32 protein-coding genes and 3 pseudogenes are annotated in these 48,244 nt (G+C 74.6%); 18 read left to right on the top strand and 17 right to left on the bottom strand.

Annotated elements, in window-relative coordinates; genetic code table 11:
• The 3 genes from GA0115242_RS09625 to GA0115242_RS09615 all read right to left on the bottom strand — a co-directional run.
• The coding region (locus GA0115242_RS09625; protein WP_141721560.1) for a PRC-barrel domain-containing protein at positions 1–285 on the bottom strand (285 nt) is incomplete at its 3' end.
• Positions 286–608: 323 nt separating this feature from the next.
• Entirely contained in the window at positions 609–842 is a 234-nt protein-coding gene (locus tag GA0115242_RS09620; RefSeq protein ID WP_093826613.1) for a hypothetical protein, read from the bottom strand.
• A 455-nt stretch (positions 843–1,297) separates the two neighbouring features.
• Entirely contained in the window at positions 1,298–1,474 is a 177-nt protein-coding gene (locus GA0115242_RS09615) for a hypothetical protein (protein ID WP_218088637.1), read from the bottom strand.
• A 637-nt stretch (positions 1,475–2,111) separates the two neighbouring features.
• On the opposite strand from GA0115242_RS09615, the gene GA0115242_RS09610 reads away from it, so the two are divergent.
• Entirely contained in the window at positions 2,112–3,632 is a 1,521-nt protein-coding gene (locus tag GA0115242_RS09610; RefSeq protein WP_093826610.1) for an MFS transporter, read from the top strand.
• 109 nt (positions 3,633–3,741) lie between these two features.
• On the opposite strand, the gene proP is transcribed toward GA0115242_RS09610, so the two are convergent.
• The 7 genes and pseudogenes from proP to GA0115242_RS09580 all read right to left on the bottom strand — a co-directional run bounded on the left by proP (position 3,742) and on the right by GA0115242_RS09580 (position 10,363).
• On the bottom strand, positions 3,742–5,238 hold the full coding sequence (gene proP, locus GA0115242_RS09605; protein WP_093826609.1) for a glycine betaine/L-proline transporter ProP: 1,497 nt from the start codon (positions 5,236–5,238) through the stop codon (positions 3,742–3,744).
• 168 nt (positions 5,239–5,406) lie between these two features.
• Positions 5,407–5,814 carry a hypothetical protein gene (locus GA0115242_RS42445; RefSeq protein WP_346012836.1) on the bottom strand — a complete coding sequence of 136 codons (408 nt, stop codon included), beginning with the start codon at positions 5,812–5,814 and terminating at the stop codon, positions 5,407–5,409.
• Between the two features lie 128 nt (positions 5,815–5,942).
• A pseudogene (locus GA0115242_RS42440) lies at positions 5,943–6,509 on the bottom strand (LLM class flavin-dependent oxidoreductase); the annotation flags it as partial.
• Between the two features lie 94 nt (positions 6,510–6,603).
• A complete protein-coding gene (locus GA0115242_RS09595) occupies positions 6,604–7,515 on the bottom strand; it encodes a TauD/TfdA dioxygenase family protein (RefSeq protein WP_093826607.1) in 912 nt (303 codons plus the stop codon).
• A gap of 56 nt (positions 7,516–7,571) precedes the next feature.
• Positions 7,572–8,387 carry an ABC transporter ATP-binding protein gene (locus tag GA0115242_RS09590; protein WP_093826605.1) on the bottom strand — a complete coding sequence of 272 codons (816 nt, stop codon included), beginning with the start codon at positions 8,385–8,387 and terminating at the stop codon, positions 7,572–7,574.
• Complete coding sequence (locus GA0115242_RS09585; protein WP_237548952.1) at positions 8,374–9,384, bottom strand: taurine ABC transporter substrate-binding protein; 1,011 nt, start codon at positions 9,382–9,384, stop codon at positions 8,374–8,376. Before GA0115242_RS09585 ends, GA0115242_RS09590 begins: the two co-directional genes overlap by 14 nt.
• Before the next feature lie 103 nt (positions 9,385–9,487).
• Positions 9,488–10,363, bottom strand: a complete 876-nt coding sequence (locus tag GA0115242_RS09580) for an ABC transporter permease (RefSeq protein WP_176729782.1) — start codon at positions 10,361–10,363, stop codon at positions 9,488–9,490.
• A 370-nt stretch (positions 10,364–10,733) separates the two neighbouring features.
• Here GA0115242_RS09580 and GA0115242_RS09575 point away from each other — a divergent pair, with 370 nt between their 5' ends.
• From GA0115242_RS09575 to GA0115242_RS09545, 7 genes are all read left to right on the top strand, one after another.
• A complete protein-coding gene (locus tag GA0115242_RS09575) occupies positions 10,734–11,657 on the top strand; it encodes a TIGR03564 family F420-dependent LLM class oxidoreductase (RefSeq protein WP_176729781.1) in 924 nt (307 codons plus the stop codon).
• 70 nt (positions 11,658–11,727) lie between these two features.
• Positions 11,728–12,552 carry a DUF1684 domain-containing protein gene (locus GA0115242_RS09570; protein WP_093826600.1) on the top strand — a complete coding sequence of 275 codons (825 nt, stop codon included), beginning with the start codon at positions 11,728–11,730 and terminating at the stop codon, positions 12,550–12,552.
• A 218-nt stretch (positions 12,553–12,770) separates the two neighbouring features.
• Positions 12,771–14,381, top strand: a complete 1,611-nt coding sequence (locus GA0115242_RS09565) for a molybdopterin-dependent oxidoreductase (protein WP_370672263.1) — start codon at positions 12,771–12,773, stop codon at positions 14,379–14,381.
• Between the two features lie 61 nt (positions 14,382–14,442).
• Positions 14,443–15,102, top strand: a complete 660-nt coding sequence (locus GA0115242_RS09560) for a fasciclin domain-containing protein (RefSeq protein WP_093826596.1) — start codon at positions 14,443–14,445, stop codon at positions 15,100–15,102.
• A gap of 321 nt (positions 15,103–15,423) precedes the next feature.
• Entirely contained in the window at positions 15,424–15,873 is a 450-nt protein-coding gene (locus tag GA0115242_RS09555) for a DUF485 domain-containing protein (RefSeq protein WP_093826593.1), read from the top strand.
• Entirely contained in the window at positions 15,870–17,495 is a 1,626-nt protein-coding gene (locus tag GA0115242_RS09550) for a sodium/solute symporter (RefSeq protein WP_093826588.1), read from the top strand. The genes GA0115242_RS09555 and GA0115242_RS09550 overlap by 4 nt, the downstream gene beginning before the upstream one ends.
• Positions 17,496–17,595: 100 nt before the next feature.
• On the top strand, positions 17,596–18,813 hold the full coding sequence (locus GA0115242_RS09545) for a low temperature requirement protein A (protein ID WP_161353068.1): 1,218 nt from the start codon (positions 17,596–17,598) through the stop codon (positions 18,811–18,813).
• A gap of 21 nt (positions 18,814–18,834) precedes the next feature.
• Here the strand turns inward: GA0115242_RS09545 and asnB are convergent, their stop codons facing one another.
• From asnB to GA0115242_RS09530, 3 genes are all read right to left on the bottom strand, one after another.
• Positions 18,835–20,676, bottom strand: a complete 1,842-nt coding sequence (gene asnB, locus GA0115242_RS09540; RefSeq protein WP_093826585.1) for an asparagine synthase (glutamine-hydrolyzing) — start codon at positions 20,674–20,676, stop codon at positions 18,835–18,837.
• 372 nt (positions 20,677–21,048) lie between these two features.
• Positions 21,049–22,116, bottom strand: coding sequence for a dipeptidase (locus tag GA0115242_RS09535; RefSeq protein WP_093826584.1), 1,068 nt, complete (start codon positions 22,114–22,116; stop codon positions 21,049–21,051).
• On the bottom strand, positions 22,113–23,426 hold the full coding sequence (locus tag GA0115242_RS09530) for an amidohydrolase family protein (protein WP_093826582.1): 1,314 nt from the start codon (positions 23,424–23,426) through the stop codon (positions 22,113–22,115). The genes GA0115242_RS09535 and GA0115242_RS09530 overlap by 4 nt, the downstream gene beginning before the upstream one ends.
• 221 nt (positions 23,427–23,647) lie before the next feature.
• Here GA0115242_RS09530 and GA0115242_RS42290 point away from each other — a divergent pair, with 221 nt between their 5' ends.
• Together GA0115242_RS42290 and GA0115242_RS09520 are read left to right on the top strand one after the other, a co-directional pair.
• Entirely contained in the window at positions 23,648–24,790 is a 1,143-nt protein-coding gene (locus tag GA0115242_RS42290) for an IclR family transcriptional regulator (RefSeq protein WP_272925259.1), read from the top strand.
• Positions 24,787–25,722 carry an ornithine cyclodeaminase family protein gene (locus tag GA0115242_RS09520; protein WP_093826580.1) on the top strand — a complete coding sequence of 312 codons (936 nt, stop codon included), beginning with the start codon at positions 24,787–24,789 and terminating at the stop codon, positions 25,720–25,722. The genes GA0115242_RS42290 and GA0115242_RS09520 overlap by 4 nt, the downstream gene beginning before the upstream one ends.
• A 4-nt stretch (positions 25,723–25,726) precedes the next feature.
• On the opposite strand, the gene GA0115242_RS09515 is transcribed toward GA0115242_RS09520, so the two are convergent.
• Both GA0115242_RS09515 and GA0115242_RS41525 read right to left on the bottom strand, forming a co-directional pair.
• The gene (locus GA0115242_RS09515) at positions 25,727–26,497 is read right to left on the bottom strand and encodes a GNAT family N-acetyltransferase (RefSeq protein WP_093826615.1); all 771 of its coding nucleotides are present in this window, start codon (positions 26,495–26,497) and stop codon (positions 25,727–25,729) included.
• 429 nt (positions 26,498–26,926) lie between these two features.
• Positions 26,927–27,817: pseudogene (locus GA0115242_RS41525) on the bottom strand (NAD(P)-dependent oxidoreductase); the annotation flags it as partial.
• Between the two features lie 127 nt (positions 27,818–27,944).
• On the opposite strand from GA0115242_RS41525, the gene GA0115242_RS09505 reads away from it, so the two are divergent.
• The 3 genes from GA0115242_RS09505 to GA0115242_RS09495 all read left to right on the top strand — a co-directional run bounded on the left by GA0115242_RS09505 (position 27,945) and on the right by GA0115242_RS09495 (position 32,845).
• On the top strand, positions 27,945–28,544 hold the full coding sequence (locus GA0115242_RS09505) for a TetR/AcrR family transcriptional regulator (RefSeq protein ID WP_093826577.1): 600 nt from the start codon (positions 27,945–27,947) through the stop codon (positions 28,542–28,544).
• Between the two features lie 194 nt (positions 28,545–28,738).
• Positions 28,739–29,302: a GNAT family N-acetyltransferase gene (locus GA0115242_RS09500; RefSeq protein ID WP_093826575.1), complete on the top strand. Its 564-nt coding sequence runs from the start codon at positions 28,739–28,741 to the stop codon at positions 29,300–29,302.
• A gap of 426 nt (positions 29,303–29,728) precedes the next feature.
• The gene (locus tag GA0115242_RS09495; protein ID WP_256089396.1) at positions 29,729–32,845 is read left to right on the top strand and encodes a glycoside hydrolase family 2 TIM barrel-domain containing protein; all 3,117 of its coding nucleotides are present in this window, start codon (positions 29,729–29,731) and stop codon (positions 32,843–32,845) included.
• A gap of 79 nt (positions 32,846–32,924) precedes the next feature.
• Here GA0115242_RS09495 and GA0115242_RS09490 read toward each other — a convergent pair whose 3' ends face one another.
• Both GA0115242_RS09490 and GA0115242_RS09485 read right to left on the bottom strand, forming a co-directional pair.
• Entirely contained in the window at positions 32,925–33,929 is a 1,005-nt protein-coding gene (locus tag GA0115242_RS09490) for an ABC transporter substrate-binding protein (protein ID WP_141721558.1), read from the bottom strand.
• Between the two features lie 134 nt (positions 33,930–34,063).
• Entirely contained in the window at positions 34,064–36,340 is a 2,277-nt protein-coding gene (locus GA0115242_RS09485; protein ID WP_370672262.1) for a CASTOR/POLLUX-related putative ion channel, read from the bottom strand.
• A 500-nt stretch (positions 36,341–36,840) separates the two neighbouring features.
• Here GA0115242_RS09485 and GA0115242_RS09480 point away from each other — a divergent pair, with 500 nt between their 5' ends.
• From GA0115242_RS09480 to GA0115242_RS09460, 5 genes and pseudogenes are all read left to right on the top strand, one after another.
• Positions 36,841–37,707: a DUF4132 domain-containing protein gene (locus GA0115242_RS09480; RefSeq protein WP_093826570.1), complete on the top strand. Its 867-nt coding sequence runs from the start codon at positions 36,841–36,843 to the stop codon at positions 37,705–37,707.
• The gene (locus GA0115242_RS09475) at positions 37,704–42,614 is read left to right on the top strand and encodes a DNA-binding protein (protein WP_176729780.1); all 4,911 of its coding nucleotides are present in this window, start codon (positions 37,704–37,706) and stop codon (positions 42,612–42,614) included. Before GA0115242_RS09480 ends, GA0115242_RS09475 begins: the two co-directional genes overlap by 4 nt.
• A 430-nt stretch (positions 42,615–43,044) precedes the next feature.
• Complete coding sequence (locus GA0115242_RS09470) at positions 43,045–44,205, top strand: ATP-binding protein (protein WP_093826563.1); 1,161 nt, start codon at positions 43,045–43,047, stop codon at positions 44,203–44,205.
• Positions 44,202–47,873, top strand: coding sequence for a vWA domain-containing protein (locus tag GA0115242_RS09465; RefSeq protein ID WP_093826561.1), 3,672 nt, complete (start codon positions 44,202–44,204; stop codon positions 47,871–47,873). Before GA0115242_RS09470 ends, GA0115242_RS09465 begins: the two co-directional genes overlap by 4 nt.
• Positions 47,870–48,244, top strand: a pseudogene (locus GA0115242_RS09460) (SWIM zinc finger family protein); the annotation flags it as partial. The gene GA0115242_RS09465 and the pseudogene GA0115242_RS09460, both read left to right, overlap by 4 nt.

Raw genomic sequence — 48,244 nt, 5'->3', positions numbered from 1 at the left:
CTCCTCGGTCTGGTCGAGGTGCCCGTCCGCCTCCACCCTGGGGGCGTCCTTGACGAGGTCCTTGCGGTAGGCGACCTGGAGCCCTTCCTGGTTGCGGTGGGCGCCGAGCAGCGGCACGAAGGACTCCTTGGTGCCGAAGAGGCCCGTCGAGATCGACACCCACTCCGGACGCCCGCTCCTGTCGTCGAGCCACACCTGCGAGACCTTGCCGACCTTCTCGCCGTCCGGGTCGTAGACCGTCAGGTCGCGCAGGTCCCGGGTGCTGAGGTACGCATCCTCTGTCATGAGCCGTCTCCTCCGAAGCGCGCGGCAAAAGGACGGTCCCTTCCGCGGACATACGCGCCCTTCCAGCTACACACGACGGCACCGACGGCGCAAACGGGAAGCAAAGGTCATAGTCAGGCGCATCCGGCGAAAGGCGCCCATGACGCGCGCCGGGGCCGTGCGCGCCGTCCGCGCGCCGGGGCCGTACGGGTGAGCGGCCGGGCGGCCGGGACGGCGTGCGCGCCGGGCCGGAAAGCCACGCTCACGGTCGCCCCGCCACCGCGCCCGGGTCACCCCGGCCGCCGGGTCGCCGATCTCCCGGTGACCGTGCCCCGCCGGTCGGCTCAGGCCGTCGACTCCTGCGGGTCGGGGTGCTCGGGGTGGACGGTGTCCGAGCGGTCCTCGCCCTTGCGGCGCGCGCCCGCCTCGTCCGGGGTCGGCAGCTCCTCGTCGGCCGGGGCGCCGTGGGGGCGTGTGCCGTCCCAGCTGTTCCTGGCGGCACCCGCCTGCTGGTCGGGCATGTCCCTGGGGATGGGCTCCCCGCGCTCGCCGGGCCCTTCGAGTCGACGATCGGTCATGCGGCTCTCCTTCGCTCCCTGTTCGGCATGGTCTCGGTCTCGGTCTCGCCTACCTCGACATCGCGAGGCGAAACGGTTCTTCTGCCATCGTCCCGGTCACCGCGGGCGGATCGGACGGGCCCGCCGGACGGACCGGCCTCCGCCGACCCGGCGTCATTTCCCGCACCGACGTCATTTCCCGCGCTGACGTCACTTTCCGACCCGGCGTCACTTCCCGCACCGGCACAGCGGATCGGCACCGGCAGCGGTCGACGGCACCCAGGCCGCCCGTCCGGAAACGGAACCCGCCCTCGGCGCACTCCCCGCCCGCGCCGGGCGCACGAAGGCCGGAGGACGCTCGCCGCCCTCCGGCCCTCTCTGTGCGGGTCCGGCAGCCCGGAGCCGTCCGCACCGGTCCGGTCTCCCGGAGCCGTGCCGCCGGTCCCGTCCCGTGCCGGAGTCCGTGCGGCGGATGCTCAGTCCGCGCCCCTGACGATGTTCTGCTCGGTACCCGCGGGCGGGGCCGCGGGCGCGTCGCGGTCGACGAACGCCGCCACACAGGTGCGCACTCTTCCGGCGCGGGGACGGCGGGCGAGCGCCCAGCCGGTGCGGGCGACGCGTACGGACGGTTGCTCTGCGGTGCTCCTGGTCACGGCTGTCATCTTCCGTCTCCGTCTTCCCTCTTCGTCTCCGTCGGCTCCCCGCGCGCGGACCGGCCCGGTCGGGACGACACGAGTGGCTGGTGCGGGGAGCGTGGCGCGATGCCTGGTGTTCGGGTAGCCCGATACTCCGTGCGAAAACCCCTCGCGGCGGGACGAACCGGGATCGGGGAGGTGACGGCCCGGCCGGGTGCGAGTCCGCCGTCCCCACGAGGGCTCGCGTCCACCGGCCGGGCCACCTCGCCCGCCGCCTCGCGGTGACGGGCGGCTCCGAGGGCGCGCTCGACGCCCCGGACCGGCCCGGGGCGCCCGGGACGCCCTGGACGGAGCGCGTGACGCCAGGGAGGACGCCGGAACGGACCGGGAAGTTGATCGCAGGACCGAAGGGTCCGGGCGGGGTCCGAGCGGGCCCCGGATCGCCCGGCCGACGGCTCCGCCCGTGGCCCTGGGCGGCTCGCCCCGGCCCGGCGCGGCCCCCGCGTCGGACGGCCGCCACCCGCCCCCGTCGACAGGCGCCCCCACCCCTCATGACCGTAGGCTCGTCGGAGGCCGGGTGGGGGACGGACCGGGGGCCGGGGCAGGGGTACGGACGGTGGGCCGCCCGGCGCGGTCCCCGGCGAGAGGAGCCCATGTGACAGCGTCGGCGCCACCGCCGGGCGACCGCGGCCAGGGGGCTCAGGAGGACGCCGGGTACCAGCCGGACCCGCGCCGCTGGCGAGCCCTGTGGGTCACCCTGGTGGCCGGGTTCATGACCCTGCTGGACGTGACGATCGTCGCGGTCGCCCTGCCCACCATCCAGCGCGACCTGCACGCCTCCCCCGCGCAGGTGCAGTGGGTGGTCTCCGGGTACGCCCTGACCTTCGCGCTCGCCCTGGTCACCGCGGGCCGCCTGGGCGACGCGCTCGACCGGCGGCTGATCTTCCTGCTGGCGCTCAGCGGCTTCGTGCTCTTCAGTGCGGCGTGCGGGGCGGCCCCGGACATCACCCTGCTGGTGGTGGCCAGGCTCGCCCAGGGCCTGGCGGCCGGATTCATGGCACCGCAGAACTCCGCGCTCATCCAGCAGATGTTCCGCGGCGCCGAACGCGGCCGCGCCTTCGGCTTCTTCGGTTCGACCGTCGGCATCTCGTCGGCCGCGGGACCGCTCACCGGCGGCGCGATCCTCGCCCTGGCCTCCGGGCCGGACGGATGGCGGTGGATCTTCTACGTGAACGTCCCCATCGGCGTCCTCGCCGTCCTGCTCGGCCGTCGGCTGCTGCCGCGCACCCCGGCGACCGGACGCGGCGAGGTGGACGTGCCGGGCGTGCTGCTGCTCGGCGTCGGCGTGCTCGCGCTGATGTGGCCGCTGGTCCAGGCGGACACCGGGGGCATCACCGGCCTGTGGTGGCTGTTCCTGGCCGGCGCGGCGGTCCTCGGCCTCTTCGTGGTGCGCCAGCGGCGCCTGGTGGCCCGGGGCGGGCAGCCGCTGCTGGACCCGCGCCTGTTCACCACGGTGCGCGGGTACGCCGTCGGCGCGGGCGTCGGCACCCTGTACTTCATCGGCTTCAGCGGCGTCTGGCTGGTCTTCGCCCTCTTCTACCAGCACGGGCTGGGCTTCAGCCCGCTGCGCTCCGGTCTCGCGGTGACCCCGTTCGCGCTGGGCACGGCGTGCGCCGCCGTCGTCGCCGGACGGATGGTGGAGCGCTTCGGGCGGCTGCTCACCGTGGCCGGGCTCGCGGGGGTGATCGCCGGTCTGGGCGGCACGGCGCTGCTGCTGCTGTTCCTGCCGCTCGGCACCGCGCCGTGGGTCGCGGCGCCGCTGCTCTTCCTGGGCGGCGTCGGCGGTGGCTTCGTGGTGTCGCCGAACATCACCATGACCCTGCGGGACGTGCCCGTGCGGATGGCAGGGGCGGCGGGCGGCGCCCTCCAGACGGGCCAGCGGCTCGGCGCGGCCGTGGGCACCGCCGCGCTTCCCGGCCTGTTCTACCTGGTGCTGGGCCGGGGCGACGACTACCGCACGGCCGTGGTGACGGCGCTGGTGGCGGCCCTGATCGGGATGGCGGCCTCGCTGGCCCTGGCCGCCTTCGACTGGCGGCGCGACCGGCGCACCCGCCCGGCGCACCGGAGATGCCCGGACGAGGTGGCCAACGACCCGGTCCACTCCCGCCAGACGTGAACCGCCCCCGGGGTGGGACCTGGAACGCCCCGCGCCGGAGAAGGACACGGGGCGTTCCAGGAGCGCGGCCGGGCCCGGGGCGGGCGCCGGGAGGGGTGTGCGCGGCGGGTCAGAACCGCGGGTCGGGTGTCTGCGCCTGCACGATCTCCGCCGCCTCCTGCTGCGTCTCGACCGACGGCGGGGAGCCCGCCAGCGGCTCGTTGGCCGTCTCCTTCATGCACAGGACGGCGACGACGCCGACGACGGCGGCCGCCATGGCGTAGAACGCGGGCATCAGGTTGGTGTCGAAGGTGCTGATCAGCGCGGTGATCACCAGGGGCGTGGTGCCGCCGAAGAGGGACGTCGCGAGGTTGTAGGAGACCGAGAGGGAGCCGTACCGCACCTGGGTGGGGAATATCGCCGGGAGCGCGGCCGACATGGTGCCCAGCATCGCGACCAGGGAGAGGCCCATCAGGAGCAGCCCCGCGGTGATGAGGACGACGTTGCCCTGCCGGATGAGCAGGAAGGACGGCACGGAGAGGAAGAGGAAGCCGAGCATCCCCGTCATCAGCAGCGGCTTGCGTCCGAAGCGGTCCGAGAGGCGTCCGACCCGGCTGATCACGCACATCTGGAGGACCATCACGAGGAGCAGGATGAGCAGCCCGTGGTTGGTGCCGTAGCCGAGTTCCTCGGAGAGGTACGTCGGCATGTACGACAGCAGCATGTAGTCGGTGATGTTGTAGGCCGCGACGAGCGCGAGGCACAGCAGCAGCGGCCTCCAGTACCGGGTGAAGATCTTGCCGAGGTCGGCGGTGGCGGAGGTCTCCACCGTGTCGGCGGCCTCGGCGGTCTTGGCGTGGCCGCCCTCCAGCTTCTGGAACGCGGGGGTCTCGTCGAGCTTGAGCCGCAGGTAGAGGCCGATGAAGCCGAGCGGCGCGGCGACCAGGAAGGGGATGCGCCAGCCCCAGTCGATCATCTGGCTCTCGCTGAAGACGCTGGTGAGGAGCACCACGAGCCCGGAGGCGGCGACGTATCCGGCGAGGGTGCCGAACTCCAGGAAGCTGCCGAAGAACCCGCGCCGCTTGTCGGGCGCGTACTCGGCGATGAAGGTCGAGGCGCCCCCGTACTCGCCGCCGGTGGAGAAGCCCTGCACCAGCCGGAAGAAGATCAGCAGGGCCGGGGCCCAGAAGCCGATGCTGGCGTGCGAGGGGATGAGGCCGATGGCGAAGGTGCCGACGGCCATCATGATCATGGTGATGGAGAGGATCCGCTTGCGGCCGACCTTGTCACCGAGCGGCCCGAAGACCATGCCGCCGACCGGGCGAACGAGGAAGGCCACCGCGAAGGTGGCGAAGGAGCTGAGGAGCTGCGCGGTGTCGTTCCCGGACGGGAAGAAGACCTTGCCGATGGTGGCGGCGAGGTAGCTGTAGATGCCGAAGTCGTACCACTCCATCGCGTTGCCGAGGGCGGCGGCCTTGGTGGCGCGCTTGACGGACGCCTCGTCGGTCACCGTGATGTCGCTGCGCCGCAGCCGCGGATGGCGCCGTTTGTCGATCGCGCGGAAGAGCACCCTGTGGCGCCTGACCGCGGCGGGATCCGCCGACCTGTCGTTGTCGGTCGCCGCCATGACGCTGTTCCTTTCGCCGGACGTGTTACCAAGCAGAACACCTGCGCAGATAACCCGCCCTCAAACGGACTCCTTCACACGGCGCCCGGCCGGTCACCGGGAGTGACATTCCCCTTTCGCGCCCTGGTCCGGTGGTGGTGGACCCGCCCGGTGCTCCGGGCGGGGGTCTCAGCCGCGGGCGGCGGCGTGGCGGTTGGCGGGCCGGGGCAGGCCGAGGGAGGCGCGCAGGGTGGCGCCTGGCACGGGCGGGCGGTGCAGCCCCGCGGCGGCGAGGGCGGGCAGCACCTCGGCGGCCAGCACCGGCAGGTCGACGGCGAGGACGGCGGGGTGCAGCCTGACCCCGTCCACGGACCCGGCCAGCTCCACGAGGAGCCGGACCAGCTCCCGGGACGATCCGACGTGGCGGAGCCTGCCGGTGTCGGGGCGCTCGGCGTCGGCGTCCAGCGCGGCGAGCCGCTCGGCGGCCGGGGTCGCCGCGTCGAGGACCACCTCGACCTCCGCGAAGGCGAGGGGCGCGCCGTTGCGCCGGGCGGTGGCGGCGCGGGCGGCGACGGCGGGGACGGTGTCGCGCGCCACCAGGACGACGTCGGCGCGCGCGTCGGCGTCCAGCGCGTCCGGGGCGAGGACGACGACCTGGCCCTGCGGCGGGCGGGGGTGATGAGGGGGCCCTTGACGCTGAAGGCGGCGCCCTCGAAGTCGATGTGGTGCACCCGGTCGGCGTCCAGGAAGCGGCCGGTGGCGACGTCCCGGACGATCGCGTCGTCCTCCCAGGAGTCCCAGAGGGCGCGGGCGGTGTCGACGACGTCGGCGATCTCGCGGGCCAGCTCCTCCGGGGTGACGGACTCCCGTCCCACGGTGGCCAGTCCGGCCGCGTCCGCCGCCGCGCCGACGACCCAGGCGGCCCGTCCGCGGGAGGCGTGGTCGAGGCTGGCGAGCTGGGTGGCGAGGTGGAAGGGCTCCGTGGTGGTGACGTGCAGGGTGGGCGCGAGTCCGATCCGGTCGGTGAGGCCCGAGAGGTACGCGGCCCGGGTCCCGGCCTCGATCCGGCCGAGGGTGCGTCCCCCGGCGCGCGGCGGCAGGGGCGTGTCCGCGTAGGTGACGAGGGTGAGTCCGGCCGCCTCGGCGGCGAGGGCGGTGTCCCGCAGGGCGGCGGGGGTGAGGGCGGCGCCGGCCGGACGCCCCGAGTGGAGCCGGGCGGCCGGGTGGGCGCCGTCGCCGTCGGCCTCCAGGGCGAGGTGGAGACCGGGCAGTCCTGCGGCACGTGCGGTCATGGGGTGTCCTCCGGTGGTCGGGCGGAGCGGGACGGACGTGCGCGCGGCGGCCGGGCGGCGGAGCACGGTCTCCCTCCGCCGCCCCGGGGCCCGCCTAGGCGGCCGTCGCCGGGCCGACCGGCAGGTCGCCGCGCAGGGTGATGCGGTGCATGACGCGGTGCTGGTCGCCGTAGTCGCGGTTGGCGTAGTGGGAGGTGGCGCGGTTGTCCCAGAGGGCGACGTCCCCGCGCTGCCAGCGATGCCTGACGGTGTGCTCGGGCTTGGTGAGGTGGGCGTAGAGGATGTCGAGGATGCCCCGGCTCTCGTGCTCGGAGACGCCGGTGATGTGCGAGGTGAAGCCCGGGTTCACGAAGAGGCCCCTGCGGCCGCTCTCCGGGTGGACGCGCACCACGGGGTGCTCGACGGGGACGAGATCGGTGACGACCTCGCCGTCCCAGAGGTTCCCGCGTCCCTTGCGGCGCTGGGCGAGGTAGTAGCCGAACTCGCGGCTGCCGTCGTGGACGGCGGTGAGCGGGTCGATGAGGTCGCGCAGCGCGGGCGTCAGCGACTCGTAGGCGAGCTGGCTGTCCGCCCAGGAGGTGTCACCGCCGTACGGGGGCAGGACCACGGCGCGCAGCACGGAGATCGCGGGCGGGCGGCGGACGAACGTCACGTCGGTGTGCCAGACGTCGGCGAACCCGTTGTCCTGGCTGTCGAGGGCGTAGACCTCGTCGGGGACGTCCCCCGAGTCGTGGACCGGGTGGCCTGCGGTGACCTCGCCGAGCCGGCGGCCCAGGTCGATCTGGGCGCGGTCGTCGATGTCCTGGCCGGGCAGGAAGACCACCTTGTACGTGACGAGGGCGGTGCGCAGGGCCAGCACCTGGTCGTCGTCGAGGCGGCCGAGGTCGATGCCGCGCACCTCGGCGCCGAAGCTCGGTCCGAGCGGGTCGATCCGCAGGCCCGCGGTGTCGGCGCCGGACGGGCGGGCCGTCCCGGCGTGGTGGGACGGTGCGGTGGTGACGGTCATGCTGGTTCCCCTTCCGTGGTGACCGGTCGTGGTGACGCGGTCGGTCCGTGTGGGCCTCAGGCCGCGGCCGCCTTGACCTCGTGGGCGACGCGGGCGCGCAGCGCGGCGAACTCGGCGCCGCCGCGTACATCTTCGGCGTCGACGTCCCCGCGCGGGAGGCCGACGGGCAGATCGAGGACGACGGTCCCGGGGCGTCTGCTGAGCACCACCACCCGGGAGCCGAGGAAGACGGCCTCGTCGGCGGAGTGGGTGACGAAGACGGTGGTGCCGCCGGTCCTGGCGGTGACCCGGCGGACGTCCTCCTGGAGCCGCTCGCGGGTCAGCGCGTCCAGCGCGGCGAACGGTTCGTCGAGGAGCAGGACGGGGTTGTCGGCGGCGAGCGTGCGGGCGATGGCGACCCGCTGCTGCTGCCCGCCGGAGATCTCCCAGACCCGGCGCCGCTCGGTGCCGTCGAGGCCGACGCGGTGCAGGAGTTCGGCCCGCCGGGTCTCCCACAGGTCCCTGGGGACGCCCGCGTAGCGCAGCGCCAGGTCGATGTTGCCGCCGACGGTGCGCCAGGGCAGCAGGCGGGGCTGCTGGAACACGACGCCCGCCTGCTGCCCGGGGCGTGGCGCGGCGCCCGAGACGGTGACGGTGCCGCGGGTGGGCCGCTCGAATCCGGCGATCAGCCGCAGCAGGGTGCTCTTGCCGCAGCCGGAGGCGCCGACCAGCACGACGAACTCGCCGGGCTCGATGTCCAGTCCGACCGGTCCGACGGCGGTGACGGCGTCGTCGCCCTCGCCGTAGCGGTGGGTGACGTCGGCCAGGCGGACGGCCCCCGGGCGCCCGGTGTCCTCGGCGGGCCGGGCGCCGTCCGTCTCACGCGACACCATCGGGCAGCCCCTTCAGGTACAGCGCCTTGCGGACGGTCTCCCGGGAGGGCGCGGCCGGGATCTGCTTCTGGTCGGCGAGGAACGCCCCGGTGTCGGCGAGGTAGTCCGCGAGTCGGCCGGGGCTGCCCTCGGTCCCGAGCCAGTCGGCGGAGGCGATCGTCTTCGGGGTGAGGAAGACGCCCTGGGAGAGCTGGGCCTTGGCGTCGGCGAGGCTGATGCCGAGTTCGTCGGCGATGGAGCGTGCCGAGCCGTCGGGGTCGGAGGCGAGCAGGCGCAGGCCCTCGGCCTCGACCGAGCGCCAGGTGGCGATGGTCCGCGGGTCGTCGGCGATCAGCGCGTCGGAGACGACGGCCAGGTCGAGGGTGGGTCTGCCGCGCGAGCCGATCTCCTTGCTGCTGGTCAACTGCGTCCCGTCATGCCGGAGTTCGTCGAGAGTGGGGAGCCAGACGTAGGCGGCGTCGATGTCGCCGCGCTGCCAGGCGGCGAGGATCGGCTGCGGCTGGAGGTCGATCAGCTTCACGTCGGACGCGGTGAGACCGGCGTGTTCCAGAGCGGCGAGCAGGCTGTAGTGGGAGGTGGAGGCGAAGGGGGTGGCGACCGTGCGTCCCTTGAGCCCGGCCACGTCGGTGACGCCGGTCGCCCTGCGCGCCACGAGCGCCTCGTTCTCCCCGGCCACGTCGAGGACGAAGGCGACCTTGTAGGGGATGGGCGAGGAGCCCGATATGCCCCGCGCGAAGGGGCTCGACCCGAGGGCGGCGATGTCGAGGGAGCCGCCGATGAACGCCTGGTTGACGCTGGCGCCCGAGTCGAACTTGACCCAGGAGACGGTGCGGTCGGGCAGCGCCTTCTCCAGCAGCTTGCGGTTCTTGACCAGCAGGTCGCCGCTGGGGAAGGCGAAGTAGCCGACGCGCAGCCGCCGGGAGCCCCCGGAGCCGCCGCCGGAGGAGGAGCAGCCGGTGGCGGCGACGCCGGCGGCGCCGAGCGCGGCGGCGAGCAGGGCGCGGCGGGTCGGGCGGCCCTGGGGCGTCCCGGTGCGGGCGCCGGTCTGCGGAGGGGTCATGGGATGCCTGTTCTGTAGGGGCGTGGGTGGGTGGGACCGGTCAGGCGTGGCCGCGCCAGGGCACGACGGCGCGTTCGAGCCGCAGCAGCGCGCCGTCGATGAGGAGTCCCGAGACGCCGATGGCGGCGATGCCGACGAGCACCACCGGCGTGTTGTTGTAGTTGGCGGCGTCCTTGACCATGCCGCCGATGCCGGGCAGGCCGTTGACGAGTTCGGCGGCGACGAGCGAGGAGTAGGCGACGCCGACGGCCAGCCGGACACCGGTGAAGATCTCCGGGAGCGCGGAGGGCAGGACGACGTCCCTGACGACGTCGCGCCGGGAACCGCCGAGGGCGCGGGCGGCCTCCTGGAGGTGGCGGGGCGCGGCGGCGACGGCCGCGGTGGTGGCGACGGCGACGGGCGGGAAGGCGGCCACGGCCAGCAGGGTGATCTTCGGTTCCTCGTCGATGCCGAGCCAGACGATCAGCAGCGAGAAGTAGGCCAGCGGCGGCAGCGTCCGCAGGAAGGTGATCCACGGTTCGAACAGCGAACGCACCCAGCCGACGGTGCCCATGACCAGGCCGGCGGCGACCCCGAGGGCGATGCCGAGCCCGGCGCCGAGCGCGATGCGCCGCAGGCTGATGCCGAGGTGCTCCACGAGGTAGGTGCCGTTGTAGCCGCGAACGCCGTCATGGGTCGTGGAGACGTCGACGAAGGCGTCCCAGACCCTGGCCGGGGGCGGTACGAGGGTCTCGCTCCAGGTGCCGGCGGCGGCCACCGACTGCCAGACGGCGAGGAAGAGCAGCAGCGAGCCGAGCGGCAGGGCGAGTCGGCGCAGCGCGCCGCCGGTCCGGGAGCGGGCCCGGCGGCGGGGAGCGGGCTCCGCCTCGTCCACGGGGTCGCGCAGCGCCGCGGGCGCGGCGGATGCAGGGGGCACGGAGGACCTCCACGGGCCTCGGAGGGAACGGCGCAGGGACGCCTGCGCGCACGGGGGCGGCGGACGGGAGAGGGAGAAAGGGCGACGCGGCGGGCGGCCCGGAGGGAAGCGGGCGGGGCGCGTCAGAGAGGCAGGATCAACAACACGCGGCCGTACGGCGGCACAGGTCGACGACCAGGCGGCGTACCAGGGCTTCGCGGATCATGGGGGAAGTTGTACCGCAGCGGACGGCGGCGCACCAGGCGCAGTCCACGCTGTGGAACACCGGGGCCCACTCGGTGGGCGGGGCGCGGGCGCCGTTCACACGACTGCAAGGAAGCTGTCACACCCGGGCGGAATGCGGGCTCGCGCGGCGGCCGTTGCGACAGACATGACAGTGGGAGTGGTGCTCAACACACCGGACGCCGGGAACCAGGTCGACGCCTCCGTGGCGCTGGCCCGCGAGGCGGCGGCGGCCGGGCTGCGCTCGGCCTGGTTCGGACAGACCTTCGGCGCCGACTCGCCCCAGCTCGCGGCGCTCGTCGGGCGCGAGGTGCCGGGGCTGCAGGTGGGGACGTCCGCGGTCCCGGTCTTCGGACGGCATCCGCTGGTCGTCTCCAGCCAGGCGCAGACCGCGCAGGCCGCCACCCACGGCCGCTACCACCTCGGTCTCGCCCTCGGCACCAAGCTGCTCACCGAGACCGGGTTCGGGCTGCCCTTCGAGCGGCCCATCGCCCGGCTGCGTGAATTCCTCACCGCGCTGCGGCAGTTGACGCGGGACGGCAGCGCGGACTTCCACGGGGAGCTGCTCACCGCCACCACCCCGCTCCCGGCGCGGGTGCCGGGCGCGGAGGGCGGTGTCCCGCTACTGGTGGCGGCGATGGGGCCGCAGGCCCTGCGGGTCAGCGGGGAGCTGGCCGACGGGATCCTGCCGTACCTGGCGGGGCCTCGGGCGCTGGCGGAGCACATCGTCCCGGCGGTCACCGCGGCGGCGCGGGCCGCGGGGCGACCGGCGCCGCGGATCGTGGCCCTGGTGCCGGGCGTGGTCACCGACGACGTCGACGCCGTCCGCGCGCGGGCCACCGAACAGCTCGCGTTCTACGAGCGGTTCCCGTCCTACGCGCGCGCCATCGCGCTCTCCGGGGGCACCCGGGCGTCCGACCTGGCCGTGATCGGCGACGAACGGGCGGTGGCGGCCGAGGTCCGCCGCTACCGGGACGCCGGGGCGACCGAGGTGGTCCTCTCCGGCACCGAGATCGCCGGGACGGCCGACCGCAGGCGCACCTGGACGCTCCTGGGCGAACTCGCCGCGTGACAGCACCGCCACCCGCACGCACCGCACCCGACCGCGAGGACGGACCTCGCACGACGACGAAGGAGCACCCATGACCACCGAGGCCACCACGACCGACCTGCGCGGCTTCACCCGGGACTGGCTCGACTGGTACCGCGCGCAGGAGGAGCGTCTCGCCGCGCCGCACGGCTTCCTCGCGATCACCGGACTGCACTGGCTGCACGGAACCCCGCAGCGCTTCCCGGACGCCCCGGGCGCCTGGTGGACCGACGACGACGGCGTCCACGTACGGCTCGACGACGGGGAGGAACTGGCGGTGGACGGCTCGCCGGTGACGGGCACGCACCACTTCGGCGTGCTGCCCGAGCGCGGCGGGGTCGACGCGGTCTGGGGCGACGCCGTGATCGAGGTGGCCCGGCGCGGCGGCAACGACATCGTCCGCCCGCGCCACCCGGACGCCCCGCTGCGCGCCGCCTTCACCGGGACGCCCGCCTACGCGCCGGACCCGCGCTGGGTGGTGACGGGCCGTTACGTCCCCTTCGACACGCCGCGTCCGACGACGGTCGGCGCCGCCGTGGAGGGCCTTGAGCACGTGTACGAGGCGCCCGGCCGCGTGGAGTTCTCGCTGGAGGGCCACGAGCTGTCCCTGACCGTGTTCCCCGGACACCTCCCGGGGCGGCTGACGGTGCTGTTCACCGACGCGACCTCCGGGGTGACCACCTACGCGGCCAACCGCTCGCTCGCCCTGGCGGAGCCCGCCGCGGACGGCACGGTCGTCCTCGACTTCAACCGGGCGGCGAACCTGCCGTGCGCCTACACCGATCTGGCGACCTGCCCGCTGCCGCCCGCCGGGAACCGGCTGCCGGTCGCGATCGAGGCGGGCCAGCGCATCCCGCGCGAGCGCGGCGGGGTGTGAGCGCGCGGCGGGGTCGCGGAGTGCGGGCCGCCGTCCGCGTCGTCACCGGCGAACGGCCCCCGCGCGGACGAGGAATGAAGACCGATCATATGAATTTGCTTTACACGGCGACGGAATAGGCATACGTAGCCCCGGACCGCGCGGATTGGTCCGGGAAAAAGATTCATCAGATCGTGGAATCCACCAATCCGGTCGCCATTCGGGACCGGATTCCCCACGTGACCGACGACAGGAAGAAACCACCGGCCCCGGGCAGGTGGGCTCAGCGGGCCCTCGCCGCGGGCTGCGGCCTGCTCGCCGGATTCGCCGCGCTCGGCGTGGCGGAGCTGGTGGCAGCGGCCGTACGGCCGCAGGCCGATCCGGTGGTGGCGGTCGGCGGGGCGGCGATCGACCGCACCCCGGCCACCGTCAAGGACTGGGCGATCCGGAATTTCGGCACGGACGACAAACTCGTCCTCCAGTCCGGAATTCTCGTCGTGCTGGCGCTTTTCGCCCTCGCGCTCGGCATTCTGGCCCTGCGTCACCGCCGGGTCGGCGCCGCCGGTGTGCTGCTGTTCGGCGCGGTGGGGGCGGTGGCCGCGCTGAGCCGCCCCGACTCCGAGGGCCCGGCGGACGCGCTGCCGTCGATCGTGGGCGCCGTCGTCGGCGCGCTGCTGCTGTACCACCTCGTCGGACGCCTGCCGTCCCGGTCGGCCGCCCCGGCCGGGGAGCCGCCGTCCGAGGAGAACGGTGAACCCGGCTGGGACCGGCGCGCGTTCGTGGTCACGGCGACCGCCGCTGCCGCCGCCTCGGCCGGTGCCCTGGTGGTCGGACGCACCCTCGGCGCCGCGAGCGGGCAGAGCGCCGTCGCCTCCCGGGACAAGGTGGTGCTGCCCAGGCCGCAGTCCCCGGCCGCCCCCGTGCCGCGCGGCGCCCAGGTGCGGATCCCGGGCGTCAGCCCCTTCATCACGCCGAACGGCTCCTTCTACCGCGTCGACACCGCCCTCGTCGTCCCGAAGGTGGACGCCACCACCTGGCGGCTGCGGGTGCACGGCAAGGGGGTGACCCGGCCCCTCGACCTCTCCTTCGCGGACCTGCTCGCGCGGGAGCTGATCGAACGGGACATCACCCTCACCTGCGTCTCGAACGAGGTCGGCGGCCCCTACGTGGGCAACGCCCGCTGGATCGGCGCCCGGCTGGCCGACCTGCTCGCCGAGAGCGGGGTGAAACCGCCGTCGAAGGGCGGGCCCGCCACCCAGCTGGTCGCCCGCTCGGTCGACGGCATGACCATCGGCAGCCCCGTCGAGGAGGTCATGGACGGCCGCGACTCCCTCCTCGCCCTCGGCATGAACGGCCAGCCGCTCCCCTTCGACCACGGCTTCCCGGTGCGCATGGTGGTGCCCGGTCTCTACGGGTACGTCTCCGCCTGCAAGTGGCTCACCGACCTCGAACTGACCACCTTCGAGGCGTACGACCCCTACTGGGTGCAGCGCGGATGGGCGCGCCTCGGGCCGATCAAGACCGAGTCGCGCATCGACACCCCGAAGCCCTTCGCGCGCCCCAAGGCGGGCACCGTCATGATCGGCGGCGTCGCCTGGGCGCAGCACCGGGGCATCGAGAGGGTCGAGGTGCGCATCGACGACGGGCCCTGGGAGCGGGCCAGGCTGGCCGCCCAGGACACCCGGGACACCTGGCGCCAGTGGTCCCACCCGTGGCAGGCCGTCAAGGGCGGCCACACCCTCACCGTGCGCGCCACCGACGGCACCGGCCGCACCCAGACCGAGAAGCGGACGCAGACCATCCCCGACGGCGCCAGCGGCTGGCACTCGGTGGTCGTGACCGTGGACTGACCCCCCAGACCATTCCCCTCCCCCAAATGCGGCTCGGCCGCGACTATCACCAGGAGAAACAATGAACACCCGTATCCGTCGCTCCGCCGTCACCCTGGCTGCCGCGGCCGTGCTTCCGCTCGCCCTCAGCGCCTGCTCGGGCAGCAGCAGCGACTCGGCGTCGTCGAAGTCCTCGGCCTCGGCGTCCGCGTCGGCCGCCGCTTCGGAGGAGGGCATGACCGGCGCGGGCAGCACCGCCTCCGCCGACGAGCCGTTCGGCACGGCCTGTGGAGCGGTGCCCAAGAGCGGCGCCGGTTCCTTCAGCGGCATGGCCAAGGACCCGGTCGCGACGGCCGCCTCCAACAACCCCGCGCTGTCCACGCTGGTCTCGGCGGTGAAGAAGGCCGGTCTGGTCGACACCCTCAACAATGCCCAGAACATCACCGTGTTCGCGCCGACCAACGACGCCTTCGCGAAGATCCCGAAGGCCACCCTCGACAAGATCCTCAACGACAAGGCCGAGCTGACCAAGGTCCTCACCTACCACGTCGTCGGCCAGAAGGTGACGCCGCAGGAGCTGGGCAAGGGCTCGTTCACCACGCTGGAGAAGTCCAAGCTGACCACCGCCGGCTCGGGTGAGTCCTACACCGTCAACGGCACGGCGAAGGTCGTCTGCGGCAACGTGAAGACCGCCAACGCCAACGTCTACATCATCGACAACGTCCTGATGCCCACCAGCTGACGGAGCGTGACCGGGAGCGGTGCGGGAGGCGGGGCCGGTGCCCTGTCCCCCGCACCGCTCTCCGCTGTCCTGATCCGATCTCCCCCGCTCTGGAGGGAACCGGGGCGTCCGGTCACACCGGTCCCTCCCGCGCATCTCGTTACCGTCGGTCACAGGAAAAACGTGCGAGGTCAGGGCCGCAAAAGGTTTCGACAGGAGAGTTGGTGGAAGGTTGTCGCGCGCGGCGCTCGGGCCGCATAGCGTGCGATCAGCCGAACCGCTCCCCCGTCGTCTCGCGGTCCGTCGTCACTCCGGGCCCATGTCCCGCCAGGAGATTCCGGGATGTCCCACGACAGCTCCGAGTTACGCCCCGCCCTGCCCGAGCCGGGGCATCCCTCCTCCTCCCCCGCGCCGCCGCGCCGCGGCCCCGCCTGGTCGTCGGACGAGGACCAGGAAGCCGTCCCGCAGCCCACCACCCCCTATGACGGGCCGCACCGCACCCTGCGGCTGCTGCGCCGGGCCGGACGGCGCCAGCGCCGGGTCGCCGCCTTCCTCGCGGTGGCCCCCTTCGCCCTCTTCCTCGCGCTCACCGTCGAGGTCCCCTCGCTGATGACCAGGCCCGCGCCCGGCGGACTGCCCACCGGGCTGCTGCTCGCCCTCGTCCAACTCCCGTTCACCTGGCTGGCCGTGCTGCTCTACGAGTGGACGGCGCGCAGATTCGTCGACCCGCTGGCCCGCCGGGTGCGCGACTACGACCGGCGGGACGCCCCGGCGCCGGAGCGCGCGCCGTGACCGGGTTCAGCGGAGCCGCCCAGTCCTGGTCCCTCGTCGCGTTCTGCTCCGTCGTCGCCGTCACCCTGCTGCTGTGCGTGCTGACCGGGCCCGCGGGGGACGACCTCGACGACTTCTACACCGGCTACCGGACCCTGTCGCCGCTGCGCAACGGGCTGGCCGTCGCCGGTGACTACATCTCCGCGGCGACCGTCCTGACCGTCGGCGGGATCATCGCGCTGTGCGGGTACGACGGCATCGTGCTCGCCCTGAGCACCCTGCTCTCGCTGATGCTGCTGATGTTCGTGCTCGCCGAACCCCTGCACAACACCGGCCGGTTCACCATGGGCGACGTCCTCGCGCGGCGCCGTCCGGGACGCGCGGTGCGGATCACCGCCTGCCTGGTCACCCTCGCCTCGCTGGTGCCGATGATGGTCGTGCAGCTCGCCGGGGTCGGCCAACTCCTGGCATTCGTATTGGGGTTCTCCGACAGCACCATGAAGAACGGCTGTGTCGTCGGCGCCGGGGCGCTCATGATCAGCTACGCGGCCCTGGGCGGGATGCGCGGCACCGCGCTCATCCAGATCATCAAGACCGTGGTACTGCTGGTCTCCGGGCTCGTCGTCACCGTCCTGGTCCTGCGCTCCTTCGGCTGGAGCCCGCAGGCCCTCTTCCACACCGCCGCCCGGCAGAGCGGCGCCGGACCCGGGTACCTCACCTGGGGCCTGCAGTACAGGAGCGGCCCGTACCCGGCGCTCGACATGGCCAGCACCCAGCTCGCCATCGTGCTGGGCGGCGCCTGCCTCCCGCACGTCACGATGCGCATGTACACGGCCGGCACCCCCCGGCAGGTGCGCCGGGCGATGTCCTGGGCCGTGGCCTCGGTCGCCCTCTTCGTGCTGCTGCTGACCCTCGTGTGCACCGGCGCCATGGCGCTCCTGGGCCGGGCCCAGATAGCGGGCGCCGACCCGCACGGCAGCACCGCCTATCTGCTGGGCGCGCGGGCGGCCTTCGGCGCCGACATGTCCCGCGCCGAGAGTCTGCTCTTCGCCACCGTCACCACCGCCGTCTTCCTGACCCTGCTCGCCTCCGTCGCCAGCATGACGCTGGCCTGCGCCAACACCCTCGCCCACGACCTCACCGCGAGCCGCCGCACCCCGCCGGCCCCGGCCCGCGAACTCAACCTGGCCCGGGTCTGCGCGCTGGGCATCGGGGTCCCCGTCATCCTGCTGGCGGTGCTCGCCCAGCACCGCAGCCTCCAGCCGCTGGCCACCGTCTCGTTCTGCCTGGGCGCCTCCGCGATAGCGCCCGCGCTCCTCTACAGCCTCTTCTGGCGCCGCTACACCCGCGCCGGGCTGCTGGCCACGCTCCTCGTCGGCAGCCTCAGTGTCCTGGTGCTGATGACCGGGACCAGCCTGGTCTCCGGGAGCCCGCTGTCCGCCTTCCCCGACGCCCACTTCGACTGGTTCCCCTTCAACACCACCGCCCTCGCCTCCGTCCCCGCGGGGTTCCTCGCGGGCTGGATCACCACCCTGCTCACCTCGCGGCGCTCGGGCGACCGGGCCGACGGGCGCTTCGAGGCCCTGGAGCACCTTCTGCTCGCGGGACCCGCCAAACCGGCGTCCAAGGGTCATCTCCCCTGATCCGGGCGGGTTCCGGGACACCGCGGCGCCCGTGTGCGCGGCCCTGCCGGAGAGTGACTACTGTGTGGGGCTGCGACAGCCGACCGGGCACAGGAGTGACGTGAACGACGTGAAGACGGAGCCCACCGCGGGACGGGCTCCCCGGGAGGAACGGCACGCGAGCTGGCTGGAACTGTTCTTCGACCTGGTGGCCGTCGCGGGGGTCCAGCAGATCGCGCATCTGCTGCTCGGCTCCCCCGGACTGCACGAACTCGGCCTGTACGCGCTGCTGTTCCTCGCGCTGTGGACCGCGTGGATCTCCTTCACCCTGTACGCGAACGTGGCGGGCGAGGACACCCACACCAGGACCGTGCTGGCCGCGATGTTCGGCATGGCCGTGATGGCCGCGTCCGTGTCGGGCGTGCACGAGGGCGACGACCAGCACGCCCGGGTGTTCGCCCTCGCCTACGTGCTGACCCGGCTGCTGGCCAACCGGGCCTGGCAGCGGCGGCGCGAGGTGCTCGTCGACTGGCCGGCCGCGCAGATGTCGCTCGGTGTCGTGCCGTGGATCGTCTCCATCTGGGCCCACGACCCGACCCGTTACTGGCTCTGGGCCCTCGGCGTCGCCCTCGACCTGTACGTCACGTTCGCCGTCTCCGCGCGCGACTTCGTCAAGCGCCAGCAGGCGCAGAACCGGCGCGAGGCGCGGCGGCCGGGGCGCGGGGAGGGCGGACCGGTGTCGGTGGCGCGGTCGCAGTCGGAGCATCTCACCGAGCGGCTCGGCCTGTTCGTCATCATCGTGCTGGGCGAGGGCGTCCTGCAGATGGTCGAGGCGACCTCCGACGTCGAGTGGGACAGGAAGGTCTACGGGCTGGCCATCGCCGCGTTCTTCCTGCTGGTGTCGCTCTGGGGGCTGTCGTTCCGGCAGGGCTCGGGCGGAGTGCCGCTGCTGACGGCCGGTGCGCTGCCGGTCCGCATCGCGCTGCCGCTGCACTGCTTCGTCGCCGGGTGCCTGGCGGCGCTGGCCGCCGCGCTCGGTGCCGCCGTCGAGCACCTGGAGACGCTGCCCGACACCACCCGGTGGCTGCTGTGCTCGGCGCTGGCCGGGTACTTCCTGCTGAGCGGGATCGCGTGGCTGCCGCACGCCCGCGGGCGCGGCCACCGGCTGCTGTCCGTCACCCTGCCGTGCACCCTGGCGCCCCTGCTGCTGGCCGCGTTCGGCTCCGAGGTGCACACGGTGACCGTGGTCTGGCTGCTGGTGCTGGTCACCCTCTGGCCGACCTTCCGCGGGCGGCACGGCGGCGACGGGGCCCAGGACACGGCGGCTTCGCCGGCCTGAGCCCCCTGACGTGCCGCTCCGTCAGCCGATGCGCAGCTCGGGGCGGTAGAGGTCGAGCCAGACCGCGAGGTCGAGCGCGCGCTCCAGGCCGCGCCGGTCGGCCTGGGTGTGCACGGGCAGGTCGCGGTGGGCGAAGCGGTGCAGCCGGTCCCGGTCGACGAGGTCGAAGACCTGGTGGTCGGGGCGGGCCAGCAGGTCCTTGGCCTGGTCCTGGAGCGCCGCCGCGTACTTGGGGTCCTGGGTGGAGGGGTAGGGGCTCTTGACCCGGTCGTAGACGGAGCGCGGCAGGACGTCGGCGGTGGCCTCCCGCAGCAGGCTCTTCTCCCGGCCGTCGAACGACTTCAGCGCCCACGGGGTGTTGTAGACGTACTCGACGAGCCGGTGGTCGCAGAACGGCACCCGGACCTCCAGGCCGACGGCCATGCTCGCGCGGTCCTTGCGGTCGAGCAGCACCCGGACGAAGCGGGTGAGGTGGAGGTGGCTGATCCGCCGCATCCGGTACTCGAAGTCGCTCTCCCCGTCGAGGCGGCGGATCGTCGCGATGGCGCCGCGGTAGCTGTCGGCGACGTACCCGTCCAGGTCGAGGGAGGCCAGCAGGTCGGGGCGCAGCACCTCCGCGTCGTCGCCGAAGTGGCGGCCGAAGGTCGCCAGCCAGGGGAAGTTCTCGCCGCGGCGGGCCTCCTCGTCGAAGAACTGGAGGTAGCCGCCGAAGACCTCGTCGGCGGACTCGCCGGACAGGGCGACGGTCGACTGCTCGCGGATCGCCCGGAACAGCAGGTAGAGCGAGGCGTCCATGTCGCCGAACCCGGTGGGCAGGTCGCGGGCCCTGATCACCTTCGCGCGGATGTCAGGGTCGGCGAGGGCCTGGGCGTCCAGGACGATGTCCTGGTGGTCGGTGCCCGAGGCGCGCGCGACGTCGTGGACGTACGGGGTGTCGGGGGTGCCGCGCAGTTCGTCGGCGACGAACCGGTCGGCCTGGCCGACGAAGTCGACGGCGAAGCTGCGCACCTTCTCGCCGTGCTCGCCGAGCTGGCGGGCGGCGATGGCGGTCATGGCGGACGAGTCGAGGCCGCCGGAGAGCAGGGTGCAGCGCGGGACGTCGGCGACGAGCTGGCGGCGCACGATGTCGTCGAGGAGGGAGCGGACGGTGGCGATGGTGGTGTCGCGGTCGTCGGTGTGCGGGCGGGTCTCCAGCTCCCAGTAGACGCGCCGGTGGACGCCCGCGCGGTCGACGGTGACGACCGTGCCGGGTTCGACCTCGGCGATGCCGTCCCAGATGGCGTGCCCGGGGGTCTTGACCATGGTGAACAGCTCGCGCAGCCCGTCGGCGGTGACCCGGGCGGGGGCCAGCGGGTTGGCGAGGATCGCCTTGGGTTCGGAGCCGAACAGGACGCCGTCGGCGGTCGGGCGGTAGTAGAAGGGCTTGATGCCCATGCGGTCGCGGATCATGACGAGCTGGTCGCGGCGGCCGTCCCAGACGGCGAACGCGTACATGCCGTTGAGGCGTTCGGCGACCCGGTCGCCCCATTCGAGGTAGCCGCGCAGGACCACCTCGGTGTCGGAGTCGGTGGTGAACCGGTGGCCGCGGCCGTCGAGTTCGCGGCGCAGCTCACCGAAGTTGTAGGTCTCGCCCGAGTAGACGAGGGCCACGGTCCCGTGCGGGGTGTCGGCGCTCATCGGCTGCCGGCCGCCGGGCAGGTCGATGATCGCGAGCCTGCGGTGCCCGAGGGCGGCGTGGCCCTGGACCCAGGTGCCGCGGTCGTCGGGGCCACGGCAGGACATCGTCTCGGTCATTGCATCCAATGTGGCGCCTTCGGTGCCCAGGTCGCGATCGAAGGATATCCAGCCGGTGATGCCGCACATGCGTTGCCTCCCGCGCCAGGTAAGTCCGCGGTCACCCCTCCCACCTGCTGTTCCTCACCTGCGGGACGGGCTCGTCGGACAAACAAGGTGTAACTGCCATCTACATGTGAGGATGCGCCCGCCGATCAGGCCGGTCAACACGGTCGTAACACGCGCGGGGCGCCGCTACCGCCCTTTCCGGCCTCATTTGGTCTGCGCAAAACCCGGCGCGCCCCGTCCACCGTGCGCGCGTCGACGGGAACCGGCCACGGGCAAAATCTTCCTAACCTCGGGTCCGTCCGAGGGACCTCCCGCCCCCGGACGGACCGAGCCGCCTCCCGCAGGTCCCGGAGCGTCCCCGGGACAGCTCCCGGGAACGCCGGACGCGGGTGTCTAGGAGCGCCAGACGCGGGTCGCGTGGTCGACGAAGTTGCGGCCCATGATCTTCTCGATCCGCTCCGACGAGAAGCCGCGCCGCTCCAGCAGCCGGATCAGCTCGCGGAACTGGTCCACGCCGCGCAGATCGACGACGAAGGGGAGGGTGTCCGGCCGCTCCCCGGCCGCCGACACCCCGGCCTCCCGCCGCCTGGCCACGTGCTCGGCGAGCCGTTCCCGGTAGGCGTCGAGATCGTCGACGGCGGTGACCGGGCCGTCGGTGCCGATGCCGACGTGGTCCTCGCCGCAGACGTTCACGGCGTGCGCGAGGTGCTCGACGACGTCGGCGGCGCGCGCGTGGCCGGTGGGGTTGAGGAACGGCATGAAGTAGATGCCGACGAACCCGCCCCGCGAGGCGACCAGGCGCAGCTCCTCGTCGGTCTTGTTGCGGGGCAGGTCGGTGAGGGCGCGGCAGCCGGTGTGGTTGACGGACACCGGCGCGCGGGAGTGGACGGCGGCGTCGAGGCAGGTCCGTTCACCGCTGTGCGAGAGGTCGACCATGAGGTGCTGCTCGTTGAGCGCCTCGACCACCTCGCGCCCGAACGCGGTGAGGGGCGTGTCCCCGGGCGCCATCGAGCCGCCGCCGAGGTGGTTGGCCTGGTTGTACGTCAACTGCACGACCCGCACGCCGCGTTCGGCGAAGGTGGCGACGCGGCCGACGTCGTCGCCGACGGCCTCCGCGTTCTGGAAGCCGTAGACGACACCGACCCGGCCGTCACGGGCGGCGGTGCGGATGTCCTCGACGCCGGTCACCTTCAGGAGGTCGCCGGGGTGCCGGGCGATGACGTCGTCCCAGACGTCGATCTCGTGCAGGGTGTGCTCGTAGGGCGGGAGGTCGCCCATCACGTACCCCAGGGTGATGTTGACGGCGGTGAGCCCGGAGGCGCGGGCCTCGGCAAGGGTGCGCGCGTCGACGGTGATCTGCTCGCCGCTCGGGTTCAGATCGCCCGCCGCCGCCACGGACCGCGCGGAGTTGGGGTTGTCGAGCTGACCGAGGGCGTTGACGATCAGCGGGGTACGGCTCAACGGGGCTCCCGGGAAAGGTCGGTGGCGAAGTCGGCGCGCGGGAGGCGGCGGCCCCGCTTCACCGTCAGGGTGATGGTGCGCAGGTGGTCGATGTCGGCGAGCGGGTCGCGGGCGAAGACCGCGAGGTCGGCCAGCTTGCCCGGCTCGACACTGCCGGTGAGGTGACCGACACCGGCGCCGCGGGCGCCGACCAGGGTCGCGGACCGCAGCACGTCCCGCTCCGGGATGCCGCATCGCCGTACCAGGAAGGCGAGTTCGTCGTAGAGGGCGGGGAACGGGTCGCCCGGCGGCGTCTCGTGGTCGGTGCCGGTGGCCAGCTCGACCCCGGCGCGGTGCGCCTGCACGGTCAGGGCGACGGCCAACTCGGAGTTGCTCTCGGCCCGTTCGTCCCCGGCGAGTTCGGCGGAGGACCAGAGCGCGGCGGTCGCGTCCAGGATGACACCGCGCTCCCGCATCCGGGCGAAGAGGGCGTCGAGCCGTGCGTCGGCGCCGGTGACCAGGCTCGCGTGGTCGACGGGCGGCTTGTCGCGGTAGCTGGTCAGCGGGCGGTCCGCCGTCTCGTGGGCGAGCAGGGTGACGTGCGAGACGGTGTCCACTCCGGCCGCGACGACCTGCCCCGGGGTCGCGGGGAACACCGCGGCGTGCGCCCAGACGGGGATGCCCTGCCGGTGCGCCTCGGCGGTGACGGCGGTGACCAGGGCCGCGTCCAGGTCGGCGTAGACCTTGATGGCCGACGCGTGGGTGCCGCGGGCCAGCGCCACCGCGAGCGGCAGGTCGGTCGCGTCGGTGACGGCCTGCATCCACGGCACCTCGCCGGGCACCGCGCCCCGGGTGACCTGGTGGGTGCGCGGGTCGTCGAAGAAGCCGGGGCCCGCCATGAGGGCCGCGTAGTGGATGTCGGGCCCGGCGATCTCCCCGACCAGGGCGGCCCGCGCGAGGTCGCCGATCTGCCGGAGGTCGTCGGCCATGTCCCGTACGCCGGTCACACCGCTGTGGGCGAGACGGCGCAGGACGGCCTCGGCGGCGGGACGGTCCGGCGGCGTGGCGAGGTGCTGGTGCGCGTCGATCAGACCCGGCGTGACGAACCGGCCGGTGAGGTCGACGACGTCGGCGCCCTCGACGGAGGCCGCGGGATCGCCGTCGGGCACGACAGCCCGGATCAGGGGGCCGTCCACCACGATCGACGTCCCCGGGCGGGCCGGGCCGCCGGTCCCGTCGAAGAGGGTGGCGCCCCGGTAGACCACCACGGTCCCGGGCTCGGGCGGCGCGTAGGGGGTCGGCGCCCCGGCGCTTTCGGTCGTCAAGGTCACCACTCCGGAGGTGTCACGCGGCGGACGGGAGGCCCGGCGCGACGGGTCGCGCCGGGGCTCGCCGAACGGACGGGTTGCTGGGCGGGTCGCGTCGGGCTGTGTTGTGTTGCGGTGTGGGTAACACCGCTCTCGCTGTGCGAAACAAGCGGTACCCTACCTGCGGATCCCGGCGGGCGGAACGCCGCACGGGACGGTCCGCCCGCAGCTCTGGAAGGGTTCCGATGCCGCACGCGCCCCGCACGGCCGGGCACCAGGGGTCCCCGGCCCCCGCCGAGACCGGGGGGAGGCCGTCGGACGGGGACGAGTCGCCCGGGGCACCGCTCACGGCCGGGGGCGAGCCACAGCAGGGGCTCGTCATCGCCGAGTTCGAGCCGCTGGAGGAACCTCGCTCAACGGGTGACGGGCCGTCGCCAGGGCCGCGCCCGACCGGTGACCAGCCGCCGGCAGAAACGCGCCCGACCGGTCACCGGCCGTCGCCGGGGCCGCGCTCAAGCGAGGACGGGCCGCAGACAGGGCCGCGCTCAACCGGAGACAGGCCATCGACAGGATCGCGCCCAGCCGATGACGGGACGCCGGAAGAGGCGCGCCCAGCGGATGGCGGGCCGTCGAAGGGGGCGCGGACCGCCGTCGACAAGGCGCTCGATCTGGTCGAGGCGGTCGGGCGGGCGCCGCGTCCGCCCCGGCTCACCGAACTCGCCGACGAGGTCGGGCTGCACCGGGCCACCGCCTACCGCATCCTCCTCGACCTGGTCCGCAGGGGCTGGGTGCTGCGGGCCGGGGACCGGTATCTGCCGGGCACCGCCGTCCTACTGCTGTCGTCCCGGGCCGCCCACAACTCGCTGACCTCGCTGGCCCGTCCGGTCCTGACGGACCTCTCGGCGGGCACCGGGCTGATGGTCAACCTCCAGGTGCTGGAGCGCACGGGCTCCCGGGTGGTGGACGTGGTCCGCCCCGACCGGCTCGCCATGATCAGCACCCTGCTCGGCGAGGCGCTGCCGGTGCACCGGTTCGCGGGCCCGCTCGCCCTGGTCGCCGCGCTGCCGCCGGAGGCCCGCGGCCCCTACCTCGACGTGGCGCGCGAGGCCGGGCACCCCATGGCGGGACCCGGGGGCCTATCGGCCGACCTGGCGCGGACCGAGGCGGACGGTTTCGCCGTGGAACACGGCCGCAACGACCGGTTCGTGGCCTCCGTCAGCCGGGCCGTGACGCCGGTCGCGGGGGCGCCGGTCTGCGCGCTGACCGTCGTCGGACCGGACGCCGAGATCGACGCGGACCGGCTGGAGCGGCTGCGGGACGCGCTCGCGTCGGCGGTCGACACGCTCACCGGGCTGCTGGCCGGGACGGCGCGGGAGGCCGCGGGATGAGCGGCCTCCTCGTCCTGGACCGGGCCGCCACCCTCGCCGCGCTGGACCCCGGCCGCCTGATGGACGCCGTCGCGCGGGCCCTCGTCGCGGTCGCGGACGGAACGGCGTCGGCGCCGCCGCGGATCGCCGCCCTCGCGCCGAACGGACTGCTCGGCGCCATGCCGGGCCATGTGCCGGGGCTCGGCCTCGCGGCGAAGCTGGTGTCGGTCTTCGCCGATCCCGGCCGCCCCGGACGCAGCAGCCACCGGGGCGTCATCGCCCTCTTCGACGCCGACGACGGCCGCCCCCTCGCCGTCCTGGACGCCGAGCCGGTGACGGCCTGGCGCACCGCCGCCGTCGCCACGCACAGCGCGCTGGCGCTGGCCGGACCCGGTCCCGTCGTGGTCGTCGGCACGGGCGCGCAGGCCCGCGCCCAGGTCGGCCTGCTGGCCGCGCTGCGACCGGCGGACCCGGTCACGGTCGCGGGCCGGGACCCGGCCGGGGTCCGCGCGACAGCCGCCCTGCATCCGGCGGGGATCGCCGCCGACGGCATCGAGGCGGCCGTGCGCGGGGCGGCGACCGTGTACTGCTGCACCGGTGCGACCACCCCGGTCCTGCACCGCGACTGGCTCGCCCCGGGCACGCACGTCAGTTCGGTCGGCGGCTCGCACGGACCGGAACTCGACGCGGCGACGGTCCGGGACGCGGCGCTGTTCGCCGAGTGGCCGGGCGCCTCCGCGACGCCACCGCCGTCCGGCGCGCACGAGTTGCAGGGCCTGCCCGCGGACCGGACGGTCACCCTGCTGGGCTCGGTCCTCGCCGGTGCGGCACCCGGTGGGCACTCCCCCGGCGCGCTCACCGTCTTCAAGTCGACCGGCCACGCCGCCCTGGACGTGGCCGCCGCGCACGTGGTCCACGCGACGGCGACCGGCCGCTTCCGCCGGGGCGGGTGACACGTCAGCCGGTCCGGCCCACCGGGTGCTCGGTGACCTGGCCGCAGGCGCGGAAGCCGAGCCTGCGGTAGACGGGTTCGCCGTCCGGCGACGCCTGGAGGACGGCGTGTCCGAGGCCCTCGGCGCGGGCCGCGTGGAGGGCGGCGAGGGTGACGGCGCCGCCGTAGCCGCGTCGGCGGTGGGCGGCGAGCGTGCTGATGTTGTAGACGCCCGCGACCCCGGCGTGGTGGAACACCTCGGCCGTGCAGACCGGGACGCCCCGGTACGACCCGACGAGATAGCGGGCCGGGCTGTCCGGCGCCAGCGCCCGGGACGCCGTCGCCGCGTAGAACCGGCGGACGGTCGCGGCGGGCGGGTCCCAGTTCGCGGCAAGGATCGCAGCGTAGTGGGCGAGTCCGGCCGGCGCGGTGACGCGCCGGATGTCGAGCCCGCCGATCCGGGGGCACGGGGGCAGGTCGTCGAGCGGGGCCGCCATCGCCGTCTCGCGCTCGGCGGCCGGTGCGCCCGCCGCCACCAGGCGGGCCGGGAGATCGGGCGGGGTGCTCGCCGGACCGACCCACCAGGAGAACGGACGGGACCGGCTCCCCGTCTCCCGCAGCACGGCGGCGATCCTCGCGTCGGCGTCCCCGGGGGTGAACCGGGCGGCGGCGACGATGTTGAAGGTGTCGTCGTCGAGCCCGCTGTCGGCGATCAGGAGATCGTCCGTGGCGAGCACCCGCGCGCCGGTGAGCCCCCGGTGGAGATGGCAGGCGTGCTCGGCGAGGTTGCGCTCCATCCGGTCGAGCAGATCGGCCCCGACAGCGGAGGAAGGGGGCACGGGCGGGTCGGCCGGGGCGGGGGTCCGGGACATGACCTACCGCTCCCCGCGGGCTTCGTGGGCGACGGGGGCGTCCCGATCCGTACGCGCCAAGTGGCTGACAGGGGCTGCCCGATCCGTACGGGCGTCGTCGCCGCCGGAGGCTTCCGGCTCTGCACGGGCCTCGTGACCGACGCCAACTCCGATCTCCGTAAGCGTCTTGTGGCCGACGCCAACTCCCAGCTCCGTACCCGTCTCGTGACCGACGCCGACTCCCGACTCCGTACGCGTCTCGTGACCGACGCCAACTCGAAGCTCGGTAAGCGTCTTGTGGTCGACGGCGTCTCCCGGCTCTGGACGGGCCTCGCTGCCGACGGCGGCTTCCCGCTCCGCGTCGGCCTCGTGACCGTCGATGGCTCCCCGCTCCGTGCGGGCCTCCAGCGCGTGCACGACGGCGGCCATGTCGGCGCCGCCCAGGCCGAGTTCGGCCGTCTCCCGGTACAGGGCGAGGCAGGCGTCGAGCAGCGGTGAGGCGACCCCGGACGCCCTGGCCTCGGCCGCGATCAGGCGGTTGTTCTTCAGCACGTCGAGGATCGCGGCCTGCACGGTGAAGTCGCGGGAGACCAGACCGGCGGCCTTGCCGCGGGAGACGGTGCTCGCCATCGGCCCCGCCGCGAGGATGTCGGCGAGCCGCCGCTGGTCGATGCCGTGCCGGTCGGCGAAGTGGAACGCCTCCGCGAGACCGGTGACCTGTGTGATCAGGAACAGGTTCACCGAGAGCTTCATGAGCAGCGCGTCCGGGACCGCGCCGCACCCGAACGTCTGGTGGCAGACCGGGGCGAGCAGCGGTTCCACGTCCGCGACGGCGTCCTCGTCCCCGGCGAGCATGCCCACCAGCCGTCCGGCGCGGGCGGGTTCGCGCGATCCGGAGACGGGCGCCTCGACGTACCGGCCGCCCGCCGCCTTGACGTCGGCCTCCAGGGCACGCGAGTAGCCGGGCGAGGTGGTCCCCATGTGGACGACCGTCCGGCCCGCCACCCGGGCGGCGAACTCCCCGGTGGAGCGGGCCAGTACGGCGTCGATCGCGGTGTCGTCGGCGAGCATGAGCAGGACGGTCCCGGCCCGCCGGAAGACCTCGTCGGGCGTGGCGGCGACGGCGGCGCCCGCCTCCCGCAGCGGTTCGGCACCGGCGGCGGTGCGGTTCCAGACGACGAGCGGTGTCCCCGCCCGGACGAGGTTGAGGGCCATGGGGCCGCCCATCACGCCCAGACCGATGAATCCGACGGGATCCTTCTCCACCGCACACCCTCCTCGCGGGCCCACGCCACCGTTATGACGACGGTCATGATAGCCGACCGCTATGACCGCTGTCATAATCGGGGACGGTGCCGGTGCGCGTCCGGCCCGGGACGGACGGAGGACGGCGATGGCCGACAGCGATCGGGGCCCCCGCGAACGGATGGTCTTCAGCGCGGCCCAACTCCTGCGCCGCGACGGTGTCGCCGGGACCGGGATGCGTCAGGTGGCGGCCCACGCGGGAGCGCCGCGCGGTTCGCTCCAGCACTACTTCCCGGGCGGGAAGGAACAGATGGTGAACGAGGCCGTGGCCTGGGCCGGGCGGTACGCGGCCCGGCGCGTCGACCGGTTCCTCGCGGGGCTCGAAGTGCCGTCCCCCAGCGGCCTGTTCGCGGCGATGGTGGCCCAGTGGTCCGACGAGCTGACGGCGACGGGTTCGCTCCCGGGCTGTCCCGTCGCCGCCGCGACGGTGGACAGCGCCGACACCGCGGACTCCACCAGACAGGCGGCCGCGAACGCCTTCGCGTGCTGGCGGGAGCCTGTGGCACGGGCGCTCACCGGGATGGACGTCCCCGAGTCCCGGTCCGCCGCGCTGGCCACCCTGATGGTCAGTGCCCTGGAGGGCGCCGTCCTCATCGCCCGCGCGGAACGGGACCCGGCCGCCCTGACGACGGTGGCTCGGGAACTCGGCCCGCTGCTGGACGGCGCGGTGACCCGGCCGGAGAACTGACCGGCGCCCGGCACGGCACGGCCCGGCCCTGATCACGAGCGTCCAGCACCTGTCCGTCACCCGGAGAACCATCGGATAGCCGTCCGCCCCCGGAAAGCCACCGGTGAGCCACCGGCCGCTCCCGTCTCCCCGCCTCCGTCCCCCGCTCCCGAACGGGGTTCCCTCCCCCGGTCGTCGACTGAGATCATCCGTTCGTGCTGCTCGAAACCCCCCGTCTCGTCGTGCGTCGCTTCCGGCCGGACGACGCGCCCGCCCTCTCCGCCTACCGCTCGGACCCCGCGGTCGCCCGCTACCAGGGCTGGACGGCGCCGGTCACGCTCGACGCCGCGGCCTCCCTGGTCGCGGAGTTCGCCGCGGGCGACCCGGACCGGCCCGGCTGGTTCCAGTACGCCGTCGAGGAGAAGGCAGACGGCCGCCTGATCGGCGATGTCGGGGTCCGTCTGCACGAGAACCTGATGCAGGCCGACCTGGGCTTCACCCTCGACCCGCGCAGACAGGGCAGCGGGTACGCCTCCGAGGCGGTGCGGGCGGTCCTCGGCGACCTCTTCGACCGCCGGGGACTGCGGCGCGTCTCCGCCGAGTGCGACGCGCGCAACACGGCCTCCGCGCGGCTTCTGGAGCGGGTGGGGTTCGCGGCCGAGGGCCGCCGTCCGGCGTTCACCTGGCTCAAGGGCGAGTGGACCGACGACCTGCTCTACGGCCTCCTGGCCGACCGCTGGCGACAACTCACCGACACGGACGCGACACCGGCACGGTGACAGCGCCACCGCGGCGCTGCGGCACTGCGCCGCGGTGGCACCTCACCACCTCACCACCTCGCCACCTCGCCACCTCGCCACCGACAGGGGGGACTACTCCGCCGAGTCAGCGGCACACGCCAGCCCCATGGACCGCGCCCGCCCTGCCCCCGCACGGATCAGGCCACCCGGCCGCCTCCCGGCCCGCCTTGACACCCCCGGCGCCGCACCGCAGACTCCGGATCATCCCGTCAGCCCCTTGATCACCCTTGCCCGTGAACGCTCTCGTTACCGTTCCCGTGAACGTTCACGGGAGGGCGGGAGCGGTCGGGCGCCGGACCAGACAGAGAGAGTTGAGACCTCGTGCCCTCCGAGCCCCAGTCCCCCGAGCCCCTGCCCTCCGAGCCCCAGTCGCCCGAGCCCCGGTCCTCCGCGCTCACCGCGCACATCTCGGACACGGCGCCGGGACGCGGCGCGCTGCGCCCGGCCCGCTCGTGGCTGCGCTCGGACGCTCCCGCGCTCTCCCTGAACGGACCGTGGCGGTTCCGGCTGTCGCCCACGGCGGCGGTGCCGGAGGCGTTCGCGGACGGCGACTTCGACGACGCCGGGTGGGACACCCTCCCCGTACCGGCCCACTGGGTGCTCCAGGGCGACGGCGCGTACGGCAGGCCGATCTACACGAACATCCGGTTCCCGTTCCCGATCGATCCGCCGCACGTCCCGGACGAGAACCCCACCGGTGACTACCGCCGCCATGTCGAGATCCCCGCCGACTGGTCGGACGCGGAGCGGGTGGTGCTGCGGTTCGACGGCGTCGAGTCGGTCTTCAAGGTGTGGGTGAACGGCGTCGCGATCGGCAGCGCCGCCGGGAGCCGCCTCGCGCACGAGTTCGACGTGACGTCGGCGGTGCGGCCCGGTGACAACGTCGTCGCCGTCCGGGTGCACCAGTGGTCGGCGGCCAGCTACGTCGAGGACCAGGACCAGTGGTGGCTGCCGGGCATCTTCCGTGACGTGACCCTGATCGCCCGGCCCGTCGGCGGACTTGACGACGTCTGGCTGCGGACCGGCTTCGACGGCGGGCGCGGCACCGTCGACCCGGAGATCACCGCCGCCGCGTCCGCGTTCCCCGTCACCCTGCGCATTCCCGAACTCGGCGTCGAGCGGGTCTGGTCGACGCCCTCCGAGGTGACCGCGTTCGCCCTCCCCGAGGTGCTGCCGTGGTCGGCGGAGCGGCCGCGCCTGTACGACGTCACCGTGTCGACGGCCGCCGAGAGCGTCGCGCTGCGGGTCGGGTTCCGCACGGTCGAGATCCGCGGTGACCGCTTCCTGGTCAACGGCCGGCGGGTCGTCTTCCACGGGGTGAACCGGCACGAGGCCCACCCCGAGCGCGGGCGCGTCTTCGACGAGGAGCACGCCCGCGAGGACCTGGCGCGGATGAAGCGGTTCAACGTGAACGCCATCCGCACCAGCCACTACCCGCCGCACCCCCGGCTCCTCGACCTAGCCGACGAACTCGGCCTCTGGGTCGTGCTCGAATGCGATCTGGAGACGCACGGGTTCGGGAAGGTCGACTGGGTCGGCAACCCGAGCGACGACCCGGCGTGGCGCGACGCGCTCCTCGACCGGATCGAGCGCACCGTCGAGCGGGACAAGAACCACCCCAGCGTCGTGATGTGGTCCCTGGGCAACGAGGCGGGCACCGGGAGCAACCTCGCGGCCATGTCCGCGTGGACGCGCGCCCGCGACCCGGAGCGCCCGGTGCACTACGAGGGCGATCACACGGGCGAGTACACGGACGTCTACTCCCGCATGTACGCGAGCGTGTCGGAGACCGGGCGGATCGGGTCCGACGACTCCCGTTCGACGCTGCTGAACTGCACGCCCGCGCAGAGCGCCAGGCAGCGCACCCGGCCGTTCCTGCTCTGCGAGTACGCGCACGCGATGGGCAACGGCCCCGGCGGGCTCGACCAGTACGAGGAACTCGTCCACCGGTACCCGCGGCTGCACGGCGGGTTCGTCTGGGAGTGGCGCGACCACGGAATCCTGGCCGAGGCCCCGGACGGGACGCCGTACCACGCCTACGGCGGCGACTTCGGGGAGGTCGTCCACGACGGCAACTTCGTGATGGACGGCCTGGTGCTGAGCGACGACGTCCCGACCCCGGGCCTGCACGAGTTCCGGGCGGTCGTGCAGCCGTTCCGTCTCTCCTTCGACGGCGACCGGGTCGAGGTCACCAACCTGCGCCACTCGGCGGACAGTTCGGACGTCCGGTTCCGCTGGCGCGTCGAGCACGACGGCACGCCCGTGGCCGACGGTTCCCTGGAGGTGCCGGTGCTCCCGGCGGGCGGCTCGGCGCGGGTGGAGCTGCCGCCGATCCCCGTGGCGTCCGACGCCGAGACCTGGCTGACCGTCGACGCGGTGCTGGCGGAGGAGACCGCGTGGGCGCCCCGGGACCATGTGGTCGCGACGGCGCAGTCGGACCGTTCGGCGCGCCGTCTGGTCCCCGGCGTGCGCCCGCGCATCGGATGGCGGCCCGGCGGCGGGGCGCTGACCCTGGGCATCGCCGACTTCGCCGACGGCTCCCTGGTCCGTCTGGCGGGCCGTACGGTGACCGGTCCCCGCCTGGAACTGTTCCGCGCGCCGACCGACAACGACGAGAGCCCCTCCGACGATGTCGAGGAGAGCGACGCCGGCGTCGCCGGGGTCTCGCACGCCGAACTGTGGCGCCGGGAGGGCCTGGACCGGGTCGTCACCCGGCGGGTGTCGGTGGAGCACGGCCCGTCGGCACTGCGCACGGTCGACCGGGTGTCCGCGGCGGACTCCGGACGGTTCGTGACGGTGGAGACGGTGTGGTCGCTGGAGGGCGACGGGCGGAACGGCACCGGCAGGGACGGTGGTGGAGCGGACGGCTCCGGTCGGGGCGGCGGTGCGGCGGACGGTGGTGGAGCGGACGGCTCCGGTCGGGGCGGCGGTGCGGCGGACGGCGGTGGAGCGGACAGCTCCGGTCGGCACGGCAGTAGGGCGGACGGCGATGTGCTGGAACTGCGGGTCGAGATCACGCCGTCGAGCGGCTGGCGGACGGTGTGGCCGCGGATCGGCGTCCGCTTTGCCCTGCCCGACGGGGACACGCCGGTCGACCGCGCCGAGTGGTTCGGGCTCGGCCCGCTGGAGTCGTACCCCGACAGTCTGCGGGCGGCGCGCACCGGACGCTTCTCCTCCACGGTCGAGGACCTCTCGGTCGCCTACGCGCGCCCGCAGGAGACCGGGCACCGCTCCCGGCTGCGGCGGCTGACCCTGTCCGGCGGAGGGCGCGAGGTGCTGCGGATCACCGCGATCCCCGACACCATGGGGCGCCGTCCGGGCTTCACCCTCGGTCGCCACACCCCGCAGCAGATCGACCGGGCCGCCCATCCGTTCGAGCTGCCCGACTCGACGACGACCCATCTGATCGTCGACGCGGCGCAGCACGGCCTCGGTTCACGCTCCTGCGGACCCGATGTGCGGCCGGAGTTCGCGCTGCGCCCCGAGGCCCGCACGATCAGGCTGCGGTTCGCAGCGAGTTGACGGCCGGGCAGGCGCGGGAACCGGGGACGCCCCCGGCGTGACGGTCACGTCGGGGGCGTCCGGGAGCCGGGAAGAGCCGTCAGGAACCGGCGGACTCCAGCGCCTTCGCCACGCTGTCGACGACACCCGTGGCGTCCGAGTAGGAGCCGGGCAGGAAGTCGGAGGTGCCGACCAGGTGCTTGTCCTTCGCCACGGGCAGCCGCTTGAACGCCTCCAGGTCGAACAGCTTCTGGATGTTGTTGGCGGGGGAACCGTCGTTGTTCGTGTAGTAGATGACGTAGTCGGCGTCCTTGAGCAGGTCGGTGCGCTCGTAGGAGACGGACCTGTTGTTGCCCTTGGGGACGGCGGCGGAGGCCGACGCGAACCGCACGCCGATCTGGTGGAGGATGTCACCGACGGGTGAACCGGGGCCGTAGATCCAGTAGTTGCCGCTGTCGAAGCCTCCCTGGATCACGCCCCAGCGGGCGTCGGCGAGCTTCGTCCGGTACTCCTTGCGCACAGCGGCGATCCGCTCCTCGTACGTGCGCTTCAGATCGGCCAGTTGGGTCTCGCGCCGCACGAAGCGGGCGGTGGCGTCCGGGTACTCGGCCCAGGTCGCGGTGTCGTCGAAGGCCGCGAACGTGGTGGGCGCGATGGCCGACAGGCTCTTGTACGCCTTGGAGAGGTAGGGCACGTCCACGCCGACGATCAGGTCCGGCTTGAGCGACGCGATCTTCTCGTAGTCGATGTCCGCGCCCGAGGTGACCTTGGCGGTGGCCTTCCAGCGCTCGAGATAGCGGGGCGGCACGTAGGTGGCGCCGCTGTTCTCGATGCCGACGGGCTTCAGGCCGAGGTCGAACAGCGACTCCGTGGACCAGGCGTGGACCGACACGATCCGCTTCGGGTGCGCGGGGACGGTCACCTTGCCGTGCGCGGTGGCGACCACCCGGGTCGTGTCCGCTGCGGCGTCGGCGGTGGTGGCGGTCCCGCAGGCGGCGAGTGTCAGGGCCGCGGCGGCACCGACGAGGGCGGTCAGCAGGCGGCGGGGCGCGGAGGCGGCCGGGGACGGGGACACGTCATGGGCGGACGGGGTTACGAGGGTCACGGCGTTCCAATACTTAGATTAGCCTTACCTAATAACGGTAGGAATCCCGCCATGGCCGACACAAGTGGCTGACCCGCCACCTGGTGTCGCCGATCCGCCATCGAGCTGTCCGCTGCCGCGGACGGCTCCCCGGTTCACGGGGTGTGAGGGTCGCCCTCGGGGGTGGCCCCGGGCGCGCCGCTGCCGTCTTGGCCACGCCGCATGCGGGGAAGGGGGTTCGGGGCCTGGGTGTCCTCGGTCCGAACGTCCGGGGCTTGGGTGTCCGGGGCCTGGAGGTTCGGGGTCCGGGGGTTCGGGGTCCTGGGGTTCGGGGTCCGAGTGGCCGAGGTCTGGATGTCCGAGGGCTGGATGTCCCGGGTCCTCGTGGCCGGGGCCTGTTCGGTCGCGGGGTGCGGGTGCGACGCGCGGGCGTCGCCGGGGGCCGGGTCCGGCGACGGTTCGTCCGCCGACGGGGAGCGGGGTGACGTCAGGACGAGGATCTCGTCCTCCGCGTTCCAGAGGCGTCGTCGACTCGCCCTGGGGCAGAGCCGGACGCCGTCGCCGTGCCGGGCGGGGTCCGGGTCGGCCGGGCGAGGACGGGCCGGGTCCGGGTGTGCGGGGGCCGGATGTGCGGGGGCCGGGCCGTGCGCGCGGTAGCCGATCGCGCACTCGCCGCGGGCCAGCGCCGCCGAGACGACGGTCGCGAAGGACGCCTCCCTGCCGGGGAGCAGGTACTCGGTCACCGGGCGGAGGGCGAGGGCACCGCCCCGGGTGGCGAAGACCTCCTCGAAGACCGGGGCCAGCGCCGGGTTGTGCGCGATCTGGGTCATGAGCAGTGCGGTGAGTTCGCCCCGGACCACGGCGTCGGACGCGGGGCCGAGCGGGGCGAGCGGGCGGCTGCGGGGGTCGGACAGCTCGGCCACCACCGGCAGCGCGCGACCCCGCTCCTCCTCCAGCGAGCGCAGCGTGAGCAGGGTCAGCAGGGTCCGGTCGTCGGGCCGTTCGGGACCGGTGTGGGCGTCGGGTCCGAGGACGAGGACGCTGTCGTAGCGGAACGGGTCGAGGGAGCGCAGGTCGTCGGGCCGGACCGGGTCGCCCGGGTGCAGGACGACGTCGAGGTGGCCGGAGGGCGGGAAGACGACGGGCGGGACCGGCTCGGGGACGGGGTCCGGGCCGGGGACGATGTCGAGGACGGATCCGGGTCGGGCGGCGGCCCGCAGAAGGTGAACGACCAGCGGCGCGCGCCGGTTCCAGCCGAGGAGGAGTGTCCGCGCCGGTCCCCCGGTCCGCGGGGTGGGCGGCAGGACGGCGGTGGGGTCGACGTGCGCGCGCAGATCGACCGGCGCGGCCGCGGTGTCGTCGTGGGCGACGACGACCAGCCGGTCCGTGGCGGCGACCACGGTCTCCGCCGGCGGGGTGAGCACGGGCCGTCCGTCGGGGGCCAGGAGGCCGACGACGGCGCAGTCGTCGAAGCGCAGGGCCGCGTCCCCGAAGGTCAGGCCCGCGAGCCCGGAGGCGTCGCGGACGTGGAACTCGGCGCCCGCGAAGTCGAGGAGGTCGCGCAGCGCGGCCGTGAGTCCGGGGCTCCCGGCCGACTGGACGAGCAGGCGCGCGGTCGTCAGTTCGGTCTCCAGGACCGTTCCCCGGGGTCCGGCGGCGAGGCGGGCCGCGGGCAGGTAGCGGGCGTCCCGCACGGCGGCCACCACCGGCGGGCCCGACGCCCCGCCCGACTGGGCCCTGAGCGCGAGCAGGACCCGCACGACCCGGGTGTCCGCGTCGGCGTCCTCGACCGGCAGGACCAGGACCGAGGCGGCGTCGTGCGGGGCGACGACGTCGAGGGCGCGCGGGTCGGACGGTGATCCGGTCCGGCAGACCAGGCGGGCGGAGCCCGGGAGGGCGAGGGCCGCGCGCAGCTCCTCGTCCATCTCGGCCGGATCGCGGGGCGCGAGGACGGCGACCACCTCGCGGGAGCGGCCCGCGCGGGCGGCGAGGAGTTCACCGACGACCGTGAACACCTGGTCCGACCAGCCGAGCACCACGGCGTGCCGTCGTTCCAGGACGGTGGAGCGGCCCCGGCGCAGCTCCGTGAGGCGGTCGCCGAGGCCGGTGGTGATCACGCCGATCAGGGTGGAGACGCAGAGCAGGGCGATCACGCCGAGCAGGGCGGACAGCAGCATGCGCAGCGGGGCGCCGTTGACACCGTTCAGACGCAGCGTCTCCGCGCTGGTGCGCCAGACGATCAGCAGACGGCCGGTGAAGGAGTGCGGGGAGCCGGGGTCGGTCCACACCAGGAGGGCGCTGACCGGGACGACGACGCCGAGGCAGCAGACGGACAGCCAGCCCATGAGGACGCCGGTGCTGCGGGCGAGCGTGCTGTCGAACCGGTAGCGCGCCCGGTCCCGTAACGGCGTCGGTCGTCGTCGCCCTGTCACATGCGCCCCCTGCGTCGCCCCGGGTCGTCCCTGGAGTCGAAGAGTGCTGGCCCGGCATCCGCGACACGCCGTGCGACCGGCTCTTTCACCCTTTTGGGCAACGGGGTGCGCGGAGGAGGTGCCGGTGGGTGCCGAGGGGGCGGCGTGTTCCGGGGCTTTCCGGGGCGTGCGGCGGAATGCGGGCTTCCAGGTCTCCGTCCCGCACCAGTCCGTCGGATCATCGGACCGGAGTTGTGGACAACCGATCACGCCGTCCCGGCCGAGCGCGGATACTGGCCGATATCGCGCGGTCCCCCGACCGGCCTCCACATACCGGTGGGCGCTCCGCGCGACCGGCGCCGGTCGGCGCCCGCGCACTGTCGCAAGGCCGTCGCCCACAAGGCACGGGGCCCGTTGTCAGTGATCGCCGCTAGCGTTTGCCCCGTCGTCGCACTGCTGTCGGGGTGACCCGGCTGAACTGTGCTTTCTTCATGTTGTCTTGACTCGAAAGGCGGGGGCTCGTGGGTTGGGTTTCGGCGGGTGACGGGTACGAAGTCACCCTGGTGGAGGGGCGGGTGGCGGCACGCGCCACCTCGGGCAGGTCCGCCGGACGGCAGTTGAAGACATTGCCCCGCGCGCTCAAGGACCACCCGGAGGTGGACCGGCTGCGGCGGTTCGCGGAGTGGCTGGATCGGCACGCGGCCCAGTGCGTGGCGCAGGTCGACGCATGGATGGTGTCGTCGCTCCCGGTGCCCACCTCGCTGCTGGCCCGGGTCTGGCCCGACACGGCGTGGCAGGCGGCGCTGCTGGATCTCGCGGTCGTCGGCGACGACCCGGACGAGGTCGGCTTCCTGCGCGGCGCCACCGAGTCGGGCGAGCTGCGGGTGGTCGACCTGGACGGCGAGACGGTGCGGCTGTCCCCGGAGACGGTGACGCTCCCGCACCCGGTGCTGCTGCCCGACCTGGAGGACGTGCGGGAGTTCGCCGCGGAGCTGGGCATAGCCCAGGGCGTCGAGCAGATACACCGGGCGATCTGGCGCAAGCCGGCCGACCTCGACGCCAAGGCGACCGAGGTGAAGGAGTTCGCCGGGGGGTCGTTCAGATCGCGGTTCGCCCTGGCCGCGCGGGCCAGTTCGCTGGGCTACCGGGTCTCCGGCGGCTACGCCACCACCCGGGTGCGGGACGGCGCGGCCACCGTCGAGGCGTGCGTGTGGATCGGCGAGCCGTACTGGGACGAGGACGTGGAGACCGGGGGGCTCACCTGGCAGGACACGGAGGGGCGCGCGCTGCCGCTGCGCGAGGTGGGGCCGGTGGCGTGGTCGGAGGGGATGCGGATGGCCGCGGCGCTGTACGCGGGACGCGTGATCGAGGAAGGCAAGAACGCATGAGCGGGGGGACGCGGGTGGCGTACGAGGAGATGCTGGCGGCGGGCGGGGTGCTGCCGCCGGGTACCGAGGGGGCGGGCGAGCGGGCGGTGCCGCTGACGGCGCGCGCCTACCGTCATGCGGGGCTCGACGACCGGGTCGTGGTGCGGCTGGTCGCCGGGGAGCTGGGCGCGGCGGAGGATCTGGCCGCGGGCTTCCTCGGCCTGGAGCCGGACGCCGAACCGGCCGTGGTGGGGCTCGGGTTGCGCCAGTCGCTCGGCTTCCCGGAGTGGGTGCTGGTGCACCATCCGGAGGACGGTCATCACGCGCTGGGCGTCGTGCCGGACCTGGAGCGGGCGGCCCGGCAGGTCAGGTCCCGCCCGAAGGCCGCCATGGACGCCTATCTCGTCCTCGGCGAGCGGCTCGCGGCCTCGGTGCCGCACTTCCTGCCGACGTTCTACGAGCAGGCCGGGCGGGTGTTCCTCGGTGAGGAGAACGCCACCTACGCGGCGCAGTTGTTCACCCGGGCGCGCAAGGCCGAGGCGCAGCACGGCCTGGTCGTCGAGGAGGATCGGCTGGACGCCGTCTTCCTGGAGTTCGCGCTGGCGGGCGCGCTCCCGGTGAAGGTGCTCTCGGCGTACGGGAAGGAGCTGGCCGCGCGGGTCGCGCCGGACGAGGCGCTGCGGCGGTTCACCCGGCTGTGCCTGCGCCGCACTGCGGGCGGTCTGCCGCCGTCGGCGCAGATGGCGAACGACCTGCGCAGGCTCGCCCGCGGGGCGAAGCAGGACGCCGACAGGGTCGAACAGGACTATCTGGCCGAGCTGTTGGAGCTTCCGGCCACGCAGCGCGCGGCGGTCGGCTGGTGGCGCGGCCACCGGGCGGCGCTGATCGCGCTGGCCGAGCGGGAACCGACGGTCCGTGGCGTGCTGCTGAACATGGTCCCGGCGGGCCGGGACGACGAGATGCCGGCGCTGTGGCTGGACGTCCTGTCGGCGTCCGGGGCGACGGCGGGGCTGTGGGACACCGCGCTGCCCGCGGAGCAGCGGCCGCAGGACGGAACGGCGGGCTGGTTCGAGCGCTTCGTCACGTTCCGGGAGCGGGCCCGGTCCTGGAACGGCACGCTGCGGCTGGACGGGCTGTACCAGCTGGTGGAGCGCACGGCGGAGGTTCTGCGGGCCGAACTGGGGGCCTCGGGCGGCGCGTTGCGCGCGCCCTTCGACATCGACCTGCTCGATCTGCTGCTGACGCTGGACATCCCGGTGGCCGCGCCGCCGCAGAACGGCGGGGCGCTGCTGCTCAGCCAGTGGGCGCAGGGCGAAGGACAGCGGGACCTGACGGCGCTGGCCGCCGACAGCCGCTTCCACGGCGCGTTCCTGGAGGGCGCGGACCGGTTCGGGAGCAACGACAGCGGGCTGCGGGCGATCCGGATGCTGGCCGGGTCGCCGGGCGGCAGCCCGCTGCTGGCGCGCTGGGTGCGCGGGGTCGTGGAGCGGTTCACGGCGGTCGGGCTGCCGGAGCTTCCGGAGGCGCTCAGTGCCCTGAAGTGGCTGCCCGCCGAGGCACTGGCGCTCGCCGAGCCGCAGGTCCGCACGGCCGTCGCCACCGATCTGGCACCGCTGCTGGCCCGCACGCTGCGGGCCGGGCTCTTCGACGAACTGGGCTGGCCCGCCTGGGAGGAGGCCGCCGCCGACCTGGTGCCGCGCGCGGACGTCGAGGACCTGGTCGTCGCCGACGCCTGGCCGCACCTCGTGGTGGCGGGCGGCGCGCAGGCCCGGGTGATCGGCGCCGAGGGCACCGTCCTCACCCACGACCTGCGCATCCCGGCGGGCGACCTGTCGGGCGACCCGGGCTTCCACCACGTCGACGGTGAGCTGCTGGTCTACTGGCGCAGCCGCAGCGGCGGACTGCGCGGCTACTGGCACTCCCGCGCCGACCGGACCGAGCCGCTGGAGGGCCAGACCACCACCCGGGGCACCCAGATGGACTGGTACCGGGGGAACTTCTGCCACAGCGTGCCGCTGCCGGGCGGCGGCCGGACCACCGGCGGCGGTGTGCTGCACGTCGGGGACACCACCCTGCCGCACGAGCGCCCGATGCTGTACGACGGCTCCTCGTACTGGGTGTGGAGCTCCGAGGCGGACGACCGCGCGGCGCACGGCTGGTACGAGTACGACCCTGTGAGCGGCGCGTACGGCCGGATGAGCAGCCCGGCCTTCCTGGCGGACGTCTCGCGGGAGGCTGCCGGGGGCGGCACGCTCGCGGAGGGCAGGCTGCTGCTCGCGCCGGCGGCGGCCCCCGCGCCCGCCTCCGCGCCGGTGGGCGGTCTGGTGGGGCTGCGGGTGGTGGATCTGCCCGACGGCCGCCGCCGGGTGGAGGATCTCGCCGGACACCGCGTCGTCCTGCCCCCGCGCTCGGGCAGGCCGCGCGCGCTGGTGGTCTTCCCCGGCGACGACCGCGCGCGGGCCGTGGTCCGCAGCGGCTGGCAGCTCGAACTGATCGACCAGGACGGCGTGGTGACCTCGGTCGCCAAGACCGACCGGACACCCGGGGTCTTCGGCGAGGGCACCCTGCTGCTGCCGCCCGAGCAGTACTGGGACTTCCTGACGCCCCGCGACCCCGCGGGCTCGGTGGCGCTGCGCGCCGTCGACCGGGAGACCGCCGCCGCGCTGCTGGCCGCGGCCGGGCGGGAGGACAAGGAGGTGCTGCCCCGGACGATCCGGGCGCTGCTCCCGGTCACCCATCCCGCGCTGGTCGCGGGCATCGCCGGGGTGGTGCGGCACGCGGCGGGCCAGCAGTCCGTCCTCGACGCGGCGGCGGCCCGGCTGACCAAGGCGCTCGAAGGAGGCGCCGACGACGAGGGCCCGGCCGGTCCCCGGGACATCGCGGTGCTCGACGCGATGAACGGGCTCGGCGGTGCGGGCACCCACTGGTGGCACCGGGACGCGGAGGCCGACACCGTCTTCAGGGCGCTGCGGACGGTGGAGCGGGCCGCGGGGCTCACGGACACCGCCGTCCCGGCGGAGCGGACCGCGCGGCTGCACGTGGACGCCACCGAGGTGCCGGTCGGACGCCCGGACCTGGAGTCGCTGTTCACGCGCGGTGCCGCCCTGGCGTTCCGTGCGGCGGCGGCCACCACGCCCGACGACCAGCGCGAGGTGCTGCGCGCCCTGCTCACCCGGCTCGACGCGCTGGAGACCGGGGACTCCCCGGAGTCCTCGCGCTGGCGCACGGTCATGGTGGAGCTGCCCGCCGCGCTGCTGCGCACCCCGTCGGGTGCCTGGCGGGAGGGCACCTGGAACGCCCTGCTGCCGCTGGGCGGCGGCGCCTTCCTGCTGCTGGTGGGCAACAGGAGCCTCGCCGACGACGGCTGCACCTTCACCGGGTTCTTCCACGATCCGGCGGGTCGGTTCGAGATCCCGGAGCCGTACACGCTCCGCTCCTCGGCGCCGCTCGGCGCGGAGTTCACGGGACGGCTCGGTGTGTTCCTCGCGGAGCTGGCCGCGCGGGGGCCCGCGCCCTGGTTCCCGGCGGCGGCCGAGGAGTTCGCGCGGCTCACCGGCGTCACCGACACGGCGGCGCGGCTGATCGTGGCGGGGCTGCCCCGGATCGACGCGCACGAGCGGTCGTTCCTCGGCGCGGAGGCGCGTGCGGTCCTCGGGGTGAAGGCCGCACCCGCCGCGCTCGCCAAGGACGAGCTGTGCCGCGTGGACAGCGGGGTCAGGGCCGCCGTGGTGGGCGCGCTGCTGCCCGCCGAACCGGCCAGGCTGTGGACCGAGGGCCCGGACGTCGCCGCAGCGGCGGCGGTCTGGAACGCGCGGGTGGGACGGCGGGCGGCGGTGCCCGAGGCGCTGATGGCGGACGCGGTCCGCGCCTTCCGGCACGCGCGCTGGCCGGTGCGGGACGCGCTGCCCGCGCTGCTGGGCCCGCGCGACGAACCCCGGCTCTCCCGGGACCTGGAGTGGGCGGTCAACGGCGACCGGGTGCGCCCGGTCGGCGCCAACGCGGTCGGGTTCACCGGGGAGACGCTGGTCGACGCGGTCGCGCTCTGCGCCTGGCTCGCCCACCGGACGGCGGCGGGGGACCCGATCAGGGCGGCGCTGCCGGAGGCGTTCGCGGCCGTGCGGGACCGGCTGGCCCACCCCGGGCTGGTGCTCGACCTGGGCAGGTACATCAGCCTCCCGGCGTTCCGGAAGACGGCGGGCGCGCCGACGGAGACGGGCACGGGCTTCGTGCGGTACGGCGCGGTGATCCTGCCCACCCACGACGACCAGCCGTCGCCGGGCATCCGGGTCGACCTCCTGGACGAGGCGGGCCAGGACCCGTACCTGCCCGCGCTGCGCGTCGACGACCAGCGGCCCTACCCGGCCGAGACGGCGCTGAGGCTGGTCCGCGACCCGCGATTCGCGGCGTTGCTCGCGGCCCCGGGCGACCCGGTGGCTGGCTCCCCCGGCCAGGACGGCACCTGGTGGCCGCAGGACCCGGGGCGTTCGGTGCCCGACCTGGTCACCGAGGTGGCGAAGGAGTACGGGCTCGGTGAGGACGCCGCGACCGTCCATCTGATGCTGCTGGCGATGCCCGACCCCACGGACAGCGCGACGGCCCGCTGGACGGGCTGGAAGCCCGCCCGGCTCAAGGCGGCCCGCGCCGAACTGGCCGCCACCGACCTGGTGGTGGGGGCCACGAGGACCAGGGCGGGACGGTCCCTGTTCCTGCCCGGCGGCTGGGTCGAGCTGTCGGCGCCGTCCGTTCCGCTGGAGCGGTGGAAGCTGCCGCTGTTCACCCGGGAGCCCGGCTCCGAGGACATGCCGTTCGGTGTGGTCGTGCCGCTGGAACCGGTCGCCGACCTGTACCGGCGGGCCTGGCAGCGGGTCAAGGACGGTGACGCGCCCCGCTTCGAGGAGCTGAAGGTCCGGCGCGGGCGCCGCCGTTGAGCGGCCGGGGGACGCCGTCGCAGGGACGGCGTCCCCCGGGTCGGCGGAGCGGCAGCCGGTACGGACCGCTCCCCGCCCCCGCGCGCACACGGCCGGGCGAGCCGGTCCACCCGGGCAGGCACGCGAGCGCGGCGCACAGCGTCTTCTGATCCAGCCCCGGGCACGTACGCGAGCGATACCACGCAAGCGAGACGGGCCCCACCCTCCGATCCAGCCCCCGAGCCCGCGAGCGACACCACCGCGACCGTGCCCGATGGCTCCCTCTGATCCACCTCCGGGCACGTACGGGAGCGGCACCACCGCGACCGATGGCTCCCTCTGATCCACCCCGGGCCCGCGCACGAGCGTGCCCCTCCGTTCCACGTCCCTTCACACGACACCACCGGCCTACCGGCCCCACCACCGAGCGACCTACCGAACAAGGACATCCATGACCACGATCGACCCGGCGACGGCCGTCCCGGCCCGGCAGACCCTGCCCGCCGAGGAGCGCCACGCCACCGAACTCGCCTTCCTCGCCGCCCACGACCGGGGCCCGCGCCCGCCGGGCTGGCGGCTGACCCCGCGCGCCGTGATCACCTTCGTGTGCGGCAGCGGAGGCGAGCAGTTGAAGCTGCCCGAGCCGCACGGGTCGCTGCCCGACCGGCTCGTCGTCGCGCCCAAGTTCGTCGGCGAACGGGCGCTGGTGGAGCGGTGCGTGGTCACCCTCGCCGGTGAGCGGGGCCTGCTGCTCGTCGGTGAGCCGGGCACGGCCAAGTCGATGCTCTCCGAACTGCTCGCGGCGGCCGTCTGCGGCACCAGCGCGCTGACCGTGCAGGGCACCGCGGGCACCACCGAGGACGCGCTGCGCTACGGCTGGAACTACGCGCTGCTGCTCGCGCAGGGCCCGACGCCCCAGGCCCTGGTCGACTCCCCGGTGCTCGCGGCGATGCGCGCGGGCCGGGTGGCGCGGGTCGAGGAGATCACCCGCTGTCTGCCCGAGGTGCAGGACGCCCTGGTGTCGATCCTGTCCGACCGCCGGATGAGCGTGCCCGAGCTGTCGGGGACCGACGACGCCCAGGTGGCGGCGGCCCCCGGCTTCACCGTCATCGCCACCGCCAACCTCCGCGACCGCGGGGTGTCGGAGATGTCCGCCGCCCTCAAGCGCCGCTTCAACTTCGAGACGGTGCACCCGATCGCGGACGTCGAGGCGGAGACGGCGCTGGTGCGGCGGCAGGCGGTGGCGGCCGTGGAGCGGGCGGGCGCGGCCTTCGCGGTCGACGACACCGTGCTGGACGTCCTGGTCACCGTCTTCCGCGATCTGCGGGCCGGGCGGTCGGCCGAGGGCTGGGACGTGGAGAAGCCGGGGACGGTGATGTCCACCGCCGAGGCCGTGCAGGTCGCCGTGTCGCTCGGGGTGTCCGCCGCCTACCTGCCCGGCGGTGACTCCCTTGACCTCGTTCCCGGGCATCTGCTGGGCGTGGTCCGCAAGGACGACCCGGCCGACCACGCGCGGCTGCTGGGCTACTGGGACGGCCCCGTGCGCCGCCGTGCCGAGGACGGCTCCGCCGTCTGGCGTCGCCTCTGGGATCTCCGGGAGAACCTGCGGTGACGGACTTCCAGGATCCGAGGGCGGCCGTCACCGCCCTCGCCGACAGCGGGACGCCGTATCTGCTGGGCGTCCGGCACCACAGTCCGGCGCTGGCCTCGGCGGTGCCCGCGCTGCTGGACGCCTCGGGTGCCGAGGTCGTCTGTGTGGAGCTGCCCGCCGACTTCCAGCCGTGGATCGTGCACCTGGCCGCCCCCGGGACCCTCGCGCCGGTCGCGCTGGCCGGGGCCGCCGAGGGCGGGCGTCTGGGCTTCTACCCCTTCGCGGACTTCTCCCCCGAACTCGCGGCCGTGCGCTGGGCGCGGGAGCACGGCGCCCAGGTCGTCTGCTGCGACCTGCCGATGTCCGATCCCCTGTGGAACGGACGTCTCCCCGACCCGGCCGCCGAGGGTCCCGCCGACGGCGACCCCGTGACGGAGATCAGCGGCGCCCGTACCGGGGTCGCGCCGACGGCCTTCGCGGACGCGCTCGCCGCGTCGGGCACCGGTCGCGCGGGGGACGACCTGTGGGACAGGTGCGTCGAGGTCCTGGCGCCCGGCTGCACGGCCGAGGCGGTCCGCAGGGCGGCGCTGGGTGTCGGCTGGGCGCTGCGGCGCGACGCCGAGTCGGCCGACCGGGTGCCCGCGCTCGACCTGGCGCGCGAGGCGCACATGCGCCGCGCGATCGCGACGGCGGGCGCGGACGGGCGCCGGGTGGCGGCAGTGGTCGGTGCCTTCCACGCTCCGGCGCTGACCGGCGGCGGGGAGGTCACGGCGACGGCCACCGCACCGGCCGCCGGGGAGACCCGGCCGCCGGTCGTGACCTCGCTGGTGCCGTACGCCTTCGATCTGCTGGACTCCCGTTCCGGCTACCCGGCCGGGATCCGCGATCCGCGCTGGCAGCAGGCGGTGTTCACGGCCGGGGGCGATCCGGAGACGCTGCACGCGGCGGCGGCGCGGGCCGTCACCGACGTCTGCCGGGAGCTGCGCGCGGCGGGGCACACCGCGGGCAGCGGCGAGGCCGCCGAGACCCTGCGGGTGGCGTGCGACCTGTCGCGGCTGCGCGGGCTCGCCGCCCCGGGACGCGGCGAGGTCATGGAGGCCCTGACGACGGTCATGGGGCAGGGTGAACCGCTGGGCCGCGGCAGGGCGTTGGCGCGGGCCCTCGAAGCGGTCCTGGTCGGCACCGCCCGGGGCAGGACCGCGCCGGGCACCCCGCGCTCCGGGCTCGGCCCGTCCGTGGAGGCGGAGTTGACCGCGCTGCGGCTGCCGGGCCCGGACGAGCCCGACGCGCGCGAGGTCCGCCTCGATCCGCTCCGCTCCGACCTCGACGGGCGCCGGGAGATCCTGCTCCAGCGGCTCGCGGTGTGCGGCGCGGGGTACGGCGAGCCGGTCGCGGTGGCGGGCACCGGGGACGCGTCCGCGCTCACCACCCGGTGGCGGCTGGCCTGGACCCCGGCGGTGCCGGTGCGGCTCGACCTGGCCGGGGTCAGGGGGGTGACGGCGGCGCTGGCGGCCGAGGGCACCCTGCGGGAGACGTTCCGGAGGGAGTCCGCGGAGGGCGGGGCGACCTGCGCGCTCGTGCTGGACGGGCTGCGGGCGGCGGCCCGTTGTGATCTGCCGCCGCTGGTCGCGGAGCGGCTCGCCGAGGCGGCCGAGATCCTCCCGGCCACCGCGACCCTGCCCGAACTCCTCACCGCGCTGGACCTGTTGGAGGCGCTGCGCCGGGGCCATCTGCCGGGCACCACGGAGCGGGGACGGGCCGGGGCGGGCGAACTCGCCGCGGAGCTGGTGGAGTCGGCGGTGCGGGCGCTGCCCGGACTGGCCGGGAGCGACCAGCCCGAAGAGGCCGCGGCGCTGGTCGCGCTGGCCTCCCGGGCCGGTGAGCACCGTCTCGGGCTCAGGATGGACGACGCGCTGGCCGGTCTGGCGCGCACCGGGAGCCCGCTCGTGCAGGGCGCGGTCCTCGCCGCGCGGGTCCTGCTCGACCTCGACGGAGCCGACGTGCTCGGCGCGCGGGCGGCCGGCTGGATCGACACGGCGACGGGGCCCGGGAGTCGCCGTGCGCTGGCCCGTCGGCTCACCGGGCTGCTGGGCGGTGCCGCGGCGCTGCTCCAGTCGGCGCCGACCGCCCTCGATCCGGTGCTCGACCGCATCGACACCCTCACCGACCAGGACTTCCTCGACCGGCTTCCGGCGCTGCGGGGCGGTTTCGACGCGCTCAGCCCGGCCGGTCGTGACCGGCTCCTGGACACCGTCACCGAGCGGTTGGGGGACCGTCTCGACCTGTCGCTGTCCGCGTCGCCCCGGCTGCTCGCCCTGTGGACGGCGGCGGACGCGGCGGGCCGCGCGGCCACCGAGGCCCTGCGGCTGACCGCCGGACCGCCGGAGCCCGACGCCGGGTCCGGGGAAACGCCCGCCACCGGTGCGCAGGCCCCGGGGCCGGAACCCGCAGCGGCGGCGACGCTCCCCGGAGGGACTGCCGACAGCGACGGGCGGGCGCCGGGCACACCCGCACCCGTGCGGTCGACGGCACCGGCCACCGCGCAGTCCGCGCCGGGCGGCGCCGCGTCCCGCCTCGGGCTCTCCGTGGCCGACCGCTGGCGGCTGCTGCTGGGCCGGGAGAGCGACAGGCTGCCGCCGGGCGCCCGCCGGTACGCGCACGCCCTGGACGAGTTGTACGGCGGCGGACGCGGGGAGGGCGCGACCGACCTCTCCCCCGGCCAGGGCGGCGGGCAGGAGGGGTCCTTCCCCACCGCGCGCGAGTGGGCCGAGGAGCTGGACGCGCTGTTCGGCGCCGAGGTCCGCGAGGAGGTCCTCGCCCGCGCCGCCGACCTGGGCCGCAGCGACGTGCTGACCGAGATCGACCCGGCGGCGGTCCGCCCCTCGGTCGACCTGCTGACGTCCGTGCTCTCCCTCGCCGGGGGCATGTCCGAGCAGCGGCTGGCCCGGCTGCGGCCACTGGTGCGCAGGCTGGTCGAGGAGCTGGCGAAGGAGCTGGCCACCCGGATGCGTCCGGCGCTGACCGGTCTCGCCACGCCCCGGCCGACCCGGCGGCCCGGTGGCCGTATCGACCTGCCGCGGACCCTGCGCGCCAACCTGGCCCACGCGCGGCGCACGGACGACGGCCGCACCCTGGTCGTCCCCGAGCGGCCGGTGTTCAGCACGCGTTCGCGCCGGGAGGCGGACTGGCGGCTGATCCTCGTCGTCGACGTGTCGGGGTCGATGGAGGCGTCGGTGATCTGGTCGGCGCTGACCGCGGCCGTCCTGGGCGGGGTGCCGACCCTGTCGACGCACTTCCTGGCGTTCTCCACCGAGGTGATCGACCTGACCGACCGGGTCGACGATCCGCTGTCGCTGCTGCTGGAGGTCCGGGTCGGGGGCGGCACGCACATCGCGGCAGGGCTCGCCCACGCCCGTTCGCTGATGACCGTGCCGAGCCGGACCCTCGTGGTCGTGGTGAGCGACTTCGAGGAGGGTTACCCGCTGGGCGGGCTCCTCGGGGAGGTGCGGGCCCTGGCGTCCTCCGGCGCCCATCTGATGGGGTGCGCCGCCCTGGACGACACCGTTACCCCGCGCTACTCGGTGCCCATCGCCCGTCAACTCGTCGCGGCCGGCATGCCGGTGGCCGCCCTCAGTCCCCTCGCCCTCGCCCGCTGGGTGGGCGACCGCCTCCGCGGAGAGTCCCGATGAACGCCGAACTGCCCCCGGTGGCACCCGATGTGGTCGCCGCCGCCGTCGAGGGCCTCACCTCGCGGCTGCGCAAGAAGCTCGACGCCGCGATCGAGGGGTACGCGGCCCTCCCGGTCACCGTCGAGGGGTCCGTACGCCGGGTGCGGTGCGGCGAGGACGCCGAGGTCGTGCTGGAGCCCGGCCCGTCCGGTGCGGTGACGGAGGCCGGTCAGGCGGTGTGCACCTGCCTGCTCGCGCCCCGGTGCCTGCACCGCGCGGCGGTGCTCGGGGCGTGCCCGGTGGCGGACGCGGAGTCCCTGCCGCGAGCGGCACAGCCGACGGTGATGGCGGCGGGGACGGTGACGGCAGCGGGGCGGAGCCGGACCCGGGGA

Source organism: Streptomyces sp. SolWspMP-5a-2 (assembly GCF_900091845.1).
GTDB lineage: Bacteria > Actinomycetota > Actinomycetes > Streptomycetales > Streptomycetaceae > Streptomyces > Streptomyces doudnae.
Note: the sequence above shows the minus strand (reverse complement) of the source record. Positions and strands in the feature narration are given on the sequence as shown.

Coding starts and splice junctions, on each gene's coding strand:
- GA0115242_RS09620 (WP_093826613.1), bottom strand. CDS start 842: ATGACCGATCGTCGACTCGAAGGGCCCGGCGAGCGCGGGGAGCCCATC.
- proP (WP_093826609.1), bottom strand. CDS start 5,238: ATGGCGGCGACCGACAACGACAGGTCGGCGGATCCCGCCGCGGTCAGG.
- GA0115242_RS09595 (WP_093826607.1), bottom strand. CDS start 7,515: ATGACCGTCACCACCGCACCGTCCCACCACGCCGGGACGGCCCGCCCG.
- GA0115242_RS09590 (WP_093826605.1), bottom strand. CDS start 8,387: ATGGTGTCGCGTGAGACGGACGGCGCCCGGCCCGCCGAGGACACCGGG.
- GA0115242_RS09575 (WP_176729781.1), top strand. CDS start 10,734: ATGACAGTGGGAGTGGTGCTCAACACACCGGACGCCGGGAACCAGGTC.
- GA0115242_RS09570 (WP_093826600.1), top strand. CDS start 11,728: ATGACCACCGAGGCCACCACGACCGACCTGCGCGGCTTCACCCGGGAC.
- GA0115242_RS09560 (WP_093826596.1), top strand. CDS start 14,443: ATGAACACCCGTATCCGTCGCTCCGCCGTCACCCTGGCTGCCGCGGCC.
- GA0115242_RS09555 (WP_093826593.1), top strand. CDS start 15,424: ATGTCCCACGACAGCTCCGAGTTACGCCCCGCCCTGCCCGAGCCGGGG.
- asnB (WP_093826585.1), bottom strand. CDS start 20,676: ATGTGCGGCATCACCGGCTGGATATCCTTCGATCGCGACCTGGGCACC.
- GA0115242_RS42290 (WP_272925259.1), top strand. CDS start 23,648: ATGCCGCACGCGCCCCGCACGGCCGGGCACCAGGGGTCCCCGGCCCCC.
- GA0115242_RS09520 (WP_093826580.1), top strand. CDS start 24,787: ATGAGCGGCCTCCTCGTCCTGGACCGGGCCGCCACCCTCGCCGCGCTG.
- GA0115242_RS09515 (WP_093826615.1), bottom strand. CDS start 26,497: ATGGAGCGCAACCTCGCCGAGCACGCCTGCCATCTCCACCGGGGGCTC.
- GA0115242_RS09505 (WP_093826577.1), top strand. CDS start 27,945: ATGGCCGACAGCGATCGGGGCCCCCGCGAACGGATGGTCTTCAGCGCG.
- GA0115242_RS09475 (WP_176729780.1), top strand. CDS start 37,704: ATGAGCGGGGGGACGCGGGTGGCGTACGAGGAGATGCTGGCGGCGGGC.
- GA0115242_RS09470 (WP_093826563.1), top strand. CDS start 43,045: ATGACCACGATCGACCCGGCGACGGCCGTCCCGGCCCGGCAGACCCTG.